The 57,522-nt window shown below is 42.3% G+C and carries 57 protein-coding genes and 1 pseudogene (1 of these 58 only partly in view); 29 read left to right on the plus strand and 29 right to left on the minus strand.

Annotated elements, in window-relative coordinates; all coding sequences use genetic code 11:
- Positions 1-54: 54 nt before the first annotated feature.
- On the minus strand, positions 55-717 hold the full coding sequence (locus RMY27_RS11310) for an ATP-dependent Clp protease proteolytic subunit (RefSeq protein WP_289797597.1): 663 nt from the start codon (positions 715-717) through the stop codon (positions 55-57).
- A gap of 238 nt (positions 718-955) precedes the next feature.
- On the opposite strand from RMY27_RS11310, the gene RMY27_RS11315 reads away from it, so the two are divergent.
- From RMY27_RS11315 to RMY27_RS11330, 4 genes are all read left to right on the plus strand, one after another.
- Complete coding sequence (locus RMY27_RS11315; protein WP_322663197.1) at positions 956-2,212, plus strand: VWA domain-containing protein; 1,257 nt, start codon at positions 956-958, stop codon at positions 2,210-2,212.
- Positions 2,209-3,489, plus strand: coding sequence for a VWA domain-containing protein (locus RMY27_RS11320; protein ID WP_322663199.1), 1,281 nt, complete (start codon positions 2,209-2,211; stop codon positions 3,487-3,489). Before RMY27_RS11315 ends, RMY27_RS11320 begins: the two co-directional genes overlap by 4 nt.
- Before the next feature lie 138 nt (positions 3,490-3,627).
- A complete protein-coding gene (locus tag RMY27_RS11325) occupies positions 3,628-4,026 on the plus strand; it encodes a hypothetical protein (RefSeq protein ID WP_322663201.1) in 399 nt (132 codons plus the stop codon).
- 24 nt (positions 4,027-4,050) lie between these two features.
- On the plus strand, positions 4,051-4,182 hold the full coding sequence (locus RMY27_RS11330; protein WP_322663203.1) for a hypothetical protein: 132 nt from the start codon (positions 4,051-4,053) through the stop codon (positions 4,180-4,182).
- Positions 4,183-4,233: 51 nt separating this feature from the next.
- On the opposite strand, the gene RMY27_RS11335 is transcribed toward RMY27_RS11330, so the two are convergent.
- The 6 genes from RMY27_RS11335 to RMY27_RS11360 all read right to left on the minus strand — a co-directional run bounded on the left by RMY27_RS11335 (position 4,234) and on the right by RMY27_RS11360 (position 8,155).
- Positions 4,234-4,533 (minus strand): DUF5615 family PIN-like protein, encoded by a 300-nt coding sequence (locus tag RMY27_RS11335; protein ID WP_322663205.1) that lies wholly within the window; start codon positions 4,531-4,533, stop codon positions 4,234-4,236.
- Complete coding sequence (locus RMY27_RS11340; RefSeq protein ID WP_322663207.1) at positions 4,508-4,609, minus strand: DUF5615 family PIN-like protein; 102 nt, start codon at positions 4,607-4,609, stop codon at positions 4,508-4,510. Before RMY27_RS11340 ends, RMY27_RS11335 begins: the two co-directional genes overlap by 26 nt.
- On the minus strand, positions 4,593-4,835 hold the full coding sequence (locus RMY27_RS11345) for a DUF433 domain-containing protein (RefSeq protein ID WP_322663209.1): 243 nt from the start codon (positions 4,833-4,835) through the stop codon (positions 4,593-4,595). Before RMY27_RS11345 ends, RMY27_RS11340 begins: the two co-directional genes overlap by 17 nt.
- 48 nt (positions 4,836-4,883) lie before the next feature.
- Complete coding sequence (locus RMY27_RS11350) at positions 4,884-5,255, minus strand: hypothetical protein (RefSeq protein WP_322663211.1); 372 nt, start codon at positions 5,253-5,255, stop codon at positions 4,884-4,886.
- 302 nt (positions 5,256-5,557) lie between these two features.
- Positions 5,558-6,571: a phosphotransferase enzyme family protein gene (locus tag RMY27_RS11355; RefSeq protein WP_322663213.1), complete on the minus strand. Its 1,014-nt coding sequence runs from the start codon at positions 6,569-6,571 to the stop codon at positions 5,558-5,560.
- Positions 6,572-7,228: 657 nt separating this feature from the next.
- Positions 7,229-8,155: an AraC family transcriptional regulator gene (locus RMY27_RS11360; RefSeq protein ID WP_322663214.1), complete on the minus strand. Its 927-nt coding sequence runs from the start codon at positions 8,153-8,155 to the stop codon at positions 7,229-7,231.
- 239 nt (positions 8,156-8,394) lie between these two features.
- On the opposite strand from RMY27_RS11360, the gene RMY27_RS11365 reads away from it, so the two are divergent.
- The gene (locus tag RMY27_RS11365; RefSeq protein WP_322663216.1) at positions 8,395-8,931 is read left to right on the plus strand and encodes an alpha/beta hydrolase; all 537 of its coding nucleotides are present in this window, start codon (positions 8,395-8,397) and stop codon (positions 8,929-8,931) included.
- Here RMY27_RS11365 and RMY27_RS11370 read toward each other — a convergent pair.
- Together RMY27_RS11370 and RMY27_RS11375 are read right to left on the minus strand one after the other, a co-directional pair.
- Positions 8,909-9,502, minus strand: a pseudogene (locus RMY27_RS11370) (Uma2 family endonuclease); the annotation flags it as partial. The gene RMY27_RS11365 and the pseudogene RMY27_RS11370 overlap by 23 nt on opposite strands.
- A 46-nt stretch (positions 9,503-9,548) precedes the next feature.
- Positions 9,549-9,806 carry a hypothetical protein gene (locus tag RMY27_RS11375; protein WP_322663218.1) on the minus strand — a complete coding sequence of 86 codons (258 nt, stop codon included), beginning with the start codon at positions 9,804-9,806 and terminating at the stop codon, positions 9,549-9,551.
- A gap of 592 nt (positions 9,807-10,398) precedes the next feature.
- Between RMY27_RS11375 and bioU the strand changes: the two genes are divergently transcribed.
- Positions 10,399-11,418 (plus strand): (S)-8-amino-7-oxononanoate synthase BioU, encoded by a 1,020-nt coding sequence (gene bioU, locus RMY27_RS11380; RefSeq protein ID WP_322663220.1) that lies wholly within the window; start codon positions 10,399-10,401, stop codon positions 11,416-11,418.
- A gap of 186 nt (positions 11,419-11,604) precedes the next feature.
- The gene (locus tag RMY27_RS11385; RefSeq protein ID WP_322663222.1) at positions 11,605-12,564 is read left to right on the plus strand and encodes an alpha/beta fold hydrolase; all 960 of its coding nucleotides are present in this window, start codon (positions 11,605-11,607) and stop codon (positions 12,562-12,564) included.
- 50 nt (positions 12,565-12,614) lie between these two features.
- On the opposite strand, the gene RMY27_RS11390 is transcribed toward RMY27_RS11385, so the two are convergent.
- Positions 12,615-12,980: a BON domain-containing protein gene (locus tag RMY27_RS11390; RefSeq protein WP_322663224.1), complete on the minus strand. Its 366-nt coding sequence runs from the start codon at positions 12,978-12,980 to the stop codon at positions 12,615-12,617.
- Between the two features lie 268 nt (positions 12,981-13,248).
- Here RMY27_RS11390 and ilvN point away from each other — a divergent pair, with 268 nt between their 5' ends.
- The 4 genes from ilvN to RMY27_RS11410 all read left to right on the plus strand — a co-directional run bounded on the left by ilvN (position 13,249) and on the right by RMY27_RS11410 (position 17,285).
- Positions 13,249-13,767, plus strand: a complete 519-nt coding sequence (gene ilvN / locus RMY27_RS11395) for an acetolactate synthase small subunit (RefSeq protein WP_322663226.1) — start codon at positions 13,249-13,251, stop codon at positions 13,765-13,767.
- A 512-nt stretch (positions 13,768-14,279) separates the two neighbouring features.
- Positions 14,280-15,818, plus strand: coding sequence for a protein kinase domain-containing protein (locus RMY27_RS11400; protein WP_322663228.1), 1,539 nt, complete (start codon positions 14,280-14,282; stop codon positions 15,816-15,818).
- Positions 15,819-16,142: 324 nt separating this feature from the next.
- Entirely contained in the window at positions 16,143-16,268 is a 126-nt protein-coding gene (locus RMY27_RS11405) for a transposase (RefSeq protein ID WP_416212332.1), read from the plus strand.
- A gap of 330 nt (positions 16,269-16,598) precedes the next feature.
- The gene (locus RMY27_RS11410) at positions 16,599-17,285 is read left to right on the plus strand and encodes a hypothetical protein (protein ID WP_322663230.1); all 687 of its coding nucleotides are present in this window, start codon (positions 16,599-16,601) and stop codon (positions 17,283-17,285) included.
- A 35-nt stretch (positions 17,286-17,320) separates the two neighbouring features.
- Here RMY27_RS11410 and RMY27_RS11415 read toward each other — a convergent pair whose 3' ends face one another.
- Positions 17,321-17,776, minus strand: coding sequence for a hypothetical protein (locus RMY27_RS11415; protein WP_322663232.1), 456 nt, complete (start codon positions 17,774-17,776; stop codon positions 17,321-17,323).
- A 626-nt stretch (positions 17,777-18,402) separates the two neighbouring features.
- On the opposite strand from RMY27_RS11415, the gene RMY27_RS11420 reads away from it, so the two are divergent.
- The 3 genes from RMY27_RS11420 (at position 18,403) to RMY27_RS11430 (ending at position 19,771) form a co-directional block, all read left to right on the plus strand.
- Complete coding sequence (locus RMY27_RS11420) at positions 18,403-18,990, plus strand: L,D-transpeptidase (RefSeq protein ID WP_322663234.1); 588 nt, start codon at positions 18,403-18,405, stop codon at positions 18,988-18,990.
- A 189-nt stretch (positions 18,991-19,179) separates the two neighbouring features.
- A complete protein-coding gene (locus RMY27_RS11425) occupies positions 19,180-19,482 on the plus strand; it encodes a type II toxin-antitoxin system Phd/YefM family antitoxin (RefSeq protein WP_322645489.1) in 303 nt (100 codons plus the stop codon).
- Entirely contained in the window at positions 19,457-19,771 is a 315-nt protein-coding gene (locus RMY27_RS11430; RefSeq protein WP_322663235.1) for a Txe/YoeB family addiction module toxin, read from the plus strand. Before RMY27_RS11425 ends, RMY27_RS11430 begins: the two co-directional genes overlap by 26 nt.
- A 5-nt stretch (positions 19,772-19,776) precedes the next feature.
- Here the strand turns inward: RMY27_RS11430 and RMY27_RS11435 are convergent, their stop codons facing one another.
- From RMY27_RS11435 to RMY27_RS11475, 9 genes are all read right to left on the minus strand, one after another.
- Positions 19,777-19,947, minus strand: a complete 171-nt coding sequence (locus RMY27_RS11435; protein WP_322663237.1) for a hypothetical protein — start codon at positions 19,945-19,947, stop codon at positions 19,777-19,779.
- A complete protein-coding gene (locus RMY27_RS11440; protein WP_322663239.1) occupies positions 19,925-20,353 on the minus strand; it encodes a PIN domain-containing protein in 429 nt (142 codons plus the stop codon). Before RMY27_RS11440 ends, RMY27_RS11435 begins: the two co-directional genes overlap by 23 nt.
- A 6-nt stretch (positions 20,354-20,359) precedes the next feature.
- A complete protein-coding gene (locus RMY27_RS11445) occupies positions 20,360-20,584 on the minus strand; it encodes a hypothetical protein (protein WP_322663241.1) in 225 nt (74 codons plus the stop codon).
- 227 nt (positions 20,585-20,811) lie between these two features.
- Entirely contained in the window at positions 20,812-21,159 is a 348-nt protein-coding gene (locus tag RMY27_RS11450) for a type II toxin-antitoxin system PemK/MazF family toxin (protein ID WP_322663244.1), read from the minus strand.
- Positions 21,160-21,423, minus strand: a complete 264-nt coding sequence (locus RMY27_RS11455; RefSeq protein WP_322663246.1) for a hypothetical protein — start codon at positions 21,421-21,423, stop codon at positions 21,160-21,162.
- 139 nt (positions 21,424-21,562) lie between these two features.
- Positions 21,563-22,693, minus strand: coding sequence for a YbjN domain-containing protein (locus RMY27_RS11460; RefSeq protein WP_322663248.1), 1,131 nt, complete (start codon positions 22,691-22,693; stop codon positions 21,563-21,565).
- Positions 22,694-22,865: 172 nt separating this feature from the next.
- Positions 22,866-23,258: a hypothetical protein gene (locus tag RMY27_RS11465; protein ID WP_322663250.1), complete on the minus strand. Its 393-nt coding sequence runs from the start codon at positions 23,256-23,258 to the stop codon at positions 22,866-22,868.
- A gap of 3 nt (positions 23,259-23,261) precedes the next feature.
- A complete protein-coding gene (locus RMY27_RS11470) occupies positions 23,262-28,403 on the minus strand; it encodes an eCIS core domain-containing protein (protein ID WP_322663252.1) in 5,142 nt (1,713 codons plus the stop codon).
- Positions 28,404-28,789: 386 nt separating this feature from the next.
- Positions 28,790-30,160 (minus strand): calcium-binding protein, encoded by a 1,371-nt coding sequence (locus RMY27_RS11475; protein ID WP_322663254.1) that lies wholly within the window; start codon positions 30,158-30,160, stop codon positions 28,790-28,792.
- 128 nt (positions 30,161-30,288) lie between these two features.
- On the opposite strand from RMY27_RS11475, the gene RMY27_RS11480 reads away from it, so the two are divergent.
- Entirely contained in the window at positions 30,289-30,705 is a 417-nt protein-coding gene (locus RMY27_RS11480) for a DUF2809 domain-containing protein (protein ID WP_322663256.1), read from the plus strand.
- Positions 30,683-30,910 carry a DUF167 domain-containing protein gene (locus tag RMY27_RS11485; RefSeq protein WP_322663258.1) on the plus strand — a complete coding sequence of 76 codons (228 nt, stop codon included), beginning with the start codon at positions 30,683-30,685 and terminating at the stop codon, positions 30,908-30,910. Before RMY27_RS11480 ends, RMY27_RS11485 begins: the two co-directional genes overlap by 23 nt.
- A gap of 122 nt (positions 30,911-31,032) precedes the next feature.
- On the opposite strand, the gene RMY27_RS11490 is transcribed toward RMY27_RS11485, so the two are convergent.
- Positions 31,033-31,644: a glutathione S-transferase family protein gene (locus tag RMY27_RS11490; protein ID WP_322663261.1), complete on the minus strand. Its 612-nt coding sequence runs from the start codon at positions 31,642-31,644 to the stop codon at positions 31,033-31,035.
- A 200-nt stretch (positions 31,645-31,844) separates the two neighbouring features.
- Here RMY27_RS11490 and RMY27_RS11495 point away from each other — a divergent pair, with 200 nt between their 5' ends.
- From RMY27_RS11495 to RMY27_RS11510, 4 genes are all read left to right on the plus strand, one after another.
- Positions 31,845-32,546, plus strand: coding sequence for an SOS response-associated peptidase (locus tag RMY27_RS11495; RefSeq protein WP_322663398.1), 702 nt, complete (start codon positions 31,845-31,847; stop codon positions 32,544-32,546).
- A 171-nt stretch (positions 32,547-32,717) separates the two neighbouring features.
- The gene (locus RMY27_RS11500) at positions 32,718-33,239 is read left to right on the plus strand and encodes a photosystem I assembly protein Ycf3 (protein WP_322663263.1); all 522 of its coding nucleotides are present in this window, start codon (positions 32,718-32,720) and stop codon (positions 33,237-33,239) included.
- Between the two features lie 104 nt (positions 33,240-33,343).
- A complete protein-coding gene (gene gatC, locus RMY27_RS11505) occupies positions 33,344-33,634 on the plus strand; it encodes an Asp-tRNA(Asn)/Glu-tRNA(Gln) amidotransferase subunit GatC (RefSeq protein ID WP_289797570.1) in 291 nt (96 codons plus the stop codon).
- Positions 33,635-34,494: 860 nt separating this feature from the next.
- The gene (locus RMY27_RS11510) at positions 34,495-34,755 is read left to right on the plus strand and encodes a MoaD/ThiS family protein (protein ID WP_099103963.1); all 261 of its coding nucleotides are present in this window, start codon (positions 34,495-34,497) and stop codon (positions 34,753-34,755) included.
- A 61-nt stretch (positions 34,756-34,816) separates the two neighbouring features.
- Here the strand turns inward: RMY27_RS11510 and RMY27_RS11515 are convergent, their stop codons facing one another.
- The 3 genes from RMY27_RS11515 to RMY27_RS11525 form a co-directional block, all read right to left on the minus strand.
- A complete protein-coding gene (locus tag RMY27_RS11515; protein ID WP_322663265.1) occupies positions 34,817-35,674 on the minus strand; it encodes a lysophospholipid acyltransferase family protein in 858 nt (285 codons plus the stop codon).
- A gap of 269 nt (positions 35,675-35,943) precedes the next feature.
- On the minus strand, positions 35,944-36,426 hold the full coding sequence (locus RMY27_RS11520) for a hypothetical protein (RefSeq protein WP_322663267.1): 483 nt from the start codon (positions 36,424-36,426) through the stop codon (positions 35,944-35,946).
- 188 nt (positions 36,427-36,614) lie between these two features.
- A complete protein-coding gene (locus RMY27_RS11525) occupies positions 36,615-38,051 on the minus strand; it encodes a carotenoid oxygenase family protein (RefSeq protein WP_322663268.1) in 1,437 nt (478 codons plus the stop codon).
- Between the two features lie 232 nt (positions 38,052-38,283).
- On the opposite strand from RMY27_RS11525, the gene RMY27_RS11530 reads away from it, so the two are divergent.
- From RMY27_RS11530 to RMY27_RS11555, 6 genes are all read left to right on the plus strand, one after another.
- The gene (locus RMY27_RS11530; RefSeq protein ID WP_322663270.1) at positions 38,284-39,837 is read left to right on the plus strand and encodes a GTP-binding protein; all 1,554 of its coding nucleotides are present in this window, start codon (positions 38,284-38,286) and stop codon (positions 39,835-39,837) included.
- Positions 39,838-40,039: 202 nt separating this feature from the next.
- Positions 40,040-40,282: a hypothetical protein gene (locus tag RMY27_RS11535; protein WP_322663271.1), complete on the plus strand. Its 243-nt coding sequence runs from the start codon at positions 40,040-40,042 to the stop codon at positions 40,280-40,282.
- A gap of 48 nt (positions 40,283-40,330) precedes the next feature.
- Positions 40,331-43,051, plus strand: coding sequence for a CHAT domain-containing protein (locus RMY27_RS11540; protein ID WP_416212333.1), 2,721 nt, complete (start codon positions 40,331-40,333; stop codon positions 43,049-43,051).
- Positions 43,052-43,344: 293 nt separating this feature from the next.
- Positions 43,345-44,313, plus strand: a complete 969-nt coding sequence (locus RMY27_RS11545) for a DUF1822 family protein (RefSeq protein WP_322663275.1) — start codon at positions 43,345-43,347, stop codon at positions 44,311-44,313.
- A gap of 182 nt (positions 44,314-44,495) precedes the next feature.
- A complete protein-coding gene (locus RMY27_RS11550; protein ID WP_322663277.1) occupies positions 44,496-46,838 on the plus strand; it encodes a CHASE2 domain-containing protein in 2,343 nt (780 codons plus the stop codon).
- Positions 46,839-47,126: 288 nt separating this feature from the next.
- Positions 47,127-47,930: a DUF928 domain-containing protein gene (locus tag RMY27_RS11555; protein ID WP_322663278.1), complete on the plus strand. Its 804-nt coding sequence runs from the start codon at positions 47,127-47,129 to the stop codon at positions 47,928-47,930.
- A gap of 376 nt (positions 47,931-48,306) precedes the next feature.
- On the opposite strand, the gene RMY27_RS11560 is transcribed toward RMY27_RS11555, so the two are convergent.
- Positions 48,307-50,412 carry a M3 family metallopeptidase gene (locus RMY27_RS11560; protein WP_322663281.1) on the minus strand — a complete coding sequence of 702 codons (2,106 nt, stop codon included), beginning with the start codon at positions 50,410-50,412 and terminating at the stop codon, positions 48,307-48,309.
- A 466-nt stretch (positions 50,413-50,878) separates the two neighbouring features.
- On the opposite strand from RMY27_RS11560, the gene RMY27_RS11565 reads away from it, so the two are divergent.
- Together RMY27_RS11565 and RMY27_RS11570 are read left to right on the plus strand one after the other, a co-directional pair.
- The gene (locus RMY27_RS11565) at positions 50,879-51,553 is read left to right on the plus strand and encodes a Uma2 family endonuclease (RefSeq protein ID WP_322663282.1); all 675 of its coding nucleotides are present in this window, start codon (positions 50,879-50,881) and stop codon (positions 51,551-51,553) included.
- 307 nt (positions 51,554-51,860) lie between these two features.
- Complete coding sequence (locus RMY27_RS11570) at positions 51,861-52,817, plus strand: hypothetical protein (protein ID WP_322663284.1); 957 nt, start codon at positions 51,861-51,863, stop codon at positions 52,815-52,817.
- 450 nt (positions 52,818-53,267) lie between these two features.
- Here the strand turns inward: RMY27_RS11570 and RMY27_RS11575 are convergent, their stop codons facing one another.
- Positions 53,268-55,088 carry an ABC transporter ATP-binding protein gene (locus tag RMY27_RS11575; RefSeq protein ID WP_322663286.1) on the minus strand — a complete coding sequence of 607 codons (1,821 nt, stop codon included), beginning with the start codon at positions 55,086-55,088 and terminating at the stop codon, positions 53,268-53,270.
- Between the two features lie 87 nt (positions 55,089-55,175).
- Positions 55,176-55,976 (minus strand): DUF6816 family protein, encoded by an 801-nt coding sequence (locus RMY27_RS11580; protein WP_322663287.1) that lies wholly within the window; start codon positions 55,974-55,976, stop codon positions 55,176-55,178.
- A 208-nt stretch (positions 55,977-56,184) separates the two neighbouring features.
- Between RMY27_RS11580 and RMY27_RS11585 the strand changes: the two genes are divergently transcribed.
- Positions 56,185-56,523: a carbon dioxide-concentrating mechanism protein CcmK gene (locus tag RMY27_RS11585; protein ID WP_322663288.1), complete on the plus strand. Its 339-nt coding sequence runs from the start codon at positions 56,185-56,187 to the stop codon at positions 56,521-56,523.
- Between the two features lie 5 nt (positions 56,524-56,528).
- Here RMY27_RS11585 and RMY27_RS11590 read toward each other — a convergent pair whose 3' ends face one another.
- Positions 56,529-56,933, minus strand: coding sequence for a ChuX/HutX family heme-like substrate-binding protein (locus RMY27_RS11590; RefSeq protein ID WP_322663289.1), 405 nt, complete (start codon positions 56,931-56,933; stop codon positions 56,529-56,531).
- A gap of 25 nt (positions 56,934-56,958) precedes the next feature.
- Positions 56,959-57,522, minus strand: partial view of a PhoH family protein gene (locus tag RMY27_RS11595; protein WP_322663290.1) — the 3' portion only. 390 nt of this gene lie beyond the right edge of the window; the window shows 564 of its 954 coding nt (coding positions 391-954); its start codon lies off the right edge, out of view — the gene reads right to left on this strand; the stop codon is at positions 56,959-56,961.

Raw genomic sequence — 57,522 nt, forward strand, 5'->3', positions numbered from 1 at the left:
ACTCAGCACTCAGCACTCAGCACTCAGCACTCAGCACTCAGCACTCAGCACTCACTAGAGGACACTGGCAGGGAGTGGGGGATTTGCGAGTTCTTCTTTCTCAAAAACTCGGTCAATCAAGCCGTATTCCTTCGCTTCGTAAGGTGTTAAATATAACAACCGATCCATGTCTTTAGTAATTTTTTCTGGAGCCTGTCCAGTGGTGCGATGTAAGATATCAACTAACGCCCCTTTATTTACCAAAACTTCCCTGGCGCGAATTTGAATATCCGTTGCTTGACCTTGGGCGTAGCTCTTGGGCTGATGCAGGATAATCGAGGAGTGAGGCAAACTAGCGCGGCAACCTTTTGTACCAGCACTCAGAAGCATCGCTGACATACCCATCGCGGAACCGACGCAGATGGTATGGATAGGAGGTTTGATATATTTCATGGTGTCATAGATGGCGAAGGCTTCGGTTTCAAAGCCAATGGGTTCGCCACTGTAACCGGAAGTGCCGGTGGAGTTGATATAGATTTTAATCGGTTTTTCGGGGTCGTCGGATTGCAAAAACAGCAATTGGGCCACGATTAATTCCGTGACAGCAGGCACCAGAGGCATCCCAATATAGACAATTCGCTCCTTCAATAAGAGGGAAGGTAAATCTGGCGGTGGTGTCCGGTAAAAGTTATCGCCGTAATATGGGGCTTGAACAGCCTTAATTGGGGAAATGTCCATAGCAACTGATCGCCTGAAACTATGCCGTTAACTGTAATACATCCTAGCGCGATGCCAGTCTTCCTTAAGGTGCGGATTTCTCCCTAATGCTGAAGGTGGCTTCGCATCTGCCAATGCTTGGCTTCTAAGATATTCTGATTATATTAGTGTATTTATGTTAGATAAGTTTTCCGTAGAGCTAAAGTAGTGCTTTGAAGTTATTTTTTAATATGTATATCCTGAATAGGGACTCTGAGTTATGAAGGTTAATTTGCAGCCTGCCTTGAATGATGGTAATTTGGACGCAAATCAACTGAACAGTCAACGTCAGTTGGGAATTTCGATTTCGGCGATCGCAGAAAATCAAGACCGCCATGTACCCCTAAATTTATGCTTAATTCTCGATCATAGTGGTTCTATGAATGGGCGATCGCTAGAAACGGTGAAAAAAGCCGCGAATCGTCTGGTAGATAGACTCAACCCTGGCGATCGCCTCAGTGTGGTAGTTTTCGATCACCGGGCCAAAGTCTTAGTACCCAGTCAAAGTATCGAAAATCCAGAGAAAATCAAGCAGCAAATTAATCGCCTAGCCGCCGATGGTGGAACTGCAATTGATGAAGGACTCCGTTTGGGGATTGAGGAGTTGGCGAAGGGCAAAAAAGATACTGTTTCCCAAGCCTTTTTGTTAACCGACGGGGAAAATGAACACGGTGATAACAATCGCTGTTTGAAATTCGCCCAATTGGCTGCTAGCTATAATTTGACTTTAAATACTTTGGGATTTGGTGACAACTGGAACCAAGATGTTTTAGAAAAAATTGCCGATGCTGGCTTAGGTACTTTATCTTATATTCAAAAACCCGAACAGGCGGTGGAAGAGTTTAATCGCCTGTTCAGCCGCGTTCAAACCGTGGGATTGACTAATGCTTATCTGTTATTTTCCCTGATGCCCAATGTCAGGTTAGCGGAACTTAAACCTATCGCCCAAGTTTCCCCAGACACAATCGAGTTACCACTGCAACAAGAAGCTGATGGACGTTTCGCTGTGCGATTGGGAGATTTAATGAAAGATGCAGAACGGGTAATATTAGCTAATATTTATTTGGGACAATTGCCAACAGGTGAACAAGCGATCGCTAATGTGCAAGTCCGCTACGACGATCCAGCCGCCAACAAAGTAGGTTTAGTTACACCAAATATCCCAGTTTATGCCCATGTAGTCAAAAATTACCAAGCAGACCCGAATCCCCAGGTGCAACAGTCTATTTTGGCATTAGCGAAGTATCGCCAAACCCAGCTAGCCGAAACGAAATTACAACAGGGCGATCGCTCTGGTGCGGCGACAATGTTACAAACGGCTGCGAAAACTGCCTTGCAAATGGGAGATACAAGTGCAGCGACAGTGTTGCAAACTTCTGCCACCCAGCTACAATCTGGTGGAGATTTATCTGAAAGCGATCGCAAGAAAACCAGAATTGTCTCCAAAACAGTTTTGCAAGATACCCCTCCTCAATGAAAGTTAAATTGCTCTCGGCGTTAAATGACAATAATGTTGATATTGCTCAAACAAGTAGCCAACGTCAATTGGCAATTACAATTTTTGCGCTCGCTGGTGAGTCTGACAAAAATCTACCACTCAATCTCTGCTTGATTTTGGATAAAAGTGGTTCCATGCATGGACACCCAATTAAAACGGTGATCCAGGCTGTGGAAGGATTAATCGATCGCTTGAAAGTAGGCGATCGCATTTCAGTTGTGGCTTTTTCCGGTTCTGCGGAAGTCATAATCCCCAACCAAGCGATCGAAGACCCCGAAACCATCAAATCTCAAATTAAAAGCAAACTGACTGCTAGCGGCGGCACTGCGATCGCTGATGGTTTGGAATTGGGAATTACAGAACTGATGAAGGGTACAAGAGGCGCTGTTTCCCAGGCGTTTCTGCTTACAGATGGACATGGTGAAAGCGGTTTGCGGATTTGGAAGTGGGATATTGGGCGGGATGACAGTAAGCGCTGTCTGAAACTGGCGCAAAAGGCTGCCAAACTTAACCTAACTATCAACACTTTCGGATTTGGCAATAGCTGGAATCAAGATATGCTAGAAAACATTGCCGATGTCGGTGGTGGTACTTTAGCTTATATTGAACGTCCCGAACAAGCTGTGGAGCAATTTAGCCGACTGTTTGGACGGATTCAATCGATTGGGCTAACTAATGCTTACTTGCTGTTATCTTTAGTGCCCAATGTCCGATTAGCAGAATTTAAACCCATTGCTCAAGTTGCCCCAGACACAATCGAGTTACCAGTGGAACCCGAAGCTGATGGTAGCTTTGCTGTGCGTTTGGGAGATTTGATGCAGGATGTAGAACGGGTAGTTTTGGCAAACATTTATCTGGGACAATTGCCAGAAGGTAAACAAGCGATCGCTCATCTGCAAATTCGTTACGATGACCCGTTGGTTAACGAAGAAGGTTTACTTTCGCCCCTCATGCCAGTGTATGCAGATGTAGTGCGGGCATATCAACCGACATCTAATCCCCAGGTGCAGCAGTCTATTTTAACATTAGCAAAGTATCGTCAAACCCAGTTAGCCGAAGCGAAATTGCAACAAGGCGATCGCACTGGTGCAGCTACGATGTTGCAAACAGCTGCTAAAACCGCTTTACAAATTGGAGATAAAGGTGCAGCGACAGTGTTGCAAACTTCCGCCACTCGTTTGCAAGCTGGAGAAGAACTTTCCGAAGCAGACCTTAAGAAAACTAGGATTGTATCAAAGACCGTTTTACAAGAATAGTAAAAATTCAGCGTTGCTGATTAACGGTGAGCGTGTAGAGTATTTTCAATTTAAAAATGGGCATATTAAATTCTAATGGATATCCAGAAAAAATCCGTTTGATAACTAGTTAGCTAGCAATGGCAAGCAGGTCAGCACATGAAGTTGTACGACAGAGACTACACGATACTCACCTCTGACGAAGAAGCAGAATTCCGCTCGCTCAAGGAGCAGGAGGTCGTTACCCCCAAATTTAGAAAGTCGCTTTTTCATAAGTACCCTAAAGCTGCACGCCACTATATCAGCCTGTTGCCAAACAACTACATGGACATTGTTGATCTTCAAGATCGTGTAGAACTCAATAATAAACTTGCTTGCTTCCAACAAATGCTTGAGTCGGAAGATGTCGATGAACGCAGTATTTTAAAATTCATTAGCGAACATCGCGCCTACTTCATCATTGGCTCACTTCTTAGTAAGTATTTTCATTTTGGTCACCACGCAACTTGTCTTTTCCCTGAGTTTCAGCTCGGCAATTCTTATCGACCGACTACTTAATTATTGGTCAGAGTTCAGGCGGCCATGAGTTTGTCTTTGTTGAACTTGAATTACGAAATTGGGCGCGAAGAACGTATGGACACAAACATTTTGCTATTACATTACGACAACCTTATTGACACTGCTGCTGATGTAATCGGTAGACAAACTTATTGAATCCTGGCTAACAAGTCGATAAAACGGATGGTTGAAAGACTATCCGAAAGGTTAGACATCAGGCAACAACGGTAAACGACGGATACGAATACGGCTTGGCTCAACTGTTACGGCTGCTCCTTGCTCCAAATCCTCTTCACACTCAGCGATTACTGTCAGCAACAAATTCGCTAATGCTTGAGAACGTAACCTTTCAATACGAATGCGAATGACTGAAGGAGTAATTGCTTCATGAAGCGCTAGCAATGTATGAAAATCTGCATCAAGTGTAGCAACAACACGTCTCTCTTCTCTAGCTCTCTGGATGATTTCTGCATCTTCAGCTTCAAGACATCCCAATTTCACCCACATGGATGGTGTCGATACCTGCATCACGTAGCAATGCTGCCGCAGAGAGTGGTAATCCCTGATCAAGCAACAGTTTCATAGCGGTTAGGTAGTTCAATGATGCGATCGCTCAAGTAGGACGATGCAAAAATTAAGGCTTGCTGAATATCTTCATCTTCTAATTCGGGAAACTCCTGGCGCAGTTCTTCTCGATTAGGATAAGTAGCTAATAACTCAATCACTCGACGAACGGTAAGCCGAAGATTACGAATACAGGGCTGTCCATTCATGCGATTGGGATTGCTGGTAATGCGATCTAATTTCATGGAAGTAACCCTAGCTCCTGATGAAAATCATCGTCAATATATATTGCTTCATACCAAGTTAATGAAAAACGATTGCACTCCAAGCAAAATTTTATAGCAAGGAACAAGAAATAAGGCTTCTGCCACTAAAATAGAAAAATCATTCACGAGCGTTGTACTTATGGGTAATGAAGTTGAACTACTTGAACACTGGCGACAACTCACACCCCAAAAGCAACAAAAAGTTTTGGAGTCTGTTGAACTACTTAAATCTGAGCCATAAACAACACCCGCAGAATCTGATTTTGTCCCACAAACACCCTTAGCTAAAAAATTATGGTCGATCCGACAACGAGCGATCGCTGCTGGATTGCAACTTCGTAAACGTTGACGAAATTGAACTTGAACTTGCTGAAGGTCGCGGTGGATTCCGTGAGTCATAAGAAAACTTACATAGACTCTGGTGTTGTACTCATCACCGCTTTCTGTGGCATTCAGTCAGTTAGCATTGTAGCTCATCAAATTCTTAACGATGAAAATCTGGAGTTTGCCTCAAGTAGGTTCGTTCAGTTAGAGTCTTGCCTAAAGCAACTTTTAACAAGCAACAAAGGCGTTGCAGAATTTTACGAAATATTTATTTAGTGCTGTCATCCACTGCCATTTTGCTTGCGGAAAACACTAAAACTTGATGAACTCAGCGAAGTATTGGCAAACCCAATTAGGCGAGGCGAAATTGCAATGCCTTAGTATTTATCAAGCAGAAATGATTCGCCCTGAAGATACAGATGAACGTGTTCTTTGACGATATACGGCACAGTTTCTGAAATCCACTTATGCTCTTGTGGATTATTTACATGAAAAGAAAGTACTTCAATCAGCGCCATGATAAAGAAACCTTCTGTAATCTGTAAGTAATGTTCAGGTAGCTTATGAATAGCTTGATAGCCTTTAAAAAAGGAAGGTCTGACAGTGGGAAGTAAATATTGAAGCGAACTTGCAATATCGTAAAGATAGTATCCAAAGCCACAGCGAGCAAAATCGATTGGACGGAATTCCTCGTTGTGCAATAAATAGTTGCCCTCATGAAGATCAGCGTGAATCAGTCCCCAGACATTTTGTGTCTGACCCAGTGTTTCTATCATTCCTTCAACTTGACAAGCCGCCGTTTCGAGGGTCTTGTAATCTTCTGCTGAAATCAATTCTTGTAATACTGCTGGATAAAGTGCCAAAAGTGCTGCTTGCAGCCGATTCTGATCGTAGGCTGGGCGAACAAAGTTTTCTGGCAGTTGCCACTGACTACTATGCTGGTGCAATCTAGCTAGCAATAAACCGAGTTGGTAAGCTTGTTCTGGAGTTCGTTCTCCGTTCAGGTTATTGCCATCAATCCAATGCAGCAGTGAGCAATAAAACATTTCTCCGGTCTCATCTAAAACTTGAGTGAGCCATCTATCTTGTAGATTTTTTACTGGCTCCTGCACAACCATCTCTGTGTCATGACGCAAGGCAGTAAGCCACAAAAGTTCTGACTCAATCACCTGTGGTTTTTGCCATATATCGCCTTGTAGCTTAGATATTGGTTGATGAATACGGAGAAGAAATTTTTCCGCTTGTGTTTTTATACAGAAGGTTACGCTTCCACTATGACCTAAAAAATAACGCTCTACTTGAGCTATATCATATTGTGCAATGGCAGCTTTCGCTATGTAGTCATAGATGTTATGCTGCATTTTTCCTATAACATCTTGGTTAATATGCATACTCTAATCTTAAGTCCCACCGATCAATTTGCGATCGCGCCCTTACAGATAACCTAAGCAACACAATTAGTTATTGGAATTGTTCTAGATATCCACCTTATCAACCAATCGCAAGCTTTCGGCTAAAGCATACACCAAAATGAATGCGGAAATTACTTAAATAAACAAGCAAACTGGGGTTTGAGAAAGTAAAAGCTTGTTTTGCTTGCGGAAAACACTAAAATGAGAAAGCAAACTGGGGTTTGAGAAAGTAAAAGCTCTTTTTACTTGCGGAAAACACCAAAATGAGAAAGCAAACTGGGGTTTGAGAAAGTAAAAGCTCTTTTTGCTTGCGGAAAACACCAAAATGAGAAAGCAAACTGGGGTTTGAGAAAGTAAAATGCCATTTTGAGTAAGCAATATGCCTTTTTGCTTATTGAATATGAAGTTTTGAGTAAGTAATAAGCCTTTTTGCTGATTGAATATAAATTTAAGTTAAATATGCGAAAGTTTAGACATCCGGCAACAACGGTAAACGATGGTGTCGATACCTGCATCACTTAGCAATGTTGCCCCAGAGAGTGGTAATCCTTGCTCAAGCAACAATTTCATAGCGGTTAGATAGTTCAATGATGCGATCGCCCTACTTAGACGATGCAAAAATTAAAGCTTGTTTTTTTATTGCCCTAAATTGCTGCGAAGCTTGGCGATGTCACGATGCGGGGGAATACCAAATAGTTTTTTATATTCCCGGCTGAAATAAGACGGGTCATCGTAACCGACGCGAAAGCTGGCGATCGCCACGTCCATGTTTTCGCCGAGCATCAGACGGCGCGCTTCCTGAAGCCGTATTTGTTTTTGGAACTGCAAAGGACTCATCGCCGTGACAGACTTAAAATGTTGGTGAAAGCTTGACACGCTCATGCCGAGTTCGCGGGCTGTATCTTCGATTTTCATCGGCCGATCAATATTCTCGCGGATTTGCTTGACCACCTTGGAGATGCGCTGTGCGTCGCCTTCGGTAGTGATAAGCTGACCCAGGCGTGCGCTCTGTTTTCCCTTTAAAAGCCGATAGATGATCTCGCGAATGATCAGCGGCGCGAGAAACTTCATTTCGTCCGGCGTGTCAAATAGTTTCACCAATTTGACGACCGCTTCCAGCAAATTGGCATCAACCGGGCTGACATCCATCGCCTTGACTCCGGTGCCGCTTTTGTTAGTTTCGATGCCAGATTCAATCATCACCGCAGCAACAAGTGCCGGATCGAGGTCTATCCGAAGATTCAAATAAGGTTTTTCCTCGGACGCTTCGACGACATTACTCATAATCGGCAAATCAAGCGTCGAGATTAAGTAATGACCGGAATCATAGTGAAATAATTCATCGTTCAAAAGCACATCCTTGCTGCCCTGCGCGATGACGCAGAAAGCGGGCTTTAATACGGATACCTGGCTCTCGGTCGGTTTCGACGATTGATATATGAAAATACCTGGAAACACTTCCAAAAGGCTGTTTTCGGGAGCGAGACGAATCATTCTTTCGATCAGCTCTTCCCGATTGATCTGCATCTTTCGCTTTTCAAATTCTGCTTCTTTTGGGTTCATAAATTTATATTAAACATTTTGTTTCTGTTCAGCACCTTGCATAGCGATTTTTTGGAGAATTGTCCGGTTTTTTTCGATGAACGTCCTCACGCTATCTGTTTTCACGCCTGCATAATTGGACTTATACAGCAAACGGTAGAAACGCTGCTGATAAAACCAGATTGATATTTGGAGAAATTTCAGATTAATAGAGCAGCAATTTCATGTGTAAATCTCACAATGAAAAGGGGAGAAATTATATGAAATCTATATTAATTTTACCGATGATGGCTCTGATGATCTGCGGGCAAGCTTACACACAAACAGAACAAAAAGCACAATCAGAAAAAACAAAAGAAATGGAACAAATAACACTACAGGGATATACAACTTTTCAGGTAAGCGACAACGTTACGATGTATAAGGTTACTTTTAAAAACCAATACAAAATGAATGTTGCGGGACATTTATTTATTCCCAAGAATTTAGATCGGAGTAAAAAACATTCGGCGATCGTTGTTGGGCATCCTATGGGAGCTGTAAAAGAACAAAGTGCCAACGTGTATGCTGCAAATATGGCTGAAAGAGGGTTTGTGACTTTATCTCTTGACTTGTCTTTCTGGGGTGAGAGTGAGGGCGAACCACGCAACGCTGTTGCGCCTGATATTTATTCTGAAGATTTCAGTGCAGCAGTTGACTTTCTTGGGACACGTCCATTTGTTGACAGAAACCGAATCGGAATAATTGGAATTTGTGGTAGCGGAAGCTTTGTTGAATGTCATCTAACTGAAGTTTAATACCGGGTAAAAGTAGCGAGTTAATTAATTGGTTGAGTCGGTATTGTTGTTGAGTATAGCTGTCTTCAACCAATTGACAAACGGTGAATGTAGGTTGTTTGGGTTTCCCAATAAATGCTACACCGCCTAATCCTCGATAATCGACAATCCAATATTCAGGGATGCCTAAAAGCGCATATTCCTCAACCTTTCTTGCATAGTCAGTTTCCCAATTAGTGCTAACAACTTCCACCACCAATTTAATTGACCGTCCAAGAGTAATTACGGGTTCTCGCTCCCAAAGGGGTTCGCGATCAAGAACGGTTTCATCAAGAACCACAATATCAGGACGACGAACTGTAGCTGTATCTGCAAAGGGGTAAATTAAACAAGTGCGAGGAATAAACCAGGGGAGTTGTTCTGCAACAAGGTAGATGCCAATTTGGGTTGCAAGTTTGCCACTCACCGTTTCATGCGGGCCAGTGGGTTTTATGTCAATTAGTTCTCCATCTGCTAGTTCATAGCGGGGATTGTCTTGATATTGGGAGATAAAATCTTCAAATGTGAGAGCTTTTGGGGAGATATATGTCATGAAAGTCAATCTCCTGAAGACAAGTTATTTTGATTCTAAGTCAACTTTACGGCATGAAATTTACTTGGTTGTTTGGAGGACAGTAAATACTTCTACCAAAAGAATCGCCAGTTTCAGCATCCCTTACTTCCACAAGTTTAGCGTTATCAGTACAGACACTTCTACCTCTAGACATTCTTAACTCACCTTGGACAAAACCAGTCACTATCCACACCATTCGGTTGTTGGAAATCGATGATTTGTATTCTCCTGTTTTGGCTGCAAATTCTTCGTATGTTGTAAGTTTGGCTTCTGTTATTTGCATCTTACTAGACTTTTTAATAGCGCTTTCAATCGTCATCAAACGGCTTGCTGGTAAGCTATTATTTGCAGGATATTCGTACTTTTGAGTTAAATGGTATTGGTTGATTGACTGGCTTTTTTGTCTGTAATGGTTTAGCTGTGACTGTCTGCACTAGCAATAAATTAGTGGTGTTAGCAAATAGAAAAGCAGATAATGAAGTTATTGTAAAAATATTAACTTTAGTGCAAATGCGCTTCATAATGCTCAGAATTTTAACAACTTCCTACCACTTTAGGCGATCGCCTCCGTGAGTGTTTGCATCATCGTGCCAGAAACTCTATTGTGTCAAAGCTTCAAGTTTAGCCAGTATTATTAAGCCTTCCTCTCGGTTGCCAGTTGCGGCCATTGGTTTAAATCTGATATATTCCCAGTCAAAAAACTCAAAAGCGATCGCTAGTAGATAAATATCTGCAATATCCAGCCAAAGAACCCAGGATAATGAATCATAATTAATCTCTATAGCTTTGAGTTATCAGCCATCAGCCACCAGTTACCAGCCGGAAGCTGAGATGCCGAATAATCAGGGCTTTTGATTCAACTTAACGAATTGACTATGAATTCTGAACAAATCAAAAATTCTCTAAATATTTCGCCAGCGATACGTGTAGGAGTACTGGGTTTTGGCGGACTCGGACAAGCAGCCGCTAAGGTAGTTGCTGGCAAACGAGAAATGATTTTAGTCGCAGCAGCAGATCAAAAAGGCTACGCTTATGCTGATGACGGTTTAAATACCCAAGAATCCATTGCAACCTATCAGTCCCAAGGTTCGGTGGGTTATTTAGAGCCAATTGGTACATTAACAAATCAAAGTATTCAGGATTTAATCGAAATAGCTGAAGTAGATGGGTATTTTTTGGCTTTACCCAACCTGCCAAATGATTTTATTCCCAATGTCGCCAAGGAATTTATCAAATCTGGTTGGCGTGGGGTATTAGTAGATGCGATTAAACGCACCACTGCTGTAGAACAACTCCTAGCGATGAAAGAGGAACTGCAAGCCGCCGGGATTACTTATATGACAGGATGCGGTGCTACCCCTGGACTATTAACAGCAGCAGCAGCTTTAGCCGCCCAAAGTTACGCCGAAATTCATCAAGTTGAAATTACCTTTGGGGTGGGAATTGCTAACTGGGAAGCTTACCGCGCCACTGTTCGGGAAGACATCGGCCATATGCCTGGTTACACAGTAGAAGCTGCTAGGGCGATGACTGATGCAGAAGTAGAAGCACTACTAGATAAAACTAATGGCGTGCTGACCTTGAAAAATATGGAACACGCTGATGATGTGATGTTAGAAGTAGCCGGGATAGTAGGGCGCGATCGCGTTACAGTTGGTGGTGTAGTCGATACCCGCAATCCCAAAAAGCCTCTCAGCACCAATGTTAAGGTAACAGGACGTACCTTTGAAGGAAAGATTTCTACCCATACATTTACTCTCGGAGATGAAACCAGCATGGCAGCAAATGTCTGCGGCCCTGCCTTCGGCTATCTCAAAGCTGGTAGACAATTGCACCAACGCGGCATCTATGGAATATTCACCGCAGCTGAAATTATGCCCCAATTTGTTAGGTAAATAGGGGACTGGGGAAGAAGCAGGGGAGCAGGGGAGCAGGGGAGCAGAGGAGAAGTTGCAGTAAGTTTTCCCCTCTGCCCCTCTGCCCCTCTGCCCATCCGCCCCTCTGCCTTTTGTACCCAATCCCCAATCCCCAATGCCCAATTCTTATAATGGTATTTCAGTGCTGATAAATCGGAGGTAAGTGTGACCACTACGGTACACTGGCAGGAACGAGTTGGTAATCAAAGAGATTGGATTTGGCGTGGTTGGCAAACTCGCTACACTTACATTCGCCCTAGCCAAAGTCACCACCATACAACACCGCTAATTCTGTTACATGGCTTTGGCGCTTCCATTGGTCATTGGCGACATAATTTAGAGGTGTTGAGTGAGCATCACACAGTTTACGCCATAGATATGTTGGGTTTTGGCGCTTCTGAAAAAGCCGCAGCTAATTACAGCATCGAACTCTGGGTTGAACAGGTTTACGATTTCTGGAAAACATTTATCCGTCAACCAGCAATATTAATAGGCAATTCCAACGGTTCACTGATTTCGATGGCCGCCGCCGCCGCCCACCCGGATATGGTGCTGGGTATGGTAATGATGAGTTTACCCGACCCGTCATTAGAACAAGAAGCGATTCCTCCTATGCTGCGCCCACTCGTCACAGCAATTAAAAATGTTGTTGCTTCGCCGTTGATTCTTAAACCTGTATTTAACTTCGTGCGCCGTCCTGGGGTGCTGCGCCGCTGGGCACGTCTTGCCTACGCTAACCCAGAGGCGATTACCGATGAACTGATCGAGATTTTAGCAGGGCCTCCCCAAGATAGGGGTTCTGCGAGGGCGTTTAGTGCTTTGTTCAAAGCTGCGATCGGAATTAACTTTAGTCCTAGTGTCAAGACAGTCTTACCAACCTTAACAATTCCGATGCTTTTGATTTGGGGACAAAAAGACCGATTTGTGCCGCCAGCCCTAGCTAGCCAATTTGCCCAATATAACGAGAAGTTGGAACTGCTAAATCTGGAGGATGTAGGGCATTGTCCCCATGATGAATGTCCAGAACAAGTTAACCAAGCGATTTTAGATTGGATTGAGAGATGGATTGGCGTAGGCGTTGGCGTAGCCTCTCGTAGAGAAGCCCGCCGCAGGCATCGCCATTAGTTGTTCCCTAAATATTTTATGCAATGGGGGTGCGATCGCATTAGCAGTAACTAGCCAATCGTCGCTTGGTTAGTGTCAACATCTGTAGCACCATTTACAGAACGCGCTACAGAAACCATCTTATTAAGAATTTCTTGACTGGGGACTTTACCTTTCAACACCACAGTGCTACCTGTCTGAGCCACCCAAAGGGTATTAACATCGTCGAGTTGGGGGTCTTGATCGAATGCCAACGCCACCCGCTTTGCTAAACCACTTTGGTCATATTCTCCGCTCAAACCCAGCCGTTCTGGGGGTATCGGTTGCGTAGCAGTAGCAACATTAGCACTAGGCGCTTGCTGTACAGCCTGTGGAGCCGGATTTACTTCTGCATTTTCAGGTTTTTCCATTCCAAACAATCTTTTTAACCAACCCATAAAACTTTTCTCCTATTACCGACTTATGAAATCTGAGTATAAAAGTTTTACAAAAATGCCGCATCTGCCAATAAAAAGATATTCATTCAGTGAAATTACTTCTTGCGATATGATTTCTAGACAATTTCTCCATTGAGAATGCAACGAGTGCAACGCTTAAGTTTACAATAGGAGGTCGCACTGTAAATTTAGTGCGGTAGTAGGTCTAGCATTGCCCTTAGCTAGTATCTGCGTTACTCAATTCCTGCTCTAGCCTCTGTTGGCGAAGATGAAACATACCCTTTCAGTTCTCGTAGAAGATGAGGCGGGTGTTCTTTCCCGCATATCTAGTTTATTTGCGCGTCGCGGCTTTAATATTGAAAGCCTTGCTGTTGGTCCTGCTGAACAAGGAGGAGTCTCCCGAATTACAATGGTTGTCCCTGGTGACGATCGCGTGATCGAGCAACTCACCAAGCAACTATACAAGTTAGTCAATGTCTTAAAAGTCCAGGATATTACCGAAACTCCTTGTGTAGAGCGGGAATTGATGCTTTTGAAGGTGAATGCTAGTACCAGCAATCGCTCAGAAGTGATCGAACTGTCTCAGATTTTCCGGGCGCGAGTCGTGGATGTGGCGGAAGATTCTCTCACCTTAGAAGTTGTGGGAGATCCAGGTAAACTCGTAGCGATCGTGCAAGTATTACAAAAATTTGGTTTGAAAGAAATCGCCCGCACTGGCAAAATTGCCCTAACTCGTGAATCAGGCGTGAATACCGAGTTACTCAAATCTTTGGAAGCAAAGGTTTAGTTGCAAATTTAAATCAAGACTCAGAAATACTCAACCACAGCAGAAGTCATAGTGGCAATTGTTACTATGACTTCTGCTTAGGGACTAGCTAGCAAAAAACAAATATCCAACTAACCTTCAATTTTGGCGTTCCCGCTTCTCCTGTCGGAGACGCTACGCAAACGGGTTGCCGTAGGCATCGCTTCTTCTGGTGATACGCTACCATAAATGACATACATTATCCCTGACAGATATTCATCCATCATCGTGACATTGGCGTAAATCAACCGTTGAATGGGAGGAAAACGGAGATTTTTTAAACAAAATTTGCCAAAATTGTAATAACATAAAATTAAATCTTAGTATATTGCTCGTCCATTTTTTACTCCTCAGAAGCACTTTTCGGATAGGCTATCCACCTTTAAAGTATTAAAAGTCTAGGAGTAAACGACTGAATTTGTTGTTGTATTTTTTTTAGTTAAAACTGCCAGAAATTAAATTTTAGATACCTTATTTAATGCTGTATAAATCTAATGTATCCTCTTGGCACAGTACTCCGCAGTCGTTATAAAATTATTCATCCCTTGGGAAGCGGTGGATTTGGCGAGACATATTTAGCAGAAGATTTGGATATACCTACAACTCCCAAGCCTAAATGTGTTGTCAAACACCTGAAGCCGCAAAACCAGAATGAAGCACTTCTGAAGATTGCTAAAGGTTTATTTAACCGGGAAGCTGAAACTTTATATCGCTTAGACAACATTCACAACCAAGTTCCCAAACTATTCGCCCATTTTGAAGAAAACGGCGAATTTTACCTAGTACAAGAATTTATTGATGGGCATGACTTAAGCAAAGAAATAATAGCAGGTCAGCCTTGGGGTGAAGCAGAAGTAAAAAAACTGCTTACGGATGTTTTAGAAGTTTTAGTATTTATCCATCAACAAAGTATTATTCATCGTGATATTAAGCCACAGAATATCATGCGTCGTCATCAAGACGGAAAGATTGTGCTGATTGATTTTGGAGCAGTGAAAGAAATTAAATGCTTGGAGACGAATACTCAAGGTCTAGTCACATCAAGCATCCTGATTGGCACAAATGGCTATATGCCAAATGAACAAGCTAATGGCAAGCCGAAACTATCTAGCGATGTGTATGCAGTAGGTATGCTAGGAATTCAAGCACTGACAGGCGTACCGCCTCAAAAGTTACCCGAAGATCCCGTAACAGGTGAAATAATTTGGCGCGATCGGGTGAATGTCAGCGACAGATTTGCCGAGGTGTTAACAAATATGGTGCGTTCTCACTTTAGCCAGCGTTACCAAACAGCAGCAGAAGCGTTGCAAGCACTTACTCAATCACCACCATCACCAAAACCAAAGTCAGATCGTCGGCGATCGGCATCTAATCGGAAAGTTATGGTAATAGGCGGAGGAGTTTTATTTGGATCTATCATGTCTTTGTATGTGGTATCTAGATATTTTGCTCAATCACCAACTCCTGCAAATCCACAAACACCTACTCCACAACCGCAAGCAGTTACTCCAAAACCGCCTTCTACAATCAAAAAATTCTCTCAGCTACCTTGCGATCGCGATCAACAGCTATCCTCCCCCCCCGCAGCTACAGGCAAGCCAACACACGAAACTAGCATCTATAAATATTACGGCCAGATCAATCCAAAAACTAAAGAAGCCAACGGTAGAGGATTGATGCTTTTTAAGCAGAATGAATTTCAATACTATGGAGATTTTAAAAATAATAAACGTAGTGGTTGTGGGAGATTATCATATCCGGCAAAAAGTAATATTAACTATTATTTAGGGCAGTTTGAAAGTGATGAACTTCAAGGGTTGGGATATTTAAAACTGAGAGATGGAAACGAATATAGAGGGAACTTTGCTAATAATAAATGTCAAGGAGAAGGAATATATATATTTGCAGATAAAACTGAGCGAGATGGAATATGGCGTGAAGATAAGTTAGAAGGAAGCGATAATTTATCATGTAAGGAGCCTTCAGTATCTAGGATGCCAACTATCAGCTTTCTCAGCCTAAAACCCTTTTAACAGTTTTCAGCTTATTTACTTAGGTAAAGTTTTCCCATCAATTGGAATTTTATGCGTTAATGGCAGATTTAAATTCCTCATATCGAATTGCATTCAAAGATAGTAAATTTAGTAAACCGAAAAGTTCTACGTTCGCGTTCGCGTAGAGTCTTGTAGAGAAGCTTACCGTTTGCGTAGCATTCCGAAGGAAAGGTATCGCTCTGTGATTGATATTGCTTAATTGTTTAGATTGGAAGCACATATAATCTACCAACTGATGTTTGTGGAGAGCGAAAGTAGTTTGTAAATTGGGTTGCTTCCACTTGATTTAGGTACAATGGTTAGATGTTTTGTGAAATAGTTTGTTATTTTGATGGAAAAATTACCAGTGGTACTGTAGAAGGGATTAATAATAAACTTCAGTTAATTAAAATACTTGGATATGCCTTCCGTGACTTCAGAAATTTTTGATTACGCAGTTTATTAAACAGGCACTTTACTATTAATTTTCCACAAAAGTGGCAAAATATCCTAAAATATGAAGAAATACTTAAGTTTGTTTTCATTTATGCTAATTAAATATATCTAATGGTTTATACTTAGTTTATTAACAATACTTTGATAAATTAAATATTTATACTGAATATCTATAAGCACGTACTTATCCGTATTTTGTAACTATGATGGCAAACTATGGGCTTAATACCGTTATTTATAAGTATTAATTAAGTACGAGTTTGCATAAAATTAGGATTTATGAATGAATTTTAGGTTGTATACATTACACAAGAAAGGTGTTTTATGAAGATAAAACTTATACTTTATACTTCTTGTTTACTTATTTCTACAAGTTTAGGTGTTCTTCCAATACAACAAATACTAGGGCAAGAAGCATCGCCACCATCTCCTGAACCAAACACTGTACCAGCTTCCCCAACAGAACCATCCTCTACACCATCTCCTACACCAACTGCGGTACCAGTTCCCACAACAACACCAGATACTATACCAACTTCTTCAGAATTCTCCCAACTACCTTGCAATCAAGATCAACAGCTATCCTCTCCCCCCGCAGCTACAGGCAAACCAACTTGGGAAACTAACGTCTATAAATATTACGGGCAGATCAATCCAAAAACTAAAGAAGCCAACGGTAGAGGATTGATGCTTTTTAAGCAGAATGAATTTCAATACTATGGAGACTTTAAAAATAATAAACGTAGTGGTTGTGGGAGATTATTGTATCCGGTAGAAAGTAATATTAACTATTATTTAGGGCAGTTTAAAAATGATCGGTTGCAAGGACTAGGATATTTAAAATTGAGAAACGGAAACGAATATAGAGGAAACTTTGCTAATAATAAATGTCAAGGAGAAGGAATATATATATTTACAGATAAAACTGAGAAAGATGGACTCTGGCGTGAAGATAAGTTAGAAGGAAGCGATAATTTGTCGTGTAAAGAGTTCAACCGCAATTATCGATAGTCTGCACATCAATCGGATTAATTGAGTTTGGCATTTTAGTGACATACATCTGAAAATAAATTCATAAAGCAAAGGTTATTAAAGAAGATGAAAATTAGACTTTCTGCTACTGCTTTAGTTGTTTTCACAAGTTTGAGTTGTTTTCCAGCGCAACGATTACTGGCCCAAGAAGCACTTCCTGTTGCAGGGCCGGCAATAGCATCAAACAATAATAATAGTAGTAATAATAATATTATTGTTGATGGATTACCTGCTGCGGGACCTGCGATACAGCCAGAAAGGAGACGCTCTTCATCACGCCCAACAGTCATTAGTAGAGTAGAATCTAGAAGGTCATCAAGGCGTTCAACAGTTATTAGTAGAGAGGAACCTAGAAGGTCATCAAGGCGTTCAACAGCCATTAGTGGACAGGAACCTAGAAGGTCATCGAGGCGTTCAACAGCCATTAGTAGACCAGAATCTAGACCACGAGTTAGACCAGTAAGGGACACACCACAGAGACAAACTCCCTCAAGAAGGAGAATAAAACAACCGGCTACACCAGTTCAAAAAACACCTTCAGTCTCTCCAAATTCCCCAATAAGACTATGGTAAAAGTATAGATTTATAAAGGGCAAAATGGAAAACCAAAAATTAGAATTTAGGAATTAAGCTTGCTGATTCTTTAATTTTGGCTTTTTGAGGGAAAGGATATTTTAAGGTAGCAATGAAGTCAGGTAGCCTGATTAAGGATTTAAGTATTGCCTCAGAGGTTGTTTGAAAAGTGTTTCGCCATGACTTTAGATACTTTTAGACTCCCAACTCTTTAAAAAGGAGGAAACCGGAATCAAATTCCCTCAATTTATCGGGAGATTTAGAGGGTTCTAAAACTTTTGATACTGACAAAATGACTTTTCAAACATCCTCTCAGATTTGGAATTGTATAATGTATGCCCTTAGATAAATCAGATAATACCAATTCACTCAAACGCTCATTCAGAAAGCCATAAATAACAAGGGTTGAGTATATATATATATGCTGCATTCCTTTTTGAAATTGGTTTAATTTATTAAAGTTGATTAACAAAAGTGATTATTTTAACTTAAATAGCTAGCTTCGCTCCAAGCTGAATAGTTTATGCAAAACAAGATAATCAAGAATAACCTGGAACTTTGTACTAGTTTAAGTATTGGTTTTGGTGCAATTGCGCTGTTGTTCTGGCTGCAATCACAGCATACTGCTAGGGTGAGTATTGAGAAACGCACAGATTCCCAAAAAACAATTGAGAAGCCAGCATCTCCTATAGTCAAGCCAACTGTTCCCCCAGTTTCTAAACAACACATCCATCTAGTACTTAAACGAAGTATGCGGAAGCTGTATGTGTACAAAGGAGACAGTTTACAAGCTAGCTACCCAGTCGCGGTCGGTAAACCAGGGTGGGAAACGCCAATAGGAAAGTTCAAAGTTATTGAGATGTTGAAAAATCCAGATTGGACACATCCTCAGACTGGAAAATTAGTTCTTCCAGGTGCAAATAATCCCTTGGGAGAACGCTGGATTGCATTTTGGAATGTTGGCAGAGAATACATCGGATTTCATGGTACTCCTGATAAAACATCTGTCGGGAAAGCAGCTTCTCATGGTTGCGTTCGGATGTATAACGAGAATGTCCGCGAATTGTATGAAATGGTCAAACTTGGTACACCTGTTTTAGTAGAACCTTAATCTGGGTTTACTCTATACAAATGTACTAAAAATCTCCAATGCTGAATAATTGGCTTACCTTTCAACGTGGGCGTAGAAGCGTAACGGCTTGTCGTTAGACATCGCTTGTTTGTCAAGATTTAGGTAATAGCAATGGAGGAACGAAACGCATAGTTTATAATTTATGTACAACTTTATGTACATAAACTAATGTTGCCTTACAAAATCACATCCCCAACCGATGCGAGAAATGACTTTTTTAAGTTATTAGAACTGGTGGTAGAAAATCATCAGGTGTATATGATCAACCGTCGTGATGGTGAAAATGTAGCCTTGATTGCTGAATCAGATTTAGTGAGTTTACTTGAGACGGTTTATCTTTTGCGATCGCCTGCTAATGCGCGTCGTTTATTGGATGCAATAGAAGAGTCAAAAACAGGAAAAATCCAATCTCAAACGCTAGCAGAACTTCAGCAGGAGTTGGGGATTGAGCAAGAAGAAAAAGAAAGCTGAACCCATTGAAATTAAACCAGTTATTGTTAATCGTAGTCCTGGTTTTAGTTCTCAATTTAAAGAAGATTTAGCTTGGTGGTTTAAGCAGGATTTTCAGAAAGCAGCGAAAATATTAGATTTGGTTACGGCTGTAATGCAAGACCCATTTGAGGGTATTGGTAAACCAGAACCATTAAAATATATGGATGCAGATATTTGGTCACGGCGAATTGATTTAGAACATCGGCTTGTATATCGAGTGGGAAACACTCAGATTGATTTTCTCGCTTGTCGGTATCACTATGAATGATTGGGTTAGCTTTCAATTTTGGCGATCGCTTCTTCTGGTGAGACATTACCATAAATCACAGACATAATCCCTGGCAGGTATTCATCCATCATTGTGACGTTGGCGTAAACTACCCGTTGAATGAGTGCAAAACTGAGGCGATCGCCTTCTATATTAATACTTGTTTTGTATTTCAAAGAACTGATTAAAGTTTTTTCGTTTCAATCCCTCTTTGAGTTTTTTATCTCCTGTCCACAATAAGCCCTTTAATTCCAATGTTAATGCTACGTGGGGAGTATCACTTTCATCAATATCCTGACATAAAGCGTAGGCTGTTACCCGATTTTCGGGGGAAATTAAATCTTCTTTATAAAGAGTAATTCGTTTTAGCAGTATTTGGTAAATTCGCACTATTTCATCTTCTGATAGCTGGCTGAGTTTAACTAACTTCTCTTTGCGCTTAAATAGTTCTACCAAAACTTGCTCGCAGACGAAGAAACGGTAATCTGAGCCGAGGAGTATCTCAGTAAAACTAGATTGGCTATTGAGCAATCCTGAGAACAATATATTGGTATCAACAATAATCGGCTGTTGTGTAGACACTACCGACTACCCTACAAATTTATGCTTAATTTTTAACCACGTATCCCGGTCTATTTCATCAGCTAGAGCCGTGGCTTGCTCTTCTGTTAGATGACTGCGCCTTCTAATTGTCTCTAACTCCAAATATTCTAAAAATTTGCTTAGGCTTTCTTGATCAAGAATGTTTTTATTAAATTTTATAATAAGGTTTTGACCATCAAGTGTAATGTTATATGTTGACTTTTCCAGCATGATATTCTCCTATCTAAGCTTGATCGCACTTTTGAAAGGTGCTGGAATTATTATGACAGACTTAATTGTTGAATATTGCTCGTGATTTACTGGCTATCTGCTTAAATAGCTTACCTTTCAACGTCGGCGATCGCTTCTTCTGGCGAGAGATTATCATAGATGACAGACATAATCCCTAGCAAGTATTCATCCATCATTGTGACGTTGATGTGAATATTGAATGTAGCTTACTCTTGGGCTTCTTTTGGCTTTAACATCTGCCAAATTTCTGCATCAACTTGGGTTAAGTATTGCAACTCTAACTCACCTATTTTCTGAATTATACGCTTTCGGTCAATAGCTCGCAGTTGAAACACCATTGCCACGGAAGGCAAGGTTAAACCATTCTGTTGCGATGGCTCAATCCTGACTGTAAATGGAAAACGCAATGCACCTAATGAAGACGTAACCGGAACAATCATCAACATCGGAGAAGTTGCAATATCTGTTTGAACCGCAATTGCTGGACGATTGCCCTTTTCTTCTCGCTTATCTGACTCAGGCAAACCAACTAAGAGAATATCTCCTCTAGCCATTTAGTTTTTTACTTCATGGGAAACCGCTACCGCATCAACTGATGCTAGTGTCGCTTCCATACTTAGCCAGTCCTCATCACTTGCTGCTTCCCAAGCCACAAACTCTTGAACCAGTTCAGTGGGTACCTGGATAAGCAAAGGGGACAGCAACGCTGTTATTTCGTCACTAACAGAATATCCATGTGCCTGTGCTTGTTGAACGAGTGCTTGGTATAGCTCAATTGGCAACGTTACAGATGTGTCAATGGTTTTAGTAGCTTTCATAGAATTGCAATTCAACCACTCGTCAGAATTATAACTCAGATTAACCTAGGCTTTTGGACTAATAATATAAGACCAAAAGGTGCTATTGCCCTACATATTATCCCACGCCTAAGCCAGTATCAGGCGATCGCACTGCTTATTACTCGATTTGAGCGATCGCTTCTTCTGGCGAGAGATTACCATAGATTACAGACAAAATTCCTGGCAAGTATTCATCCATCATTGTGACGTTAGCGTAAACCACCCGTTGAATCAGTGCAAAACTGAGGCGATCGCCTTCCACATCAATACTAGTTTTGTAGCTAATTTCTCCATCGGCAAAGTCTAGCTCAAAATTGCCGATAATCATACCTGAATTAGCTCTAGTTATTAACTCTGCTATAGCTAGCCGTTTATCTTCTGGTGCATTAACTGGGGAAATAGAGTAAAAAACGAATTGCTGCTGTTCCGTTCTGACTCTGGCGTAACAAGTCCATTGACCATTTTCACCCTGAAAAGCTATCTGTAAAGCTGGCTGTCCTGCAAGTTGGATAAAAGGCCAACCATCAGCTTTAAAGAAATTAACTACTTCTTCAAAAATATCTCCATTAATTGAATTAAGTAGAAAATTTGTTTCAATTTTATTATTAATTTCATCAATATTAATATCAGCTAATTCTGTCAAAAAATTATTGATTCCTGCCAGCATTTTAGAAGAAGCTTTCTGTGCTTTAGCAGAGAGATTCACTTTCGCCCAATCTTGAAAAAAATTGACTATTCCCTGAGAAATTTCTTCGCTAGAAGTAGCCGTATGAGTAAGAACTGCTGGACTAATATAAGACCAAAGAGTATGGTAGCCGATTTCCCCTGACTCTTGTTGTTGCTTGACAGATAAACATAACCAGTTTTCAGTAAATAGCAATGGGTTTTCTGGTTGTTCTTGGCTTAAATTCAAAAGATAATTTGCAGTTTCATCAATCTTGATGGCGTGTTCTACTAGATGTAATAGTAAATCGGGTTTGAGGCTAGTTTCGATTATAATGTCACCTTCAGGCAAGAATTCACCGCCAGAAAGAGGGTTACGTATATCTGGCTTGAGATTAAATAATGCTTCTGTATCGATACGTTTATAGAGTTTTGGGCTAACTTTAAAAGTGACACGACACTCAATGAGTTGGCCGTCTTGTTTGGTAAAAGTGAGGGCGATCGCGTGAAGGGTTAAAGGAGATTGAGAGGAGCCGTGTAGGGTTAATTCGCTATCAAGTTGATGAGTTTCAGTGTTAGTAGTCATGCTGAGTCAGATTTGGTAAGCTTGCTTGAGACGGTTTATCTTTTGCGATCGCCTGCTAATGCACGTTGTTTACTGGATGCAATAGAGGAGTCGAAAATAGGAAAGTCTAATCTCAAGTGATCGCAGAACTTCAGCAGGAGTTGGGGATTAAGCAAGAAGAAAGCCGATATTTCTATATTGATTTAATCAGACGCGAGATTTCTTGGTCGTCAACACCTTGAGTAATTAAATCAAAAAGTTTTTCAATAATAGCATGAATTTTAACCCGATCCTTTGATTCAAACTGTACTACTACATTGTTCCAATCTCCTCGAAGCAATGTCAAACGGTAACTGCCTTTTGGATCTGATTCAGGATACCAGCCCAGATCGAATACGTGTCCAGTCAAATCTGTACTCCAATCAGTTTCATTGAACTGGATACGCTCGATTGATAACAAGTCTTCGTTATAGAATTCGTCATTTACAATGACTCCATCACAAACAACCGGATCTTCGTCTCCAAAAGAATTATGTATGATAGCCCAACCACTAGGTATCTTAAGTTGAAATAGTTTTGTATACATAAATCACCCTTTACTAAGTCGTGGATGAGAGTGAACAGTTGGGGCACTACTTTCTGCACTAGTTAACTCAGCGCGAAGCCAGTAAGCATCTTTTCCATTAGCATAGCCAATTACACTATCAAACTGTTTAAATGCATGGTAAGTACCGCTCCCCTTATCAATAACTTCACCTGTGAGCAATGTTTCCCTCTCTAACTGCTTAACATCACTACCTGTCATTGAGTAGAGAAATTGTCCAGGGCCATTATTTTTACTACTGGCACGCCGTTCATCCTCTGACTTTCCTTTCCAATGTTTACCTCGACTATATTGGGCTGGTGGTACGTGTCTAGCTTTGTCCACAATGGTCTTAAATGCTTGCTCTTTAGTTTGGGTTGATGATTTAGCTAAGGCTTGCTCTATATCTTTGGCTTGGTATCTTTGACCGTAACTTTGTATGGCAGCTACAAGAGCATTAAAATCACTGTCAAACCCAGCTACTTGGTTAAGTTTTGTTTTGGGGTCTAGTCTCGCTTTTTTAGCTTCTGTCTGTAGATGTTTAGCAAGTTGAGCTATTCCTTTAAGTTCACCTATTTGCTCTTCAGGTCTTGGTTCTTGCCTCATCAACTGAGATATTACTCTACCAATCTTATTGGATAGTAAATCTCGCTTTGAGGCCATTTCCAGCTTTGGAACCAAGCTAGGAGTCACTATGAGCGTGTGTTGCACACCATTCATTGAGAAAGGCTTTTCAATAGGCTTTAAATCTTTTTCCTCATCACTTTCTTTGCCTTTCTTGCCTTTGTTATCCTTATTATCCTTCCCAAAGTCAAGCTTTTGACCTAACTTGCTCTGCTTAAACTTATCCTTTGCCGTTTCCTTCAGTTCTTCTGCTTTGTTTTCTACTGCTTCTAGTTTCTTGCGGGGCCAATCCTTTGCAGCTTCGACTTTATTATTGAAAGCTTGCCGCTTCTCCTCTAAAGCATCTAACTTTTTGTGTGCTGCCTCATTTGCGGCTGCCAACTTTTTACCCGCCTTGGTATTCATCAGCTGGTTTTTCTTCTCTTCCAGCCTATTGTTTATGGCTTGCTTTTTCTCTTCAAACCTCTGTTGGGCGGCTTCTTTTTTCTTATTAGCCCACTCCTGGGCGGCTTCTTTTTTCTTGAGTGCTGATTCTTTAGCAGCGTTTACCTTCTTACCGAATTTACTCTTATTAAACTTTTTACCAACTTTATTCGCTGCTTTAGCACCCTTGTCAATTATCCAATCAACTGCCTTTTCCACAGGGCTGCGTAGTTTTTGGAAAATTGCCTGAACTTTTCCAGCAATACCACCCAAGCCTAAAAGACTTGCTAGGAAACTAATTACCACAGGTAGCGATTTAGCAAGGGCATTTTCAACCCCTTTAACCGCTTGGTCGATCGCACCAGAAGCGATCGCACTGACAGCATCCAAAATTGCGTTAATCAAGCTTGCAATTTGCTGGGCGCGTTCAATGAAAAAGCTGATAATTTGGTAAATCGCCTTGGCAGCTTTCACAAATGCTGAGGCTGGAGTCAGGAGGCTGAGAACCCACTCTACCCCTGCAAAAATCACGGTTTCAATTACAAAGTCCTTAATCGGTTTAATGACAAGCTCATTGAGATCGCCTATCCGGTCTTGGACAAACTGCCAAATACCAGCTACTCCTTCGCTAGCTAAGACTTGAAATATGTCGAAGCTTTGTTCGAGATGGCCGACCTTTTTCTCACCCAATCGTTTCACAGCTTGTGCCCGAATTACCTGATAGGTGAATCCTAAAACCTCCGATACCAAGCCAAAGATACCTTTGAGGTCAAATTTTTTCGGCATCTCAATACCAGATTCTGCCATCGTGCCGGTCAGCCAACCGATTAAACCTTTTTTCAGGTGCTTGCCGATATTATTCATAAAGTTCAGGAAGCCTTGCTTAAGCGCCTGAATCAAATTACCCAAAAAACCAATCGGGTCTTTAAGGATTTGTTCAACCACACCCGCAACCCTTCCCAACACCTGCATGAGCATTTTGGTCAGTTCAATGATCGTCTTTATAACTCCTACAACAGCATCGAGAGCTTTTTGAACTAGACCTTGATTTGCCGCCTTCATCTCATCAATGCGGGCATCAACAGCTTCCAAATTCTCTTGATATTTCTGCGCTAGGGTCTCAATTAGCTCATTTTCTTTATCTTTGACGCTTTGTTCCAATGCATCAAACTTGCTGTCAATGTCTGCTGCTGCTTGTTGACCAACTGCTTTCAGGTCTTGAGGCAATTGATTAACATAGTTTTGAATTTCCTGCTTGCCTTTGGTAATTTCCGCTTTCGCCTGGGTTAGCCCTTTACTGATAATGGCAACAACTTTATTGATTACGCCATCCATTCTATTAATGTAAAGCTGCCGTCCCTCTTGATAGAAGGCGTTCACCTCTGACGGCATCCCAAGCAATTTATCCTTGAGCCATTTTCCTTTTCCAATAATGCCGCTATAGCGATCGTCTTTATAAGCCTTCATCCGTCGGTCAACGTAATCCTCAAAGGCTTTCTTCGCCTCGGCTGCGCCAGCATCGAACTCTTGCTGAACTTGGCTATCTAAATCACCGAGAGTTTTTTCAACGATGCCTTTAGTCTTGTCGTAAATCTTATTAATATCACCAGCAACCTTAGCCCTTGCCTGCTCATCTTTGCCTTTGGCTCCCACCTGCTGATTTCCAACTTGACCTAGCTGTTGAGTACGTGTGCCGTGCATTCCCTGTAGTTGCTGCTGTGCCGTAGCTTCGGCAGTGGCTTGAGCATTTGTTAGTAGGTTTTGCTCTTGCTGGCGATACTGTTGCGGAGCTTGTGTGGCATTTGTTTGAGCGTCTTTCTTCGCTTTGAGTGCTGCTTGAAATTCTGGTTCGTTAGAATTCGCTAGTTGCTCTTCAGTGACATTCGCCTGTGCCATTTGCTGGTCAAGCTTTTTACTTTCTTCTTGCAACGGCGCTTCAACTTGACTCTTACCCTTAGACTTGGGTGCTGCTTTCTTAGCATCGATGTCTGACGGAGGTGTTCCAGCATTAGTCTCTGGCAGTGGCGTGACTTTTTTCGGCTCAATGCCACTGGTGTCAGGCGTTTCTTTTGCTTTCTCTTCTAATGGCTGTTGAGAAGCTTTCTGCTGTTCATCAACTTTGCCGCTCAAATCGCCCTTAACCGAGTCAAGTTTGTTGTTATTCTTAAACTCGTCAGCCTCTTCTAAGGTTTTGGGAGCCATATCAGCAATCCGCTCCATCAGTTTGGCTTTGAAAGCGGTTGCGTCAAATGCTGGAGTTTCAGCCTGCCCCATCTCACCAACTTGATTGGCTTGCGCTTTGCTGTCTACTTCGTTGCCAGGAGGTACAGCAGCAGATTGGGCTTCTTGAGCTTTGTTTTTAGCTGGCTCGTGTTTCTTCTGCTCTGCTGCGACCTCTTTCGTTGTGCCGACTACTGCTTGGAAGCCTGGGTCATCGTTTGCAGAAGCAGGAGCCTTTTCTCCACCTGCTTCTGCTCCAGGTAAGCCTGCTGCCACTGAGCCTTTTCCGTCTGGAGGCTGTTGCTCTTGTTGAAGATTAGCCTTTGGATCTGCTTGCTTTAACTGTCCTTGCTTATCTGCCTCACCTTGTTGCTGAGGATTATTTTTGTTCTGGTTTGCTGATGGATTTCCAGAAGCGCCTGCTGCCGCACCACCCCCGTCTGCTGGAGGTGAAGCTGCTGCCACGCCCTTATTTACCGGAGCCTGACGTTGCCCTTCTCGGTTTTGCACATCAGCTTTCAGCGTGGTTTGCTCTACCTGTCCCTGATTATCCCGCTCAGGTTGCTGTTGCGGATTCTCTCGGCGCTGAATTGGCTGCTCGATAGAAGGAGAAGTTAAGAAGGCTTTAGTCTGTATCTTATTGTTTTTTACCCCTTGGTCAGGAATAGATTTAGGTTGAACTGCACCGCCATTTTGTTGGACAACGTGAGTCAACTCATGGGCAAGTAATTCTTTTCCTCCATCACTTCCTGGAGAATATTCTCCTTGACGGAAGAAAATATCCTGTCCGGTGGTGAAAGCACGAGCTTGAACGGATTGGTTCAGCTGATCGGAGCGGCTATCTGTGTGGATTTTCACACCACCAAAATCAGCCCCAAATGCTTGTTCCATTGGGTGCTTGATATCATCTGCAAGCGGCTGCCCATTTCCACGTGCTTGTTGGATAGAAGTTTCTAACTCAGATGTTGCTGCTGTTCTCCCTCCGCCCTGACGCTGCACCAAAGGCGTAATGGAACCCGCCAGGGATTTCATTTGTAATTGGTCTTCTTCCTCTGGTAATGCCTCCCGACCTACGCTCATCCTCTGCATCACCAAATTGGCGACACTATCAGCCTCCTGCTCATAAATGTCTCCAGGCTGATTAACTGTCAGTTTTGTTTGTGGACGCCACAGTGATATTCGACTAATGTCATGTCCAAGCGGTTTGGTCGGGGATTTTACCTCAGTCACTGTTTGGGATGAAGTACCAAGCGACTTCATTTGCAATTCTTCTTCCTCTGGTAGTTCCTCCCGTTGCAGCGACGGAGTTTCTCTCAAAGATTTCATTTGTACTTCTTCTTTTTCTTCTTCTAGCAGTTCCTCGCGCTGAATACTACCCTCTGGTTTCATTTGCAATTCATCTTCTTCATCAGGTAATTCTTCTGGCTGAAGTTGCTCACTCTGTGGCTGATGAATTCTTTGCATCACCTGACGCGCCGTTTGGTCGGCTTCTTGCTCGTACTTATCTCCAGACTCCCCAATCGTCAGTTTTGCCTGAATTGGTGTTGGTGTATCTGGTCTTCTGACTGAAATATTGGCAAAGTTATGACCAAATCGAGTTGCTTTTTCCAACCGAGAATTCAACGATCGCTCCATCTTGGCTTGCAATACAGTCAGCCGTTCTTGTCCCTCTGGCGTAATCGTCCGATGCTTGGCTTGTAATTCCAATTCGGTTACTTCCATCTTTTCTTCTGCAAAAGCTTCATTTTCTACGTCCGTTTGTGCCACGGGCGTAAAAGATGCTTTTTGATGGCCACCAAACGGTCTATAGGCCAATTGAGAAGTTTGTTCTGGTGCTTGGGAATTAGAAAAGCTGGATGAGGCACTTTTGAGGGATTTCATCGGTTTTGATTGCAACTATATGATTAGTTTTGGTTATCATTTACCCAAAATTGCAATTATCAAGATAATTTTAGAACGTTAATCAATTAGAAAGAATTAAGATGTGTTGCTCCTGAAGATAAGTACTGGCTTGTAAAAAGTCTCATATCGGATAAAGGAGAACACGCAGCCGTGTTCCCCTAGCCAAGAGGAAAAGTATCCTTGAATCTGCCTTCTGATATTAGTACTTTCTTAAGTTGACAATCTTTTTATGCAAAACTGACTCCTAGTGTATAAGAAAAATCAGGATTAGAACTGCTACCAGAGAAAGTTCCGCCATCTTCAGGTAAGATAACCCTTCAGGGCTGACGAATGTATTGTTTGTAATTTATCCAGTATTTTTCCGCTCATAGAAAAGTGAAGCTGTCACTATCAAGCGTGAGACCCACTACCCCCTGCACAATACCGATGATCTCATCTTGCTCTGCTCCGGGTTTGTCTAAAAATATTCGTGTGTTGCTTCCAACAACTTGCAAGCGGTAATCTTGTGAAAATCCGTTGAGTTCAATTCGGTCTTGGCTAGAGTTGAAGTCAGTAATAAAAGCCAAGTCTCCAAAACCAGGATTCGTAGTATTGTTATCGTCGTAGAAAACATTTACAGCGTCCCCCAGGATAAATCTATCTACCCCAGCCCCGCCAGTCAAGTTATCAATTTCCCCTAATCCGGGTGGAAGCGGACTACCAGGAAAAGTACCGATGAGGATATCATTTCCAGATCCCCCATTGAGTACTTCATTGCCCGGCCCGCCTTGTAGGCTATCATTGCCGTCCTCACCATTGAGGATATCATCGCCATTACTACCGTCTAACGTATCATCGCCTACTCTTGCATTTAAAGTGTTATTAGAAGTATTACCAAAAAGTAAATTGTTAAGACTGTTACCTATCGCGATCAGGTTGCCACCTTCCCTCAGCCTTAAGTTCTCCAGATTGGCTCCTAGTGTGTAATTGACAGAAGACCGGACGGTATCTATGCCTGAATTCGCAGCCTCTGTAATGGTATCAAGATTAATGTCAACAAAGTAACTATCGTCACCGACTCCTCCATTCAAAGTGTCAATACCTAAACCGCCGTCAAGTGTATCATTGCCATTATTACCGGATAATCGGTTATTTTGGTTATCGCCAACAATGCTGTCATTTGCATTTGTGCCGATGACATTATCAAAGTTGACTGCATTAAATGACAATCTTCCTAAACCAGGAACGTTATTGGCACCTAAACTTTGGGTTTGCAGATTAGCGGTGATAGATACCCCAGGTAAAGATTGGGATGCATCGATGGTGTTGTTGGCAACATTAGGATTAGCAATAACCTTTTCCACTTTAAATAGTAGGTCTTTTCCCAATCCTCCAACTTTTTGGATGGTTCCAACACCTGATAAGGTAATGGTTTGATCTATTTGACTGTAGTCTGCGGTATCAATACCATCTCCACCATCCATGTTGTCGTTACCCTGACTGCCTTCGAAGGTGTCACTGCCTGCACCACCTTTTAAAGTGTTGTTTCCTGTACCCCCATCAAGTGTATCATTGCCATCTCCACCGCTTAGACTGTCGTTTGCAGTCCCACCTGCGAGGGAATCGTTACCAGCCAAGCCATTCAATATATCGTTACCGGAGGTACTATTGGCGTTACCACCACTAGCCCAACCAACTATAGTGTCATTTCCCGAACTCCCATTTATCGTGTCAGGATTTGTAGTACCGAAAGCCATATTATCTCTCCTAAATTTCTCACTAAATATGTAAGTTCAGCATCAATCAAAGAACTATTTCTCAGTTCAATGTAGATTACTTGTAATTTGCTTAATTTCATGTTAAAAAACATTAACTATTTAAGAAAATGCTTCGCTACCGTAACCAAACAATACTGATTATTATTTCTGTACTCATTGTTGTACCGATGGGATTTTTGTTTAAGTATTATTATGGCCCTGCCCATCACTGGTTTAATGACTACGGAGCAGCGGTATTTTACGAAATATTTTGGTGCCTGTTCGCATTTTTATTTTTCAGAAGTCGCGCAGCAGTAATCCAAATTCCTATATGGGTTTTTGTCATCACCTGTATACTAGAATTCTTGCAACTTTGGCATCCGCCGCTATTAGAGCAAATTCGCGCCACCTTGATAGGTAAATTGTTACTTGGTACGACCTTTGTGTGGTGGGATTTTCCTCATTATGTATTGGGTTCTGTTTTAGGCTGGTTGTGGCTGCGACAATTACACGGAATAGGTTATGCAAAAAAAAGTCAAGGTTAAACCTAATTCAAAACACCAAAAAATTGAAGAAAGACCTGATGGTAGTCTGACTGTTTATTTAAAATCGCCTCCAGTTGATGGTAAGGCTAATGAAGAGTTAATTAAACTACTAGCAGATAAATTTGATGTACCCAAGTCTCATATCAGAATTAAGTTAGGTTTGTCCTCTCGGCAAAAGCTAATGGAAATTGATAAGGATACTTAACTGCTGCTTAATAATACCTTTTTTGAAGACTTTGCTACCTTCTGAATATGAGCTATACTCCACCCAGTACATTCTCTACTAGAGACAATAAACGAGAGATAAATACTTGCAAAATCTAATTTTTATGCTTGTGTAATACTGATATACCTTGGTTGAGTTTTTACTCTTTCTATCCAAGCTTGGATAGCAGGATATTGTGTTAAATCAAACCCACCTTCATCAGCTACATGGGTATAAGCGAACAATGCGATATCAGCAATCGTGTAACGCTCTCCTACAAAAAAATCTTGGGAAGTTAAGTGTTTCTCCATCAAGCTAAGTGCTGCATAGCCGGGTTCACGTTTTTGTTTGATAGCTTCACTATATTCTTCAGTTTTACCTAAAATAGAAATCCAAAATCTTGATGTAGCAATAAAAGGCTCATGGCTATATTGTTCAAAACATAACCATTGCAGTACCTGCGCTCGTAAAAAGCGGTCATAAGGTAAAAACTCTGTACCTTCACTCAGATAAACCAATATGGCATTTGATTCTGCCAAATATTTCCCTGGCTCGATTTCTAGAACAGGTATCTTACCGTTAGGATTTTTACTTAAAAAGTCTGGTGTTCGAGTCTCGCCTTTCAAGATGTTAAGCTCTATCCTCTCAAAAGGTATACCTAGCTGTGTCAATAAAAGACGTATCTTATAACCATGACCAGAAGGTAAAAAATCGTACAGATGCAGTAGTTCCATGTTAAAATACAGTTAGGAATATGTTGAGAAGTGAAGGTTCAAAATACAATATTTTACCAAAAGATTTTCCCAAAACCGGATATTTTTTTTGTATTTAGTATCTGAACGTACTACAGGAAATTATTCGAGAAAATAAAAAAAAATATTAATTTATTTCTAGATTGAGATGTTTAATTTAGTTAATGGTCGAAAATAAAACTATGTGTGGAAGATTTACTCTAAACCAGTCGGCAGAAGGATTGTCTGAAATTTTCCATGTCGAGTCAGTTCCCGATTTGGCAGCGGAATATAACATTGCGCCTACGCAAATGGTGGCGACAGTGTTGCAAAATCCCGAAAGCGAAAAGCGGGAATTTAAGCAATTGCATTGGGGATTAATTCCGTCATGGGCGAAAGATGCAGGAATGGGGGCAAAGCTGATTAATGCTAGGGCAGAAACTGTTGCCGAAAAACCCGCTTTTCGTTCGGCTTTTAAGCACAGGCGCTGTTTAGTGTTAGCTGATGGCTTTTATGAGTGGCAACGCCAACAAGGTAAGAAGCAGCCATTTTATTTTCGTCTCCAAGATGGGCAACCCTTCGGTTTTGCAGGTTTGTGGGAGAGATGGCGATCGCCTGATAACGAAGAAATAATTTCTTGTACAATTTTGACAACGGCAGCTAACGAATTACTTCAACCCATCCATGAGCGGATGCCAGTAATTGTGGAGCCACAAGATTACGATTTATGGCTAGATTCCCAAGTGCAAACAGCCCAAACCCTACAGCAGCTATTGCGTCCTTATCCAGCGCCAGCAATGATTGCATATCCAGTTAGCACCTTGGTAAACAACTCTCGACATAATAGTTCAGAATGTATCGTACCCCTCAGTGAGAAGAACGCCCCCGCAAATCAGTTAAATTAACTATTGAGTGAACTAGGAAATTGGGGAGATGAGGGAGCAGGGGAGCAGGGAAGCAGGGGAGCAGGGGAGCAGGGAGGAAGTTGCAGTAGGTCTTTCCCCTGTGCCTCTGTGCCTCTGTGCCACTCTGCCTCTTGTGCCCCCATGCCCAATGCCCAATACCCAGAGAGAAATATGCCAAGAACACAAAAAAACGATAATTTTATTGACAAATCCTTTACTGTGATGGCAGATATCATTCTGAAGATTCTGCCAACCAACAAAAAAGCTAAAGAAGCGTTTGTTTATTATCGAGATGGTATGTCAGCCCAAGCGGAAGGGGAATATGCTGAGGCATTGGAATACTATGAAGAAGCTCTAACACTAGAGGAAGATACCAACGATCGCGGCTATATTTTCTACAATATGGGGCTAATCTATGCCAGCAATGGCGACCACAACAAAGCTTTAGAACTGTATCACAAGGCAATTGAGTTAAATCCACGTATGCCCCAGGCCTTGAACAACATCGCGGTGATTTATCACTATCAAGGCGAAAAAGAAAAAGAAGCTGGAAATAACGAGGCTGGCGAAGCACTTTTTGACCAAGCAGCAGACTATTGGATTCGAGCTATTCGCATGGCCCCTAATAACTATGTCGAAGCTCAAAACTGGTTGAAAACCACTGGGCGATCGCAAATTGACGTATTCTTTTAGTCATTAGTCATTAGTTCTTTGTCATTTGCTAAGGACTAATGACCAATGACCAACGACCAATACTTCAACTACGCTCAGTACAAGTGACAAATGACAATTAATTTATGATTGACCAAGAACAAGTTCACAAAGTAGCTAATCTTGCTCGTTTAGAATTGACTCCAGAAGAAGAGAAACAATTTACTACCCAGTTGGGAAGTATTCTGGACTATATCGAACAATTAAATGAACTTGATGTCAGTAATGTGCTGCCAACAACACGCGCAATTGATGTCAGTAACATCACACGAGAGGATGAATTACAACCCTATCCCGACCGGGAAAGTATTCTCAACAGTGCGCCTGAACAGGAAGGCGAATTTTTTAAAGTACCAAAAATCCTCAATGCTGAATAGTCAAACATTTTGGAATTTTAGATTTGCAATTTTAGATTGACAATAGCGCAGCGTAAAGCCTTCTCTTTTCCCAAAGGGAGAAGCTACGCGTAGCTTGTTTCCATAAAGGTTACGAGAGGCTTGTCTGCGACACTTGCAGGAGTACGCCAAGGTATGGCAAGTTTTAGAGATGCTATCGCGTAGCTTGCTTCTCCGTAGGAGTAAGCTTAGAGGATGTTTGAAAAGTGTTTGACTATGATTTTAATTGCGTTGTTACCCCCCTTAATCCCCCCGATATATTGGCAGGGCTGTTTCATTCCCCAAAGAGCTTTAAAAATCAAGGGTTATAGCAATTAAAAATTAGTTATTTTGTTACTAGCGTGCCGATGAAACCAACTATTTTACTGATATTTCAGTGCTTAAATATTCATCTCTTCGTCACGCTTACTTACAATTTTCTTGCTAACCATCTTGACAAATCCTGTTTGAAATGGAATGAATCAGCCCTGCGATATATTGGGGGGAAACCGAAAAATCTAGTTCCCTCACGCCACATGCTTCAAGTCGGCAAAGCCGCCCAACGCAGTGGCTCCCCTTTATAAGGGGAGGGTTAGGGTGGGGTAAAATCTTGGGTTTTTCAGCTATTTCAGACTTGTGTGTACACCATAGCCTTTATAAGGGGAAGGTTAGGGTGGGGTAAAAAATATTTGATACACCAATTACGACTTTTCAAACATCCTCTTAGAGCAAGCCCTAACAGCGTATACTTAGATTTGTTTCACAAGGGGCGGGGAAGCAAAACATACATAAGTTATGTTGAACATTTGTTTAAATTATTGGCAACTATTAAAACACTTGCTTGTACCGCCAAAGTATGTTTTATGTCTAAATCTGTAATCACCGTTACCGTCAAATTGTTCGCTGCTTATCAAGAAGCCTTTAGGGTTTCGGAACTAGTGCTGGAATTTCCTAATAGTATGCCAGTCAAAGCAGTATGCGATCGCCTCATAGCTGAACACCCTGAACTCTCACAATGGCGCGATATAACCCGTTTTGGGATTAATTTGATATTTGTCGAACCAGATACCTTACTACAAGATGGGGATGAGGTTGTGTTGATTCCACCAGTCAGCGGTGGCTAGGAAAATAGTTAGGAGTTAGGAGTGAGAAATTAAAGATTCAAAACTCCTAACTTATAACTATTCAAAGAGAATTGGTCTTAGCAGTTAGCTTTATTAAGTTATCTAACTCTTGCTGCATCTGACTAACAACTAATTCATAACATTCATCGACATAATGGCGATCGCTAGCTGCTTCACGGCCGTAGCGTTCAAATATAATTGGTGGACAAACCCGCGTATATATGGGCACTGGCAATGGAATATTGGGTAATGGCCCCATTGCTAATCCCCAAGGCAGTCCGAGATAGATTGGAAAAACTTCTGGATCGATACCTAATAGCCAAGGCATCCCCCACTCGTGGAGTTGCTGCACAACTTTGTAGGAATCAGCGATGATAATGAGTGTATCGTGAGCGCCCCAAGAAATCACAGGCACAATCGGCACATTTTCCCGTAACGCTAACTTGATAAATCCTTGTCGCCCCGCCAAGCAGATTTTGTTACGTAAATAATGCGGTCGGAAGACATCTTCGGCTCCACCGGGATAAACTAGCACACTCGCTCCAGAGCGTAAGGCAGTGTAAGCCATTTTTGGATGGGCGATGATTGCTCCAGCCTTGGCAACCAGTTGCGCTAGTGGCGGGCTAGCCTGCCAAACCTTGGGATGCATCAAACCATAAATGGGTTTCTCTACACCAAATCTTCGGAACCAGTCGTACATCATCATTGTCATATCCGGGGCTGCGAGTCCCCCATTGTGCGAACCGACAAATAGGACTTTTTGTTGGGGTGGAATATTATCCCAGCCACTAGTTTGAACTCGGAAATAGTAGCGATACAAAAAGCCAAACAGGGGCATCAGAGATTCTATGAACTTTGGATCTCGCTCATCCAAAGACCAACCGAGTTTTTTGTTTAATAATTGTTGCTTTTTTGACATCGAGGCATTCTAACAGCATTGGCAAAGTTCAAACAATCCCTGGTCTAGATATAACTCAATACGGTTGGGTTAAAGCTAAAACTCTGTATTAAAGTCAACGTAGATGCGTAGTAGTAAATAGACCACGCGTGTAGGGGCGCAAGGCCTTGCGCCCTTACGACAGGTGTGGTTCAAATACATGAAAACTGCTGTAATTGCGCTACTAAGTCTCTAAATTACTTTCCACTCACATTTCTATTGCCACATCGCAGCGATTAATTTGGTGATGTTTATGGAGTAGTTGCTGATTTTGAACGCTGCTGTTGGTAAAAACCGACAACTTTTTGAAGATATGTAGCAGTAAATCCGCTGTTGCAGCCTGTATAGCTGCCAGTCATCCACCAGCAACCGACGCCACGCACAGCAGCAGTTTCATTATTATTAGTGGCGATAAATTGCTTGTTAAACTCACGGCGCGTGATGCAGGATACAACTTGGCGTGCCGTTGCGGGGCTATTTTCAAACTGTGTTGGTGTTAGTTCTTTTTTAAGACAATGTTTCGACCAGCCTTTGAGGGTTTCTGGTTTAACTTGCCATTCACTGTAAAGTCCATCATTTGCGATGCCGGTTTGCGGTGCAGCTAGTCGCAGCGCCTCTACCATTGCGGCGACTTGGACATCAGAAACCTTTTGTTGTGCTTGAGCTAACAATGATGACAGTCCAAAGCTGACAATCACTCCGCTAAGTAGTAATGCTATAGGGTTTCTCCTCATGATTTTGGACTTATTTTTAGATACCAATATGTAGAATACTACGTTTTTACACTTAGCAATTATCAAAGATTAGAGCGAATTGGGCATGGGAAAAAGGCAGAGGGGCAGAGGAGCAGAGGGGAAAAACTTACTGCAAATTCTCTCCTGCTCCCCTGCTCACTTGCCCCCCTGCTTCATTGCCCAAATTGTTAAGCTGGGTTCCAAGTGCCGTGGAAGCCGTGGGGAATAACGCTAGGTAATCCTAGTTTGCAAATGGGTTCTGCATCCAGGCGATCGCTATCAAATACCCAAACTTCACTACTATGAGAATTACCATCGTATACAACGGTTAGCACCCAGCCTTGCTCAGGGTTTTGGGCATCTTGGGCGTGGATGGGTTCTGAAGCATAGCGGTTTTCTCCTAAGTCTGCTTCAGTGAGGGTTTCGGTTTTATAGTCGAAGCGGGCGATCGCACCGAACCATTCTTTGTCTGTATCCCCTCTTTGGGGCATTAATGATACATAAGTATAGTGACAAGGTTGCCCAACTTGCGATCGCTGCACTACAGGAAATTCACACTTGCGGTTGACAACTTCCTGTATTGCTGTGACTTTGCCAGTTTTAGGATTGAGGCGAACTTGCCACAATGTTCCTCTAGGAACTGTGTGCGTCTCACCACTTGCAAATTCTCTCAGAAATTCATTAGTTTGCGGAAAATCTGCATATCGCACCATGTCCAGAATTACGGAACCGTCTTCATCTTCATAGCCGTTGCCAAAATGCCAATTGAACCAAGGATCGGTTTCGCCACGACTAACTAAAGATAAGTTTTCCCGGTCAAAGATTAACACTTGGGTTCCTAACTGAGGTTCCCACAACAGAGATTCACTAAAGGTAGTCAAACCTAGTAAAAGTGATAGCTTTTTCATCCGCATCGGTGGCATGAAAAACACCAGATACCTTTGAGTTAAAACAAAATCATGCATTATCGAGTAGCGATCTAGCTTAAAAGCAGTTTTTTGGATAATTTTGCCAGTAGCATCGCTTTTGTAGAGATTCAGTTGTACAGAACTGCCGATACTGATTCCAAAGTTAAAAATCTCGCCTGTTTGTGAATCACGCTTGTAATGAGCAGAATAAGGTAATCCGTTATCCAAAGCGCCTAAATCATCCAATCCCTTCGTTTCTAGAGTTTGCAAATCAAGGGCGTAGGGATTAGTTGCTTCCCATAAAGCTAACAATTTATCAGGTAAAGCTAACACTGAGGTATTCGCTGCATTCTTGATCTGTTGACCCCAGCGCTTCCAGATGGGGCCTGGTGGATGCATCCCATAGACACCATAAAGAAACCTATCTGCTTGAGTTTCAGCTAGATATTCTGCTGTTTGCACATAGCGATAGACTCCGGTAGCTCCTGCATCTGTGAAATGGATGCCGAGAATTGCCCCATCTCCATCAAACCAGTGTCCGACACGATCGCCACCGCGTTCTAGCCGTGCGGGGCCATTGCGGTAAAGACTGCCACGCAAGCCATCTGGGATTTTGCCAGAAATAATTGACAGTTGAGTAAGGGGAAATTCTTTTGCTGGTTCTGCGATCGCACCAGCCCAGGATTTATTTATTGACTTTTTGGTAATAGTCTGCATACTAAAACTTCTCGAAATATTGATATTGCATTTTTATATTGTTGCAATTTTTTAAGGATGCAAAAAAATGGAGTGAGCCTTATTGCTTTATCAAGAAAGCCTGTTTTCCTCCTACCCCCTGCTCCTCTGCCCCTTTGCCCCCTCCCTTCTTCTCACTACTCTGGTAAAAAATGCTGAAACTATTAAGATTAGAAGCATCTGCCTACTGAATACTTACTAAACCTTCCCAGCCATGCCTCTGTCACGCATAGTAACGTTGATTGTCGGTCTGATCGTCATTTTGGGGCTAGCCCTATGGCTAATTGATTCCCTGTCACGCCTCTATTGGCAATTATCCTATTCGCCGTTGCTAGGCAATTTACTGCTGTTGTTGCTGATTATCCTGATTGGAGCCTTGGTTGCAGCTTTTGTTTATTATGTATTGGTGATGAGATCCGGGGAAAAGCGATCGCGTCGCAACCCGAAGCGAGCGACTGCGGCCCAAATTCCGGCTGGCAAATCTGACGCAGCTTCTACAACTCTCCAGGCTGTACGGCAACAGGTAGCGCAAATTCAAGATGAAGTCACACGTCAAGCTTTATTAAGTCGATCGCGAGAGATTGAAGCCAACCTCGCACGGGGTGAAATTCAAGTAGTGGTATTTGGTACGGGGAGTGCTGGTAAAACTTCTCTAGTTAATGCGATTATGGGACGCATGGTCGGTCAAGTAGATGCACCGATGGGTACAACTCAGGTTGGAGAAACCTATTGTCTGCGGTTGAAGGGATTAGAACGCAAAATTTTAATTACGGATACGCCGGGAATTTTAGAAGCAGGGGTGGCGGGAACGGAACGCGAACAGATGGCGCGAGAACTGGCAACAGAAGCAGATTTACTGTTGTTTGTGGTAGATAATGATTTACGGCGTTCAGAATATGAGCCGTTGCGGGGGTTGGCAGAAATTGGCAAGCGATCGCTCCTTGTTCTCAACAAAACTGATTTATATACAGATGAAGATAAAGAATCCATCCTTGCGAGATTGCGTCAACGGGTACGGGGATTTATTGCTACTAATGACGTGGTAGCGATCGCTGCTAATCCCCAACCTGCACAACTCGAAACTGGCGAAACCTTCCAGCCGGAACCGGATATTGTTCCGTTGCTGCGGCGCACGGCTGCTGTTTTACGAGCTGAGGGTGAAGATTTGGTGGCGGATAACATTCTTTTGCAATCTCTACGATTGGGAGACGAGGCGCGAAAACTCATCGATGGCCAGCGTCGCCGTCAAGCTGACAAAATCGTAGAACGATTTCAATGGATTGGCGCTGGTGTGGTATCAGTCACGCCGATACCAGTTGTAGATTTATTGGCGACAGCCGCAGTCAACGCTCAAATGGTTGTGGAAATTGGTAGAGTGTATGGCTGTGAATTGAATATGGAACGGGGACGAGAATTAGCTCTTTCTTTAGCAAAAACCATCGCTAGTTTGGGCATTGTTAAAGGAGCAATTCAATTATTATCTACTGCGTTACAACTCAATGTTGCCACCTTTATTATTGGTAGAGCAATTCAAGGCGTGACAGCAGCTTATTTAACGCGAATTGCTGGTAAAAGTTTTATTGAATATTTTCGTCACGATCAAGATTGGGGTGATGGTGGAATGACGGAAGTTGTACAGCGACAGTTTCAGATTAATCGCAGAGATGAATTTATTAAAGCTTTTATTCAGGAAGCGATCGCACGGGTAGTGAAGCCATTACAAGATAAATCTGAGGTGGCTGAACATGATGAAGAACTCAATAGTTAAATAATTGAAAATTCAAAAACAAATGGCTTCTATGTCACAGCAAATTTGTACGATATCCAGACGAGATACAATAGACCTGCCTTGAAAATAGAGGCTGAAACAACGCAAAATCATTCCCAGATTATTTTCATTGTTCCTTGTGAGCGCAGCTCATGGAGTCTCTTGCAAAAGTGCTTTTGGCAAGAGGGGGAAAAAGGGGTTCATGTTAAAGGGGAAGGGGACAATACAGAACCTTTCCCCCTTCCCCCTTACCCTTTTCCCGACAAATGCCCAGAAGTCTAATGCTAGAGTCAGCCCTGACCCTCATTTTTCTGAGATATTTTTAGTCTCGGCATTTTTTTGTGCCTTTTTTGCTCATAGTTCTGCGATCGCTATAAATAAGAAAATTGTGGAAGCTCAAAGATTGGTGAGGGATGAGAATGGTAACATTACCCTGTTAGCCTAATAGTTCATCCTATGTGTTTCTGGTTATCACCTATCTCTCGTCATGCTTATGGCTAAAACAACTAGGATTTTTGGCGCGAACTCTCCAAATAAAAGCAGGAGTCGCGAAACCGCTAAGACTCGCTGGCTCACTTCCCTAGCTCACTTTTTACGTTTGCCTTTGTACTTCCTAGTCGCTTTGCTATGCATTGTCGGTTCACCAGTGCTAGCAAAAGTTCCTGGCTCAATCAATTCTTCATCCCAACTGCCAATAAATAGTTTAACATCACCGACTGTACCCACTGATGCCGCCTCACTCCTACAGGAGGGCAAAGTTTTATACAGTAACGGCAAATTTGCCAATGCTGTAGAAGTATTACAACAGGCTGTCCAAATATATAAGCAGCAAGGGGAAAGCCTCACACTAGCAGTTACACTGAGTAATCTTTCTTTAGCTTACCAACAACTCGGTGCATGGAGTCAGGCGCAGCAAGCAATTACAGAAAGCTTAAATTTACTCCAAGGACAGGATAAAAACCAAAATCTGCAAATATTTGCCCAATCACTAGATATTCAAGGTCGTCTGCAATTGGCAATGGGAAAGTCCGAGGCGGCTTTGGCAACTTGGCAGCAGACAGAAGAAATTTACAAACAAGCAGATAATCAAACTGGCGTGGTGCGATCGCTAATTAATCAAGCACAGGCGTGGCGCACCCAAGGATTTTACCCGCGAGCGTTCAAAACCCTCGAACGAATAAGTCAGACGTTAAAATCTCAACCAGATTCTCTAGAAAAGACAGTGAGTTTGCGATCGCTCGGTGATGCCCTTTTGGTATTGGGCGATTTGAAAAAGTCACGCGAAGCATTAGAAGAAAGCCTGATAATTGCTCAAAATCTCAAATCAAGCGCTGATATTGGGGCTAGTCTGTTCAGCTTGGGGAATAATGCCCGTAAACAAAACCAAAAGGAACAGGCGATCGCCTATTATCAACAAACAGTTGCAGTATCTCCCTCACCCCTGACAAAAGTTCAAGCGCAACTCAATCACCTGGGACTATTGATTAAAGGTAAAGAATGGGCAAAGGTTCAAACTCTTTTGCCGTCCATTGAGTCCCACCTCAAGCAACTTCCCCTCAGCCGTGCGAGTATTTACGCTCAGGTTAACTTTTCACAAAGTTTAGCAAAAGTCAAGAGTGGTGGATTACAAGCATCAAGTCAGAGTTCTTACTTAGGATTAAGTACAAAAGACTCAGCAAAGTTACTCGCTAGTGCCATCCAGCAATCCCGCAATTTAGGAGACAAGCGGGCAGAGGCTTATGCTCTGAAGAGTTTAGGCGGCTTGTACGAAGAAACCAGACAGTGGTCAGAAGCGCAAGACCTGACCAAACAAGGATTAGCTTTGGCACAGAGTAGCAATGCACCAGAAATTACTTATAGCTTGGAGTGGCAGTTAGGTAGATTGCTTTGGGCACAAAAAGATATTAATGGTGCGATCGCCGCTTATGATGCTGCTGTAAACACTCTTGAGTCTCTCCGCAGAGATTTAGTAGTCAATAAAGATGTAGTGAACCAGGATGTGCAATTTGACTTCCGAGACAGTGTAGAACCCGTCTACCGCCAGTCAGTGGAGTTACTACTGCAATCTCAAAAAGGAAAACCAAATGAAAAAATATTGGAGAAAGCACGCGAACGGATTGAAGCACTCCAACTAGCAGAATTAGACGACTTCTTTCAGGAAGCTTGTCTGCAAGGTCAGAAAGTAGCCCTCGATCGGGTAGTAGACAAAGATAATTCCAAGGCTGCCATCCTTTACCCAATTATTCTTCGTGATCAACTCCAGGTAATTGTCAAAATTCCTACACAACCTCTGCAAAGCTACAGTACCAAGATTTCCCAAGCCAAAGTAGAGAAACTCTTAATAGAACTGCGAAGAAATCTTGTCGATCCAACTGCTACTAAGATCGTCCAAACCCAATTACAAGAAGTTTACAGTTGGCTGCTGAAACCTATTGAGCCACAATTGCAAAAGAGTAGCGTCGATACGTTAGTCTTCGTCTTAGATGGCCCATTACGCAATTTACCAATGGCAGCTCTCTACGATGGTAAACAATATTTAGTAGAGAAATATGCGATCGCCCTAAGCGTCGGTCTACAACTCCTCGACCCGAAACCGCTGGTAAAACAGCAGCTGAGAGCGCTAACCGCAGGACTGACTCAGCCACCGCCAGGATTTTCCAAGTTTGCACCATTACTGGCAATTAAATCTGAATTTGACGGGATTGCTAAAGCAGGAGTTTCGACAACCAGCCTATTGGATGGAGATTTTAAGAAAAAAAATTTGGAAAGTGAAATTGGTGCTACTTCATTCAACATAGTGCATTTGGCAACCCACGGTCAGTTTAGTTCCCGCCTGGAAGACACTTTTATTTTAGATTTCGATGGTCAGATCAATGTCAAAGATTTTGATACTCTCTTTCGTAGTCAGGGTAAAACTGTAGTAGAACTATTAGTTTTGAGTGCTTGCCAAACAGCAACAGGAGACAGCCGTGCAGCACTCGGACTAGCAGGAGCAGCTGTCCGAGCTGGGGCACGTAGTACCATCGCTTCCCTGTGGCAAATTGATGATGAATCAACAGCAATGTTTGTTAGTGCCTTCTATCGAGAACTCAAGAGTGGCAAAATCACCAAAGCCGAAGCAGTCCATCGTGCCCAGCTACAACTTCTGAAACATCCCAACTACAGAGCGCCAAGCTTTTGGTCTGCCTATGTATTGATTGGCAATTGGTTGTGATTTGGGAAGCCGATCTTTGTAATTGATCGCTCAAATTGTCCGCTCAAAATTTGGCAAACTATCTGCTAGTTGATAAACCGCTTTTAGCAGCTTGAAGCTATCTTGATAAAAGTATAAATACTCAAAAGCTCTATTTGCTAGATCATTTCAATATACAATCTTCTAATTTTATGGGATATTTTTACCTAATCCCCAGTCCCTAATTCTCTTTTTCCAATATTCAATTTTGTGGCATAAATTTATTAAATGCGGGTGATATATACATAGCAGCATTGATCCCTAGAAATTGACTTATGAATAACTCCACCTATCAGCTAAACGATTTCGCTTTAACATTGCCAATTTCCCAAACAGCTCGCATAACTGCCCAGCAATTTGCTAACCAGCAGCCAAATCCGGAAAAAGCAGAGCAAGTCCGGCTGAATACTTTAGCTGTATGGGTGGTGAATGATTACTTGCAGATGATGGATATTCCTACCGATCTTCAAGCTAGTGACAGTTGGAACTCCATCATGCGCCTTTGTGGGGATGTCGCTGATTTAGAAGTGCCCTCAATTGGCCGTCTGGAGTGTCGCCCCGTGCATCTGCATCAGCAGATATGTTCTATTCCTCCAGAAACTTGGGAAGAGCGGGTGGGTTATTTAATAGTTCAATTTGATGAATCGCTCGAAGAAGCAAGGCTGCTTGGTTTTATCCCTAGTGTGGCAACTGAAACAGTTCCTTTAGCGCAACTGCAACCATTGGAAGCTTTTATTGACCACATCTGGGAACTGCGTCAATCCCCAGTTAATTCATTAGTGAATTTGAGTCAGTGGTTTGCTGGTATATTTGAGACGGGTTGGGAGACTATTGAATCGCTGTGGAACGTGCCGGAATTCAGACCAACTTATGCCTTTCGCAGTGTTGAAACTTTGGAATTAGATACCCTCAAACAACCAGAATCAATTACTAAACGGGCAAAAGTAATTGATTTAGGTATCCAAATCTACAACCAACCTGTGATGTTGATTGTGGAAATCAGCCCCGAAAAAGATCAACAAACTAATATTCATCTCCAATTGCACGCCACTGGAAATCAAATCTACTTGCCACCAGGAGTTCATCTTACTGTTATAGATAGTTCAGGAGCAGTATTTCTAGATGCTCAATCTAGAAAATCAGACAACTACATTCAGTTGCAGTTTCGTGGTGAACCCACAGAAGAATTTAGCGTTAGAGTAGCCTTGGATAATACCAGCATTACCGAATATTTCCGAATTTGAAATATGTAGCTATCTTCCCTTTTTATCGGTACTTTATTAAGAGATAACTCATTAATTAAAATTAAAAATTAAAAATCCAAGCCAGTTTTTAGGGATTTTGAAAAAAATCTGTAGACGCTTATGGAGCTTGCGATCGGACATTAGAACAAGGCACGATATGGCACAGGGAGATAGCAACGGTTATGGGTAAATTAGTGGCGATCAAATTTGGCGAGGGTAGTTTTGAGCAGGGGTTTGCTGTCACCCTCCAAATTGGTGAAGAACACGAGCGTGCTACAACCGAAATCACTGGAAGGCTCCCTTCATTCCCGGAAATGCCGCTCTATTATAGTCATTGGCAGTTTAGTTATCGGCAGATAGGCAATCGTTATCGCCTCCATGCTGACAAAATGCAGGTAACGAATGTATCGATGGTTCAAGACTGCGAAAACGCTTCTCATATTTTGCGGGCACGCTTTAATACCTGGCTGCGAGCAGAGGAGTTTCGCCCGTTGAGGGAAAAATGGTTAGAAAGATTATCGTCCAGCGACGAAGTACGGGTGATTTTGCAAACAGAAAATAGCCAATTGCAGCTATTACCCTGGCATCTGTGGGACTTATTAGAACGCTATCCCAAAGCTGAAATTGCCCTTGCTTCACCATCTTACGATCGCATTCACAAGCCACGCGCTCTCAATCAATTAGTCAATATTTTGGCAATTGTGGGCAATAGCAAGGGGATTGACACCCAAGCCGATCGAGCTTTACTGCAACAGTGTGGTAACGCAGAGGTGAGCTTTTTGGTAGAACCACAACGTAAGGACTTGACTGAGCATCTCTGGAAAAAAAACTGGGATATTCTCTTCTTTGCCGGACACAGTTCCAGTCAAGGAAATGGAGAAAGCGGACGAATTTATCTGAATAGAACTGATAGTCTTACCATTGGCGAGTTAAGGTATGCTCTCAAAAATGCCATTGAAAATGGTTTGCAATTAGCTATATTCAACTCCTGTGATGGATTGGGGCTGGCGCGAGAATTGGCTGATTTGCAAATTCCTCAAATAATTGTCATGCGCGAACCCGTCCCAGACCAAGTTGCAAAGGAGTTTTTAAAATATTTTCTCCAAGGCTTTGCCGGTGGCGAGTCTTTATATCAAGCAGTACGCCAAGCACGGGAACGCTTGCAAGGACTTGAAGATAAATTTCCTTGTGCAACTTGGCTACCAGTAATTTGCCAAAATCCGGCGCAGATACCACCGACTTGGGATGAATTAAGGTCTACAACATCTGAAGATGAAGATCAAGCAAATTTACCTTTATTTAACAGACGCAGATTTCAGAGAACTGTGTTATCCAGCTTGGCAGTTACAGCTTTGGTTTGTGGCGTGAGATTGTTGGGATTGCTAGAAAATCCAGAGATTTCAACCTTTGACCTGATGATGCGATCGCGCCCTGCCGAAGGTCTCGATCCCCGACTGTTGCTCATCACAATTGACGATGAAGATTTAGCCATTCAAAGACAAAATGGCGAGTACTTGATCGGAGCTTCTATTTCCGAAAAATCTCTCAATAAACTCTTAGCAAAACTGAATCAATACCAACCCCGCGCGATCGGCTTGGATATCTACCGTGATTTTCAGGCCAAAGAGCCAGATTTAATTACTCGTCTTCAGCAAACTCAGAACTTGGTTGGCGTATGCAAGGGGAGCGATCGCTCAGTAAATATCAAAGGCATTAAGGGACCACCAGAAATCCCCCCAGGAAATCTGGGATTCAGTGACTTTATTCACGATCGCGATGGAGTTATTCGTCGGCATCTTCTGTTCATGAATCAGGAGACGACATCATTGTGTTCTGCTCAATATTCCTTTAGTTTACAACTAGCATCCCTTTATCTGCGCCCTTTAGGAATTCAAACAAAGTTCACCCCTAAAGGAAATTTGCAGTTGGGTAAGACTATTTTTCCAAATCTGAAGTCTCGGACTGGTGGCTATCAAAATATTGATGCTAATGGCGGTCAAATCTTACTCAACTATCGTTCTTCAAAAGAAATAGCCGAACAGGTAAAGCTAACGCAATTTTTATCTAGTCCAATTAACCCCAACGCCATCAAAGGCCGAATTGTTCTCATTGGTGTGACTGCAAAAGGGGATTCTCCAGACACTTGGCCTACACCTTATGGTATTCCTTTAGATGAGCAAATGCCAGGAGTACTGGTACAAGCTCACATGGTCAGCCAGATCCTTAGTGCAGTCCAGGATGGGCGGCCGTTGCTGCGGGCTTGGTCATGGTGGGCAGAGGTGGTCTGGATTTGGGGCTGGTCTTTAATTGGGGGAGTCTTGGCTTGGCGCAGGCTTTCCTTACCCTGGTTGGCGTTGGCAATTGGTGTTACTTCTAGCCTTTTGTATGTAGTTTGCTTTGGTCTGTTAATTTCAGGTGCTTGGGTGCCTTTTGTACCGTCGGCTTTATCGTTGGTGGCTATGGGGAGTTTGATGTCAATTCATAATAATTCAAAAACAAAAGTGCGGCTGGGGAATGGGGAATAGGGGTAGGGGAGCAATATTGCTTGGTTAAAGGGAAAAGGGTAAGGGGAAAAGGATTGGAAGGCTCGATATCTAAGGTTTTTTCCCTTTAACATGAGTCCCTTTCACCCAAAACCCGACAAGTATTGAGTAGGGGAGAAGTTGCAGTAAGTTTTTCCCTTCTGCCCCTCGGTAACAGAGCGTAGCCGTACCCCTCCGGGGAAGCAAGCTACGCGCAGCGTCTCGTAGAGAAGTGCTGCCCCTCTGCCTCTTTTCAATGCCCAATCTAAAATTTTATGAGGTCAGGTTTCTATGAATTCAAATTCACAACCGATAAAACTGTTTTTAATAGTAGCTTTTAGCTGTACAAGTTTATTAGCTAATCTGACTCCAGTACTGGCGAAACCAACCCCTAATCGCTCTAATGCTAAAACGATTCTTGCTCAAGCCAAAACCTTTAATCAACCTCCAATTCCATCTGGCTCCCCTCCTGGAGGTCGCGTTCGTGGTGGAGCAAAGCGCGGGGAATTGGCTGCATGTCCACTTACTAAAATTGACTTGACTGCTTTAGTACCCTTTACTCAGGAAGCTAACTCAGTGATTAATGTCTGGGGACAAACAACAATAGAACATCCAAGTTGGTTTTTCTATGTGCCATATACCAAAGATTCGCCATATACAGTTGAATTTGTGCTGCAAGATGGGGAAGCTAACGAGGTATACAAAAAAGCGATCGCTTTATCGGATAAGCCAGGAGTCATCCGCGTTTCTTTACCTAGCAATGCATCCGGTTTAGCAGTAGACAAACAATACCGTTGGTTTTTCACTATTAACTGTGACAAGCAAAAGAACTCGCCTCCAAGTTTTGTTGAAGGGGTAATAAAACGAGTTAATCTGAGTCAACCAATAAGCAAAGAAATAGAAACGGCAGAACCTATAAAGCGTTATGCTATCTATGCCCAAAATGGAATATGGTACGAGGCACTGACGACGTTGGCTGAACTGCGTCAAAAAAATCCTCAAGATACAGCACTGAAAGCAGAGTGGCGAAATTTGTTAGGCAGCATCCGCTTAGATGATGTTGCCGGAGAACCGATTCTTCCAGAAACACCTTAAACGAGGAAAATAATGTTTAGTTAAGCCAATACTTAATGTAGAGACGTTGCAATACAACATCTCCACAGATGTGTTATGTCATGTCCGCTTGATTGCTTATTAAACCCCAAGAACCCCACCCCGCCAAAGCTACGCTTTGTCTCCTCTCCCCGCCTGCGGCTACGGTGTACACACAAGTCCTTCTCACCCCCTCTAACTCCCCCTTGGTAAAGGGGAGAACCGATTTCCCCCCTTTGCAAGGGGGGATTAAGGGGGGTAAATCCAAGGTTTGGGCTTAATTGACAGGATGTGTGTACACTGTAGCCTGCGGGGAGGGGTTGGGGGTGGGGTGCAATGACAGTGGGAATCATAACTAATTACCCGGACTTGATATTATTTAGTTTGCAGCAGCACTTACTAAACCATTGTGCCTGAGCAAAGCGATCGTACTTGGTTCACGACCCCGGAAAGTTTTAAACACCTCCATTGGATGCTTGCTACCACCGAGTGCTAGCACCGTATCCCGATAACGGCGACCTGTAGCTTTTATTGCTTCTTCATTCTCTAGCCCAGCTTCTTCAAAAGCAGCAAAAGCATCAGCACTAAGGACTTCAGCCCATTTATAACTGTAGTAACCTGCTGCATAACCACCTTCAAAAATGTGCCCAAAAGAACACAAAATTGAATCTTCTGGAAGTGGTGGTAAAACAGTAGTAGTCTTAGCTATGCGATGACGCACATCTGCTGGAGTTTCATTGCTGCCGGAACGATAGCGGTAGTGTAGTTCTAAATCAACGCTGCTAAGGTGAATTTGCCGTAACATACCAGTACCACTCATATAATTACGCGCCGCTAGCAGCTTTTGATAATAATGCTCTGGTAAAGCTTCTCCAGTTTCGTAATGTTTAGCCATGCCAAAGAAAGTGGGTCGCTCATAACACCAGTTTTCCATAAACTGACTCGGTAGTTCAACTGCATCCCATTCCACATTATTGATACCTGCGGCTCCCGCATAGTCAACCTTGGTGAGCATGTGGTGCAATCCATGACCAAACTCGTGGAACAAAGTCTCTACTTCATAGAAAGTCATCAAACTCGGCTTGCCATCTACTGGGGGAGTTTGGTTACATATCAAATAAGCCACAGGCAAACGGATGGCAGTTGCACCATTTTCAGTTTTGGCACGATTGATGCATACATCCATCCAAGCACCACCGCGTTTTTCTGCTGGACGGCTATAGGGGTCTAAGTAGAAGTAAGCGATGGGAGAACCAGTTTCATCGGCTATTTGGAAATAACGGACATCTTCATGCCATATTGGGGCTTGACCATCAGCAGGGGTCACTGTAACACCAAACAGCCGCTTAACAAGTCCAAACAAGCCATCTAGCACTTGGGGAAGGGGAAAATAGGGACGTAATTCTTCAGCGGTAAAGGCAAATTTTGCTTCTCGTTGGCGTTCTGCCCAAAAGCTGATGTCCCAATGTTTTAAATCCTGATATTCTTCTCCATAAGATGCAGCAAAAGCTTGGAGTTCTTTTAAGTCTTTGACAGCAGCATCATAACTGGCCTGGCGTAGTTCTTCTAATAGTGCTTCAACTGCCTCAACATTAGGAGCCATTTTACTTGCAAGGCTCAACTCGGCAAAACTCTTAAAGCCAAGTATATCTGCAAGTTCTTGCCGTAACTCCAAAATACGCACAATTAACGGGTTATTATCTAAATCGCCACTAGAAGCGCGAGTGATATGAGCTTTGTAGAGCTTTTCACGCAAATCTCGACGGGTACTGTGCTGCATGAAAGGGCCGTAGCTGGGGAAGTCTAAAGTAATGCGCCAAGGGCCATTTTCTGGTGTGGCGTTCTCTTCTCCCGCTGCTCGTGCAGCTTGAGCGGCTAAACTCACCAAACTTGGTGGTAAACCGTCAATTTCTGCTTTTGTTGTCAGAGTTAAGCTAAAGGCTTTCGTGGCATCAAGTACATGGTTAGAGAATTTAGTAGAAAGTTCTGCCAACTCCATCTGAATGGCGTTGAAACGGTCTCTTGCCTCTCCTTTTAAGCCAACACCAGAAAGTTCTGCATCTCGAATGGCGGCTTCTACAATGCGCTGTTGAGCTAATTCTAAAGTTGCCCAACTATCACTGCTACGGAGTGCCTTAAAAGCATTGTAGATGGGTTGGCTTTGACCGAGTTTGTTGATAAATTGTACGACTAGTGGCTGTACGATTTCATGAGCTTCGCGCAGTTCCGGGCTATTTTTAACACCCATTAAATGATTTACCGCCCCCCAACTCCAGGTAAGCCGTTCTGTCAGCTTTTCTAAGGGTTCTACTAAACCACTCCAAGTCGGCTGTACGCAAGCCTCTAAGGTGGCAAGTTGCTGGTCAAGTTCTGCTAGCAACTGATTAAAGGCTGGTACAACTCGTTCTGGTTTAATCTCTGTAAAGGGAGGTAAACCAGTGCCTTGGAGTAAGGGATTATCGGAAATAATGGTACTTGCACTCATGATTTTGTGTGAACTGCGAACGAAAAAAAATCATTGTTGATTTTTATTTATATATCTTCTAATGTAACGATCGCTGTGCTATTTAGTATTGCCATTGTGGCAAAAAGCTAAAAAAAACTATAATTCCTCATAAAAGTATCCCGATACGACTATTTTGTATGGTATTTGAACAATATTGTTGGGGATTGGGCATTGGGCAAAACGCCCGCTACCGCTAACAGCACTCAGCACTCATTACTCAGGACTCTGGAGGGACATTGGACATGGTTATTCTCTCTCATCACCTCTGTCCCCTTCATTTACTCGGCAGTTCTAGAAATTTCAAGGAAAGTCCTTGAGATAATATAATCATCCAGGCATTTTCTCAACAGGTGGCGAATGATGACCGAAACAGAAAAGGATACAGGCAACTAAATTTATTTATGGAAATTTTGAATTTTGAATTTTGAATTCGGAGCGAAGCGACGTGACTAGCCTCTTACCCAATTCTCAATCAACAGAAGTTTTTTATCCAAGCTCGGATGGTGAACCTTTGGCAGAAAGTTATGCTCATCTATGTGCTTTACTGGCAACTTTAGAAGTATTGAGGCAATATTTGCTGGATCGGCAAGCAACGGTTTTGAGTAACCAGTTTCTCTATTATGCTCAGGGTTTTCCGAGGTTACGGGTAGCTCCTGATGTAATGGTGATTTTTAATGTCGCTCCTGGAGGACGAGATAATTACAAGATATGGGAAGAGGGACAAGTGCCTGTAGTAATCTTTGAAATGACCTCCGAGGGTACTAAAAACCAGGACACGGGCTTCAAGAAGACCCTCTATGAACAGTTAGGCGTAATAGAGTACTGGTTATTTGACCCCAAGGGAGAGTGGATTAAGGAGCAATTACAAGGGTATCGGCTGCGAGGCGAGGTATATGAGCCAATTACAGATAGTCGATGTGAACCTTTGCAGCTGCGCTTGCAAATAGAGGGGCAACTGATTGGTTTTTATCGAGAAGACACTGGAGAAAAGTTGCTGATTCCAGAGGAGTTGGCAGAGGCACTGAAACAGGAAAGATTGGCGAGGGAACAAGCAGAGTCGCAGGTGGAAAGGTTGAAGGAACAACTGCGATCGCTTGGCGTTGACCCTGATACTATCTAGCTATACATTTGCGATCGCATATGGCGGCTGTTTCGCACTGTCGCAAAAAGACACGATAATGTAATATGTCAAACAGGTAACTCGTCCGTCAGCATGGGCGTTACCTAAAAAGCAAAGTTTCAGTCCGAGAATTGCACGTTTTCAAGGCGTAGAAGCGTACAAATTAACTCAGCGTCAGCGAGCGTCCTTAGCAAACCGAAAAGGAAAGCTCCAGATTTCCATATTTATGATATTATTTGGCAACTCATCTTTTTACTCGTAAAATCGAAGACAAGATCAAGGTCAGTAGAAAAGAGTCCCTAAATTAATGAATACGTTAATCAGTCAGGGTGGAAGAGCTATCACTAAATTTCAGGTGGTAGACCGGATAAACGATATAGCTTGGCAAGCTCACCAAGGCAGCGTTGCGGCGATTATTCAGCTATTGAACGAAAAGCTAGCCCAGTCTTGTGTCAGAACCAGAGCCATTTTTTCTGATGGTGTCTTACAAATTCTGTGTGAGGCAGCTAAAGTAGAGCAACTTGAGCAATCTCCCCTGGTAGAACAAATCCAGCAAATTCTTGAGTCTATCGCCCCACGTCACATTCGCCGCGTCAAAATCAACAGTCGGATTGTTCGAGAACAACAATTGCTGTGGTTAAAAGAAATAGATAGCGATCGCGAAAATCAATTGCTTTGGTCACAGGAAATTACATTAATTCAGCCAAATATTGTAAAGCAATTAATTAAAGATTTCACAGAAGCTCAAGCTGAACTAGGAAAACCAAATTATCCTAAAACTCAAGTCTCTCGTCCTTTAGTACTCATTAACAAAGAAAAATACCAAAATAAACCTCAAACCAAGATATTAGCAGCAGCTGGTTTATGCTCGCTGTTATTGCTTAGTTGGGTTGTTTATGCCCAGCTAGGTCATAAATTGAAAAACCTAATACAAGCAGAAACTTCCAAATCTCTAACTACAGAAAATACTAAAGACAGGAAAGCCCAAACACCATCTCGCTCTCTTAACAATAGCTTTTCTGAGCCATCTGACGATCCATTTCAAATATCTGTGCGAATTGCAAACCTTGCTTCTGCATCTGGAAAAACAGCTACAACCTCAACTCAGTGGTTAGAGATTGCTGCTAAGTGGCAACGGGCTTCAGATTTAATGAGTACAGTACCACAAACCCACAGCCGTTATCAAGAAGCTAAGATTCGTACTCAACTTTATAAAAAATATAGTGAGGCGGCACAGAAAGAATCAGGTAAGAGCAAATCTTAATTTTTTCTGATTGGAAGACTTTGATTAGTGATTAGTATTCCAGCAGTAGTCAATGGATTATTTATTTACTTCTTGCGCTTCATCCAAGCGCGTAAAACTAATTTCAATGGCTAACGTTTTTCTTGGGGAATAGGAGCAAATTCCCCACTTGATAATATTAGTTGTACCACCGAATAGGCACGAAAGGGTTTTAGATAACAGATATTTAATTTCTGAAGATATCTATAAAAAAATCGACCTTATTGTGAATAAAGTCGATTTAATCAGGCGGATTCATTTGTGGGGTGAATCCAAATCCAAAATGTGTATGTCCCCTAACTCACAATACGGTTCGGTTAAAGGGTAAAGGGTAAAGGGGAAAGGTTTTGAATACATCCTTTCCCCTTTACCCGCAAACCCATTCCCCAGATCATAAGGAAAGTGAAAAATGCTTATCCGAACCGTATTGCCCTAACTCAGGAGTTCTCCTGTTTCTTGCAGAGAGTGCAAGCGGCGGTAAATACCCTCGTGACGCAAGAGTTCATCGTGGCTACCCACTTCTACAATCTTTCCTTGCTCTAGAACGACAATTTTATCGGCTTCCCGGACTGTGCTTAGACGGTGGGCAATAACGATGGTGGTGCAAGTACCCTGAATCGATCGCATCGCTAGCTGAATTGAACGCTCAGACTCATAATCTAAACTAGAGGTAGCTTCGTCAAAAACCAGCACGTCTGGTTCCACTAACAACGCTCTGGCAATTCCCAAGCGTTGTCTTTGTCCTCCAGATAACCTGACACCTCGTTCCCCCACGACAGTGTAATAACCTTTGGGTAAGTGCTGCACTACTTCATCTACTCTGGCAATTCTACAGGCTTCCTGGACCTGCTCAAAAGTGGCATTTGGTCTGCCGTAGGTGAGGTTATCCAATATAGTACCGTTGAAAACGTCTACTTCTTGGTGAACGATCGCTAATCTCCGTCTATACTTACCCACATCCAAAGTGCGAATATCTTGACCATCAATCAGAATTTGACCTGCTTGAGGTTCAAAATATCGCAACAACAATTTCACTAAAGTAGACTTACCAGAACCGGAACGCCCCACTAATGCTATTGTTTGGTATGGCTCAATCAACAAGTTAATATCTTGCAAAACTTGACGGTTGGCATCATATCCAAAACTGATATGAGATAACTCAAGTTTTCCAGTAAATTTATAAGGTGATTCTGTCTGGTTGCTTTCTTCTAAAAGACTGGCTGAATCGGATGCAGTTGGCTCTTGGAGAAATTCGTGAAACCGCAGCATTGAAGAATAACGACGGGCAAAAACTTCTGCCAAGCTACTGATAGGTTCTAATTCAGCATAAGCCATGCTAGAAAGAGTTAAGGTCATGACAAAGTGACCAAGAGAAATTCTCCCATTTACTGTTGCTGCTAAAGTCAAACCCAGAATTGTAAATACACAAAACTGAATTACGGTTCTTTGCCAAGTACCCAGTATTGTATAACCTTTGTGGATGCGATAATCAAGCACCATTAGTTCACGATCCAAACGTTGCTTTTGCCGCTTCAGTTCTCTAGTTTCTGTAGCAAATGCTTTCACCGTTTTGATATTGGTGATTAATTCGGAAGTGCGGCTTTCGGTGTTCTCTCCATACTTATCCAGACGAGTTTCGTACCTAATTAGCTGTTGTAAACCCTTCAAGCTGAAGCTGAGAATAATTACAAAGGAAATTAGATATAAAACTGCAATCCGCCACTCAATGAACAAGATAAACACAAAAATTCCCAGTACACGAGCCAGTTTAGGAATCAACTGTCCGGCAATTTCGGGATACGCCCAAGTGTGGTTAGCAACACCTCTAGCTACTCTACCGGCAATACGTCCAGGGTTATTTTCATCATAAAATTCTAGTGGCAGAGTCAGAACTTTAGCGATCGCTGTTTCGTTTTTTTCTCGACGCGACCTGAAGGCTATATCCCAATGAAACCAATTGGTTAACCAGGGTTGTGTTGGCGCTCTGACTACGGTGACAATAAAAATTAAACCCAGTAATACACCCAAAGATAGAGTTTTATTAACTGGGTAATTGGTGATGTCCGAAAAAGTTGCGATCGCACTTTGAATTGGTTTGTCCAAGGGTTGAGCAGATAAAACGTTTAATATCTGCCCGATCGCATAAGGAACAACCAAATCAATAATTTCGTAAACGCTGGATGCTGTAATACTGAAAACACTCGGCTTCCAGTAAGAGCGAAAGTAATTGACAATATCTTGAAATTTGGCCATGATGCACACCGTCCAAGAGCGCGATCGTAAACTTGGAATCTATATACTACAAGCGTGTTACAAGGTAGTCAAGAACTAGATGACAAATCACTCTTTGGGAGTAGTTGGTAGTTCTTGAGGGAAAAATTCGAGGCGATAGCGATAGAGAGCAACTGGTCGAGAACTTGCTTTAAAGTAATCTGGATCTTGGGGTGAAAGATAGACAGCAGTAACTTGATCTGCTTCAATCGCCGGATTAGATGTTGGAACTTTATGATAAGCCGTAGTCGATTCTACAGAGTTTAAATAGGGGCGTGAGCCACCTTTAAATAGCTGTTGAAACACTTCTGTGGTGATGAACTTGCCATCAGGGGTAGTTTCTGTAGCACGTGCAGTCACAATAGAAACTAGTTGGCGACTGCTACGCAAGAACATAATTTGACGATTAGGTGAATCTGGATCTACTTTGACTGATAACACTGCTTCATCCCCTAAATAAGCCCTTGCCAAATTCAAGCTATTAAATGCTCTATCCGCTACTAAAATTGGTAATTTGTAACCTATCTGAGGAAGTATTTTTAACCGAGAAATAGATGGTTGCTCTTTCACAAATCTTACTACAAAACTCACAGGTTGATTTAATTGTCGGCGATTACCTTCAAACCCTGGTGTTACAATCTCTGGTGCTAAAGGCGCAGCTAAATCTACTAATGTACTTGTAACTTTCCAAGTACCAGCCATCCATTCAGGATAAACCAAATCACCCGAAGCCGATTGCACTGAAGTTAGTTTTTCCCATTGGGGAAAATTTGCTAACCTTTCAGACAACTCTCCCGCAAAAGCTTCATTACCCCACAACAGGAAAAAAAACAACAAGCAAAAACTCCAAATTCCCTTCATTACAAGCATTAGTAGTTTTGTATTTAATGTTTATTATTTATCGATAATAAAATACAGCAGTTTTCATGTATTTGAACCACACCTGTCGTAGGGGCGCAAGGCCTTGCGCCCCTACCGCGTGGTCTATTTATCTGAAAATAGCTGTAAGTAATTTTCTGTAATAAATTAAAACTTTGTAGTGAGATAATTAGCCCTATCCCGAATTTATAGTGATAGCATGACATTGGCATTAGGCATGATTGAAGTTTATGGCGTTCCCACAGCTTTGGAAGTGGGAGATGCCATGTGTAAAGCTGCCCGTGTAACCCTTGTTGGTTATGAAAATACTGATTTGGGACGAATTACTGTCTTAATTCGAGGAGTTATAGGCGAGGTGAATGTAGCAGTGACAGCAGGATTAAAGGCGGTGCTGCGAGTTGACGGTGGCGAGGTACTTTCTAATCACATTATTCCCCGTCCTCACGAAAATTTAGAATATATTTTACCAATTCATCGCAGCGTTAATATCGAGCAGTTCAGTGCAGATATCCGATTTCCTCCACCCCTATCAGTTTAGCTGTATTAAATTTCTGCTGTTAAAGGTTCCCAAACTTCCCCATACTTCTCTTTTAGAGCTTCCCAAGCTTCCACTTGTCCTGGTTCATATTCTCCTGGTTTACCCCATTGTAAAAAGAGGCTTAAAGCAGATTCCTGTTTATCATCTAAAAACCGGATAGCATAGGTTGTAAAGTTACCTCTTTTCGCTTCACCTGTTTCAAATTTCACCTGAGTAATTTTATCCATATTCAAGTGAAACTCAAAGCCTTCAGTGTGCATATTCGCATATTTACCTTTAGGCAATTCTGCATAAAATAACTTTTCTATCTTACCCCGTGCTTCTAAAACAGCAGCGCTACTAGTAACAATTAAACGCAACGTTCCAAGAGTCTCGCAAGCTTCTAAAAATTCTTTCAATGTTGTGGTCATTTGTCATTTGTCCTTTGTCATTTGACTATTTTTCGTATTGTTCATAAGCAGCGACAATACGCTGAACTAGAGGATGGCGTACAACATCTCTTTGGGAAAATTCGCAAAAGGCGATGCCTTCAACGTGTTTTAAAATTTGTAAAGCCACTCCTAAACCCGATTGTTGATGAAGCGGTAAATCAGTTTGTGTCATGTCGCCTGTAATCACCATCCGCGAACGGAAACCCAAACGAGTCAAAACCATTTTCATCTGAGCAGGTGTAGTATTTTGAGCTTCATCGACAATTATAAAAGCGTTATTGAGAGTGCGTCCCCGCATATAGGCGAGTGGTGCAACTTCAATCACACCGCGTTCCATTAAACTGGGTACTTTTTCTGGGTCGATGAATTCATAAATAGCATCGTAAAGTGGACGAAGATAGGGATTAACTTTTTGCTGTAAATCTCCAGGCAAAAAACCGAGTTTTTCACCGGCTTCGACGGCAGGGCGAGTTAAAATTAATTTTTCAACTTGGTTGGCAAGGAGTGCTTGCACGGCGACAACAACAGCCAGATAAGTCTTGCCGGTACCAGCAGGGCCAATTCCAAA

Origin of the sequence: Nostoc sp. DedQUE09 (genome assembly GCF_034530915.1) — a bacterium.
Taxonomy (GTDB): Bacteria; Cyanobacteriota; Cyanobacteriia; order Cyanobacteriales; family Nostocaceae; genus Nostoc.

What these genes read in the sequence shown, in the direction of transcription:
- ilvN (WP_322663226.1), top strand. Translation starts at nt 13,249, where the DNA reads ATGAAACATACCCTTTCAGTTCTCGTAGAAGATGAGGCGGGTGTTCTT.
- RMY27_RS11410 (WP_322663230.1), top strand. Translation starts at nt 16,599, where the DNA reads ATGAAGATAAAACTTATACTTTATACTTCTTGTTTACTTATTTCTACA.
- gatC (WP_289797570.1), top strand. Translation starts at nt 33,344, where the DNA reads ATGATTGACCAAGAACAAGTTCACAAAGTAGCTAATCTTGCTCGTTTA.
- RMY27_RS11355 (WP_322663213.1), bottom strand. Translation starts at nt 6,571, where the DNA reads ATGCATATTAACCAAGATGTTATAGGAAAAATGCAGCATAACATCTAT.
- RMY27_RS11515 (WP_322663265.1), bottom strand. Translation starts at nt 35,674, where the DNA reads ATGTCAAAAAAGCAACAATTATTAAACAAAAAACTCGGTTGGTCTTTG.
- RMY27_RS11540 (WP_416212333.1), top strand. Translation starts at nt 40,331, where the DNA reads ATGGCTAAAACAACTAGGATTTTTGGCGCGAACTCTCCAAATAAAAGC.
- RMY27_RS11585 (WP_322663288.1), top strand. Translation starts at nt 56,185, where the DNA reads ATGACATTGGCATTAGGCATGATTGAAGTTTATGGCGTTCCCACAGCT.
- RMY27_RS11555 (WP_322663278.1), top strand. Translation starts at nt 47,127, where the DNA reads ATGAATTCAAATTCACAACCGATAAAACTGTTTTTAATAGTAGCTTTT.
- RMY27_RS11350 (WP_322663211.1), bottom strand. Translation starts at nt 5,255, where the DNA reads ATGACTCACGGAATCCACCGCGACCTTCAGCAAGTTCAAGTTCAATTT.
- RMY27_RS11425 (WP_322645489.1), top strand. Translation starts at nt 19,180, where the DNA reads ATGTTGCCTTACAAAATCACATCCCCAACCGATGCGAGAAATGACTTT.
- RMY27_RS11495 (WP_322663398.1), top strand. Translation starts at nt 31,845, where the DNA reads ATGTGTGGAAGATTTACTCTAAACCAGTCGGCAGAAGGATTGTCTGAA.
- RMY27_RS11465 (WP_322663250.1), bottom strand. Translation starts at nt 23,258, where the DNA reads ATGTATACAAAACTATTTCAACTTAAGATACCTAGTGGTTGGGCTATC.
- RMY27_RS11310 (WP_289797597.1), bottom strand. Translation starts at nt 717, where the DNA reads ATGGACATTTCCCCAATTAAGGCTGTTCAAGCCCCATATTACGGCGAT.
- RMY27_RS11320 (WP_322663199.1), top strand. Translation starts at nt 2,209, where the DNA reads ATGAAAGTTAAATTGCTCTCGGCGTTAAATGACAATAATGTTGATATT.
- RMY27_RS11315 (WP_322663197.1), top strand. Translation starts at nt 956, where the DNA reads ATGAAGGTTAATTTGCAGCCTGCCTTGAATGATGGTAATTTGGACGCA.
- RMY27_RS11535 (WP_322663271.1), top strand. Translation starts at nt 40,040, where the DNA reads ATGTTAAAGGGGAAGGGGACAATACAGAACCTTTCCCCCTTCCCCCTT.
- RMY27_RS11420 (WP_322663234.1), top strand. Translation starts at nt 18,403, where the DNA reads ATGCAAAACAAGATAATCAAGAATAACCTGGAACTTTGTACTAGTTTA.
- RMY27_RS11490 (WP_322663261.1), bottom strand. Translation starts at nt 31,644, where the DNA reads ATGGAACTACTGCATCTGTACGATTTTTTACCTTCTGGTCATGGTTAT.
- RMY27_RS11480 (WP_322663256.1), top strand. Translation starts at nt 30,289, where the DNA reads ATGCTTCGCTACCGTAACCAAACAATACTGATTATTATTTCTGTACTC.
- RMY27_RS11335 (WP_322663205.1), bottom strand. Translation starts at nt 4,533, where the DNA reads ATGTGGGTGAAATTGGGATGTCTTGAAGCTGAAGATGCAGAAATCATC.
- RMY27_RS11530 (WP_322663270.1), top strand. Translation starts at nt 38,284, where the DNA reads ATGCCTCTGTCACGCATAGTAACGTTGATTGTCGGTCTGATCGTCATT.
- RMY27_RS11450 (WP_322663244.1), bottom strand. Translation starts at nt 21,159, where the DNA reads ATGGCTAGAGGAGATATTCTCTTAGTTGGTTTGCCTGAGTCAGATAAG.
- RMY27_RS11445 (WP_322663241.1), bottom strand. Translation starts at nt 20,584, where the DNA reads ATGCTGGAAAAGTCAACATATAACATTACACTTGATGGTCAAAACCTT.
- RMY27_RS11405 (WP_416212332.1), top strand. Translation starts at nt 16,143, where the DNA reads ATGTTTTGTGAAATAGTTTGTTATTTTGATGGAAAAATTACCAGTGGT.
- RMY27_RS11570 (WP_322663284.1), top strand. Translation starts at nt 51,861, where the DNA reads ATGAATACGTTAATCAGTCAGGGTGGAAGAGCTATCACTAAATTTCAG.
- RMY27_RS11520 (WP_322663267.1), bottom strand. Translation starts at nt 36,426, where the DNA reads ATGAGGAGAAACCCTATAGCATTACTACTTAGCGGAGTGATTGTCAGC.
- RMY27_RS11545 (WP_322663275.1), top strand. Translation starts at nt 43,345, where the DNA reads ATGAATAACTCCACCTATCAGCTAAACGATTTCGCTTTAACATTGCCA.
- RMY27_RS11455 (WP_322663246.1), bottom strand. Translation starts at nt 21,423, where the DNA reads ATGAAAGCTACTAAAACCATTGACACATCTGTAACGTTGCCAATTGAG.
- RMY27_RS11375 (WP_322663218.1), bottom strand. Translation starts at nt 9,806, where the DNA reads ATGCAAATAACAGAAGCCAAACTTACAACATACGAAGAATTTGCAGCC.
- RMY27_RS11485 (WP_322663258.1), top strand. Translation starts at nt 30,683, where the DNA reads ATGCAAAAAAAAGTCAAGGTTAAACCTAATTCAAAACACCAAAAAATT.
- RMY27_RS11330 (WP_322663203.1), top strand. Translation starts at nt 4,051, where the DNA reads ATGAGTTTGTCTTTGTTGAACTTGAATTACGAAATTGGGCGCGAAGAA.
- RMY27_RS11325 (WP_322663201.1), top strand. Translation starts at nt 3,628, where the DNA reads ATGAAGTTGTACGACAGAGACTACACGATACTCACCTCTGACGAAGAA.
- RMY27_RS11550 (WP_322663277.1), top strand. Translation starts at nt 44,496, where the DNA reads ATGGGTAAATTAGTGGCGATCAAATTTGGCGAGGGTAGTTTTGAGCAG.
- RMY27_RS11365 (WP_322663216.1), top strand. Translation starts at nt 8,395, where the DNA reads ATGAAATCTATATTAATTTTACCGATGATGGCTCTGATGATCTGCGGG.
- RMY27_RS11475 (WP_322663254.1), bottom strand. Translation starts at nt 30,160, where the DNA reads ATGGCTTTCGGTACTACAAATCCTGACACGATAAATGGGAGTTCGGGA.
- bioU (WP_322663220.1), top strand. Translation starts at nt 10,399, where the DNA reads ATGAATTCTGAACAAATCAAAAATTCTCTAAATATTTCGCCAGCGATA.
- RMY27_RS11525 (WP_322663268.1), bottom strand. Translation starts at nt 38,051, where the DNA reads ATGCAGACTATTACCAAAAAGTCAATAAATAAATCCTGGGCTGGTGCG.
- RMY27_RS11590 (WP_322663289.1), bottom strand. Translation starts at nt 56,933, where the DNA reads ATGACCACAACATTGAAAGAATTTTTAGAAGCTTGCGAGACTCTTGGA.
- RMY27_RS11580 (WP_322663287.1), bottom strand. Translation starts at nt 55,976, where the DNA reads ATGCTTGTAATGAAGGGAATTTGGAGTTTTTGCTTGTTGTTTTTTTTC.
- RMY27_RS11510 (WP_099103963.1), top strand. Translation starts at nt 34,495, where the DNA reads ATGTCTAAATCTGTAATCACCGTTACCGTCAAATTGTTCGCTGCTTAT.
- RMY27_RS11400 (WP_322663228.1), top strand. Translation starts at nt 14,280, where the DNA reads ATGTATCCTCTTGGCACAGTACTCCGCAGTCGTTATAAAATTATTCAT.
- RMY27_RS11460 (WP_322663248.1), bottom strand. Translation starts at nt 22,693, where the DNA reads ATGACTACTAACACTGAAACTCATCAACTTGATAGCGAATTAACCCTA.
- RMY27_RS11360 (WP_322663214.1), bottom strand. Translation starts at nt 8,155, where the DNA reads ATGAACCCAAAAGAAGCAGAATTTGAAAAGCGAAAGATGCAGATCAAT.
- RMY27_RS11500 (WP_322663263.1), top strand. Translation starts at nt 32,718, where the DNA reads ATGCCAAGAACACAAAAAAACGATAATTTTATTGACAAATCCTTTACT.
- RMY27_RS11340 (WP_322663207.1), bottom strand. Translation starts at nt 4,609, where the DNA reads ATGAAACTGTTGCTTGATCAGGGATTACCACTCTCTGCGGCAGCATTG.
- RMY27_RS11390 (WP_322663224.1), bottom strand. Translation starts at nt 12,980, where the DNA reads ATGGGTTGGTTAAAAAGATTGTTTGGAATGGAAAAACCTGAAAATGCA.
- RMY27_RS11575 (WP_322663286.1), bottom strand. Translation starts at nt 55,088, where the DNA reads ATGGCCAAATTTCAAGATATTGTCAATTACTTTCGCTCTTACTGGAAG.
- RMY27_RS11560 (WP_322663281.1), bottom strand. Translation starts at nt 50,412, where the DNA reads ATGAGTGCAAGTACCATTATTTCCGATAATCCCTTACTCCAAGGCACT.
- RMY27_RS11470 (WP_322663252.1), bottom strand. Translation starts at nt 28,403, where the DNA reads ATGAAATCCCTCAAAAGTGCCTCATCCAGCTTTTCTAATTCCCAAGCA.
- RMY27_RS11345 (WP_322663209.1), bottom strand. Translation starts at nt 4,835, where the DNA reads ATGAAATTAGATCGCATTACCAGCAATCCCAATCGCATGAATGGACAG.